Origin of the sequence: Chromobacterium haemolyticum (assembly GCF_002081825.1) — a bacterium.
Lineage (GTDB): Bacteria > Pseudomonadota > Gammaproteobacteria > Burkholderiales > Chromobacteriaceae > Chromobacterium > Chromobacterium fluminis.
The window spans coordinates 115,343-170,574 of sequence record NZ_MUKU01000002.1 but is presented as its reverse complement, the minus strand read 5'-3'; the positions used below and the strand labels follow the sequence as shown (position 1 = coordinate 170,574).

60 protein-coding genes (2 of these 60 running past the window's edge) are annotated in these 55,232 nt (G+C 64.2%); 25 read left to right on the top strand and 35 right to left on the bottom strand.

The annotated features are described in order from the left end of the window. Both B0T39_RS02050 and B0T39_RS02045 read right to left on the bottom strand, forming a co-directional pair. Positions 1–295, bottom strand: the 5' portion of a protein-coding gene (locus tag B0T39_RS02050; RefSeq protein ID WP_081544577.1) for a hypothetical protein. It extends 710 nt beyond the left edge of the window; the window shows 295 of its 1,005 coding nt (coding positions 1–295); its start codon is at positions 293–295; the stop codon falls past the left edge of the window. 54 nt (positions 296–349) lie between these two features. Further along, positions 350–760 carry a CesT family type III secretion system chaperone gene (locus tag B0T39_RS02045; protein WP_081544576.1) on the bottom strand — a complete coding sequence of 137 codons (411 nt, stop codon included), beginning with the start codon at positions 758–760 and terminating at the stop codon, positions 350–352. Between the two features lie 270 nt (positions 761–1,030). Here B0T39_RS02045 and blaCRH point away from each other — a divergent pair, with 270 nt between their 5' ends. Beyond that, positions 1,031–1,903 (top strand): CRH family carbapenem-hydrolyzing class A beta-lactamase, encoded by an 873-nt coding sequence (gene blaCRH / locus B0T39_RS02040; RefSeq protein WP_081544575.1) that lies wholly within the window; start codon positions 1,031–1,033, stop codon positions 1,901–1,903. Positions 1,904–2,078: 175 nt separating this feature from the next. On the opposite strand, the gene B0T39_RS02035 is transcribed toward blaCRH, so the two are convergent. After that, positions 2,079–2,939, bottom strand: coding sequence for a methionyl-tRNA formyltransferase (locus B0T39_RS02035; RefSeq protein ID WP_081544574.1), 861 nt, complete (start codon positions 2,937–2,939; stop codon positions 2,079–2,081). Positions 2,940–3,251: 312 nt separating this feature from the next. Between B0T39_RS02035 and B0T39_RS02030 the strand changes: the two genes are divergently transcribed. The 5 genes from B0T39_RS02030 to B0T39_RS02010 all read left to right on the top strand — a co-directional run bounded on the left by B0T39_RS02030 (position 3,252) and on the right by B0T39_RS02010 (position 6,705). Beyond that, positions 3,252–3,941 (top strand): hypothetical protein, encoded by a 690-nt coding sequence (locus B0T39_RS02030; protein ID WP_081544573.1) that lies wholly within the window; start codon positions 3,252–3,254, stop codon positions 3,939–3,941. 64 nt (positions 3,942–4,005) lie between these two features. Then, entirely contained in the window at positions 4,006–4,440 is a 435-nt protein-coding gene (locus B0T39_RS02025; RefSeq protein WP_081544572.1) for a hypothetical protein, read from the top strand. Positions 4,441–4,585: 145 nt separating this feature from the next. After that, positions 4,586–5,416 carry a diaminopimelate epimerase gene (dapF, locus tag B0T39_RS02020; protein WP_081544571.1) on the top strand — a complete coding sequence of 277 codons (831 nt, stop codon included), beginning with the start codon at positions 4,586–4,588 and terminating at the stop codon, positions 5,414–5,416. A 69-nt stretch (positions 5,417–5,485) separates the two neighbouring features. Next, positions 5,486–6,139 (top strand): DUF484 family protein, encoded by a 654-nt coding sequence (locus B0T39_RS02015; protein WP_081544570.1) that lies wholly within the window; start codon positions 5,486–5,488, stop codon positions 6,137–6,139. Beyond that, a complete protein-coding gene (locus tag B0T39_RS02010) occupies positions 6,136–6,705 on the top strand; it encodes a hypothetical protein (RefSeq protein WP_081544569.1) in 570 nt (189 codons plus the stop codon). Before B0T39_RS02015 ends, B0T39_RS02010 begins: the two co-directional genes overlap by 4 nt. A gap of 88 nt (positions 6,706–6,793) precedes the next feature. On the opposite strand, the gene B0T39_RS02005 is transcribed toward B0T39_RS02010, so the two are convergent. From B0T39_RS02005 to B0T39_RS01975, 7 genes are all read right to left on the bottom strand, one after another. Further along, positions 6,794–7,375 (bottom strand): YceI family protein, encoded by a 582-nt coding sequence (locus B0T39_RS02005; protein ID WP_254894467.1) that lies wholly within the window; start codon positions 7,373–7,375, stop codon positions 6,794–6,796. A gap of 32 nt (positions 7,376–7,407) precedes the next feature. After that, complete coding sequence (locus B0T39_RS02000) at positions 7,408–7,965, bottom strand: YceI family protein (RefSeq protein WP_081544568.1); 558 nt, start codon at positions 7,963–7,965, stop codon at positions 7,408–7,410. Continuing rightward, positions 7,962–8,525, bottom strand: a complete 564-nt coding sequence (locus B0T39_RS01995) for a cytochrome b (protein WP_081544567.1) — start codon at positions 8,523–8,525, stop codon at positions 7,962–7,964. Before B0T39_RS01995 ends, B0T39_RS02000 begins: the two co-directional genes overlap by 4 nt. A 260-nt stretch (positions 8,526–8,785) precedes the next feature. After that, positions 8,786–9,751, bottom strand: coding sequence for an ABC transporter permease (locus B0T39_RS01990; RefSeq protein WP_081544566.1), 966 nt, complete (start codon positions 9,749–9,751; stop codon positions 8,786–8,788). Continuing rightward, positions 9,751–10,857, bottom strand: a complete 1,107-nt coding sequence (locus B0T39_RS01985; RefSeq protein WP_166452941.1) for an ABC transporter permease — start codon at positions 10,855–10,857, stop codon at positions 9,751–9,753. The genes B0T39_RS01990 and B0T39_RS01985 overlap by 1 nt, the downstream gene beginning before the upstream one ends. Then, positions 10,854–12,383, bottom strand: a complete 1,530-nt coding sequence (locus tag B0T39_RS01980) for an ABC transporter ATP-binding protein (RefSeq protein ID WP_081544565.1) — start codon at positions 12,381–12,383, stop codon at positions 10,854–10,856. Before B0T39_RS01980 ends, B0T39_RS01985 begins: the two co-directional genes overlap by 4 nt. A gap of 118 nt (positions 12,384–12,501) precedes the next feature. Further along, positions 12,502–13,506, bottom strand: coding sequence for a BMP family lipoprotein (locus B0T39_RS01975; protein WP_141111039.1), 1,005 nt, complete (start codon positions 13,504–13,506; stop codon positions 12,502–12,504). Positions 13,507–13,977: 471 nt separating this feature from the next. Between B0T39_RS01975 and B0T39_RS01970 the strand changes: the two genes are divergently transcribed. From B0T39_RS01970 to B0T39_RS25530, 5 genes are all read left to right on the top strand, one after another. Continuing rightward, positions 13,978–14,745, top strand: a complete 768-nt coding sequence (locus B0T39_RS01970) for a tRNA pseudouridine(65) synthase TruC (RefSeq protein ID WP_081544564.1) — start codon at positions 13,978–13,980, stop codon at positions 14,743–14,745. Between the two features lie 21 nt (positions 14,746–14,766). Further along, positions 14,767–15,615, top strand: a complete 849-nt coding sequence (locus tag B0T39_RS01965) for a 23S rRNA (adenine(2030)-N(6))-methyltransferase RlmJ (RefSeq protein WP_081544563.1) — start codon at positions 14,767–14,769, stop codon at positions 15,613–15,615. A gap of 167 nt (positions 15,616–15,782) precedes the next feature. Beyond that, a complete protein-coding gene (locus B0T39_RS01960; RefSeq protein WP_081544562.1) occupies positions 15,783–16,337 on the top strand; it encodes a thymidine kinase in 555 nt (184 codons plus the stop codon). 136 nt (positions 16,338–16,473) lie between these two features. Then, positions 16,474–17,052, top strand: coding sequence for a LexA family protein (locus B0T39_RS01955; protein ID WP_081544561.1), 579 nt, complete (start codon positions 16,474–16,476; stop codon positions 17,050–17,052). 17 nt (positions 17,053–17,069) lie between these two features. Next, positions 17,070–17,225: a hypothetical protein gene (locus tag B0T39_RS25530; protein ID WP_166452947.1), complete on the top strand. Its 156-nt coding sequence runs from the start codon at positions 17,070–17,072 to the stop codon at positions 17,223–17,225. A gap of 76 nt (positions 17,226–17,301) precedes the next feature. On the opposite strand, the gene nagZ is transcribed toward B0T39_RS25530, so the two are convergent. The 16 genes from nagZ to rpoE form a co-directional block, all read right to left on the bottom strand. Then, positions 17,302–18,390, bottom strand: coding sequence for a beta-N-acetylhexosaminidase (gene nagZ, locus B0T39_RS01950; protein WP_217806183.1), 1,089 nt, complete (start codon positions 18,388–18,390; stop codon positions 17,302–17,304). Positions 18,391–18,405: 15 nt separating this feature from the next. Then, the gene (acpS, locus tag B0T39_RS01945; protein ID WP_081544560.1) at positions 18,406–18,795 is read right to left on the bottom strand and encodes a holo-ACP synthase; all 390 of its coding nucleotides are present in this window, start codon (positions 18,793–18,795) and stop codon (positions 18,406–18,408) included. Next, a complete protein-coding gene (locus B0T39_RS01940; RefSeq protein WP_176219460.1) occupies positions 18,792–19,355 on the bottom strand; it encodes a metal-dependent hydrolase in 564 nt (187 codons plus the stop codon). The genes acpS and B0T39_RS01940 overlap by 4 nt, the downstream gene beginning before the upstream one ends. Positions 19,356–19,360: 5 nt before the next feature. Continuing rightward, entirely contained in the window at positions 19,361–20,086 is a 726-nt protein-coding gene (gene pdxJ, locus B0T39_RS01935) for a pyridoxine 5'-phosphate synthase (RefSeq protein WP_081544559.1), read from the bottom strand. 23 nt (positions 20,087–20,109) lie between these two features. Further along, on the bottom strand, positions 20,110–20,838 hold the full coding sequence (recO, locus tag B0T39_RS01930) for a DNA repair protein RecO (RefSeq protein ID WP_217806182.1): 729 nt from the start codon (positions 20,836–20,838) through the stop codon (positions 20,110–20,112). Further along, positions 20,835–21,158 (bottom strand): antibiotic biosynthesis monooxygenase family protein, encoded by a 324-nt coding sequence (locus B0T39_RS01925; protein WP_081544557.1) that lies wholly within the window; start codon positions 21,156–21,158, stop codon positions 20,835–20,837. The genes recO and B0T39_RS01925 overlap by 4 nt, the downstream gene beginning before the upstream one ends. Positions 21,159–21,165: 7 nt before the next feature. Then, positions 21,166–22,056 (bottom strand): GTPase Era, encoded by an 891-nt coding sequence (gene era / locus B0T39_RS01920; protein WP_081544556.1) that lies wholly within the window; start codon positions 22,054–22,056, stop codon positions 21,166–21,168. Beyond that, positions 22,053–22,772: a ribonuclease III gene (gene rnc, locus B0T39_RS01915; protein ID WP_439823243.1), complete on the bottom strand. Its 720-nt coding sequence runs from the start codon at positions 22,770–22,772 to the stop codon at positions 22,053–22,055. The genes era and rnc overlap by 4 nt, the downstream gene beginning before the upstream one ends. After that, the gene (locus B0T39_RS01910; RefSeq protein ID WP_081544554.1) at positions 22,769–23,131 is read right to left on the bottom strand and encodes a DUF4845 domain-containing protein; all 363 of its coding nucleotides are present in this window, start codon (positions 23,129–23,131) and stop codon (positions 22,769–22,771) included. Before B0T39_RS01910 ends, rnc begins: the two co-directional genes overlap by 4 nt. Before the next feature lie 31 nt (positions 23,132–23,162). Then, complete coding sequence (gene lepB / locus B0T39_RS01905; RefSeq protein ID WP_081544553.1) at positions 23,163–24,131, bottom strand: signal peptidase I; 969 nt, start codon at positions 24,129–24,131, stop codon at positions 23,163–23,165. Continuing rightward, positions 24,132–25,925 carry a translation elongation factor 4 gene (lepA, locus tag B0T39_RS01900; RefSeq protein WP_081544552.1) on the bottom strand — a complete coding sequence of 598 codons (1,794 nt, stop codon included), beginning with the start codon at positions 25,923–25,925 and terminating at the stop codon, positions 24,132–24,134. Positions 25,926–26,098: 173 nt separating this feature from the next. Then, positions 26,099–26,338 (bottom strand): glutaredoxin family protein, encoded by a 240-nt coding sequence (locus tag B0T39_RS01895; RefSeq protein WP_081544551.1) that lies wholly within the window; start codon positions 26,336–26,338, stop codon positions 26,099–26,101. Beyond that, the gene (locus B0T39_RS01890) at positions 26,335–27,753 is read right to left on the bottom strand and encodes a DegQ family serine endoprotease (protein WP_081544550.1); all 1,419 of its coding nucleotides are present in this window, start codon (positions 27,751–27,753) and stop codon (positions 26,335–26,337) included. Before B0T39_RS01890 ends, B0T39_RS01895 begins: the two co-directional genes overlap by 4 nt. Before the next feature lie 235 nt (positions 27,754–27,988). Then, positions 27,989–28,948, bottom strand: coding sequence for a MucB/RseB C-terminal domain-containing protein (locus B0T39_RS01880; protein ID WP_081544548.1), 960 nt, complete (start codon positions 28,946–28,948; stop codon positions 27,989–27,991). Then, positions 28,949–29,437 carry a sigma-E factor negative regulatory protein gene (locus B0T39_RS01875; protein ID WP_081544547.1) on the bottom strand — a complete coding sequence of 163 codons (489 nt, stop codon included), beginning with the start codon at positions 29,435–29,437 and terminating at the stop codon, positions 28,949–28,951. 2 nt (positions 29,438–29,439) lie between these two features. Next, the gene (gene rpoE, locus B0T39_RS01870; RefSeq protein ID WP_081544546.1) at positions 29,440–30,039 is read right to left on the bottom strand and encodes an RNA polymerase sigma factor RpoE; all 600 of its coding nucleotides are present in this window, start codon (positions 30,037–30,039) and stop codon (positions 29,440–29,442) included. Positions 30,040–30,339: 300 nt separating this feature from the next. Here rpoE and prpB point away from each other — a divergent pair, with 300 nt between their 5' ends. The 6 genes from prpB (at position 30,340) to prpF (ending at position 36,815) form a co-directional block, all read left to right on the top strand. Continuing rightward, entirely contained in the window at positions 30,340–31,227 is an 888-nt protein-coding gene (prpB, locus tag B0T39_RS01865) for a methylisocitrate lyase (RefSeq protein ID WP_081544545.1), read from the top strand. Further along, the gene (locus B0T39_RS01860; protein WP_081544544.1) at positions 31,214–31,543 is read left to right on the top strand and encodes a cupin domain-containing protein; all 330 of its coding nucleotides are present in this window, start codon (positions 31,214–31,216) and stop codon (positions 31,541–31,543) included. The genes prpB and B0T39_RS01860 overlap by 14 nt, the downstream gene beginning before the upstream one ends. Before the next feature lie 32 nt (positions 31,544–31,575). After that, positions 31,576–32,724, top strand: coding sequence for a bifunctional 2-methylcitrate synthase/citrate synthase (gene prpC, locus B0T39_RS01855; RefSeq protein WP_081544543.1), 1,149 nt, complete (start codon positions 31,576–31,578; stop codon positions 32,722–32,724). A gap of 52 nt (positions 32,725–32,776) precedes the next feature. Then, positions 32,777–35,386, top strand: coding sequence for a Fe/S-dependent 2-methylisocitrate dehydratase AcnD (gene acnD / locus B0T39_RS01850; RefSeq protein WP_439896874.1), 2,610 nt, complete (start codon positions 32,777–32,779; stop codon positions 35,384–35,386). A 56-nt stretch (positions 35,387–35,442) separates the two neighbouring features. Continuing rightward, entirely contained in the window at positions 35,443–35,547 is a 105-nt protein-coding gene (locus B0T39_RS26445; RefSeq protein WP_081544542.1) for a DUF559 domain-containing protein, read from the top strand. Positions 35,548–35,627: 80 nt separating this feature from the next. Further along, complete coding sequence (prpF, locus tag B0T39_RS01840; protein WP_081544541.1) at positions 35,628–36,815, top strand: 2-methylaconitate cis-trans isomerase PrpF; 1,188 nt, start codon at positions 35,628–35,630, stop codon at positions 36,813–36,815. A gap of 11 nt (positions 36,816–36,826) precedes the next feature. Here prpF and B0T39_RS01835 read toward each other — a convergent pair whose 3' ends face one another. Together B0T39_RS01835 and B0T39_RS01830 are read right to left on the bottom strand one after the other, a co-directional pair. Next, a complete protein-coding gene (locus tag B0T39_RS01835) occupies positions 36,827–38,341 on the bottom strand; it encodes a class I adenylate-forming enzyme family protein (RefSeq protein ID WP_081544540.1) in 1,515 nt (504 codons plus the stop codon). A 16-nt stretch (positions 38,342–38,357) separates the two neighbouring features. Then, positions 38,358–40,004 carry an acyl-CoA dehydrogenase family protein gene (locus B0T39_RS01830; protein WP_081544539.1) on the bottom strand — a complete coding sequence of 549 codons (1,647 nt, stop codon included), beginning with the start codon at positions 40,002–40,004 and terminating at the stop codon, positions 38,358–38,360. A 57-nt stretch (positions 40,005–40,061) separates the two neighbouring features. Here B0T39_RS01830 and B0T39_RS01825 point away from each other — a divergent pair, with 57 nt between their 5' ends. Beyond that, a complete protein-coding gene (locus B0T39_RS01825) occupies positions 40,062–40,706 on the top strand; it encodes a TetR/AcrR family transcriptional regulator (RefSeq protein WP_081544538.1) in 645 nt (214 codons plus the stop codon). A gap of 82 nt (positions 40,707–40,788) precedes the next feature. Further along, on the top strand, positions 40,789–41,691 hold the full coding sequence (gene dapA / locus B0T39_RS01820; protein ID WP_081544537.1) for a 4-hydroxy-tetrahydrodipicolinate synthase: 903 nt from the start codon (positions 40,789–40,791) through the stop codon (positions 41,689–41,691). 57 nt (positions 41,692–41,748) lie between these two features. Here the strand turns inward: dapA and B0T39_RS01815 are convergent, their stop codons facing one another. Next, positions 41,749–42,249, bottom strand: a complete 501-nt coding sequence (locus B0T39_RS01815; RefSeq protein WP_019099884.1) for a YajQ family cyclic di-GMP-binding protein — start codon at positions 42,247–42,249, stop codon at positions 41,749–41,751. 55 nt (positions 42,250–42,304) lie between these two features. Continuing rightward, the gene (locus tag B0T39_RS01810) at positions 42,305–43,186 is read right to left on the bottom strand and encodes a MurR/RpiR family transcriptional regulator (RefSeq protein ID WP_176219459.1); all 882 of its coding nucleotides are present in this window, start codon (positions 43,184–43,186) and stop codon (positions 42,305–42,307) included. A 299-nt stretch (positions 43,187–43,485) separates the two neighbouring features. Between B0T39_RS01810 and B0T39_RS01805 the strand changes: the two genes are divergently transcribed. From B0T39_RS01805 to B0T39_RS01780, 6 genes are all read left to right on the top strand, one after another. After that, positions 43,486–44,856 (top strand): glutamine synthetase family protein, encoded by a 1,371-nt coding sequence (locus B0T39_RS01805; RefSeq protein ID WP_081544535.1) that lies wholly within the window; start codon positions 43,486–43,488, stop codon positions 44,854–44,856. Continuing rightward, positions 44,857–46,242, top strand: a complete 1,386-nt coding sequence (locus tag B0T39_RS01800; protein ID WP_081544534.1) for an aldehyde dehydrogenase family protein — start codon at positions 44,857–44,859, stop codon at positions 46,240–46,242. A gap of 4 nt (positions 46,243–46,246) precedes the next feature. Continuing rightward, positions 46,247–47,407: an iron-containing alcohol dehydrogenase gene (locus B0T39_RS01795; RefSeq protein ID WP_081544533.1), complete on the top strand. Its 1,161-nt coding sequence runs from the start codon at positions 46,247–46,249 to the stop codon at positions 47,405–47,407. Then, positions 47,407–48,117, top strand: coding sequence for a gamma-glutamyl-gamma-aminobutyrate hydrolase family protein (locus B0T39_RS01790; RefSeq protein ID WP_081544532.1), 711 nt, complete (start codon positions 47,407–47,409; stop codon positions 48,115–48,117). The genes B0T39_RS01795 and B0T39_RS01790 overlap by 1 nt, the downstream gene beginning before the upstream one ends. 142 nt (positions 48,118–48,259) lie before the next feature. Next, complete coding sequence (locus tag B0T39_RS01785; RefSeq protein WP_081544531.1) at positions 48,260–49,798, top strand: amino acid permease; 1,539 nt, start codon at positions 48,260–48,262, stop codon at positions 49,796–49,798. A gap of 100 nt (positions 49,799–49,898) precedes the next feature. After that, complete coding sequence (locus tag B0T39_RS01780) at positions 49,899–50,537, top strand: LysE family translocator (protein WP_081544530.1); 639 nt, start codon at positions 49,899–49,901, stop codon at positions 50,535–50,537. A 75-nt stretch (positions 50,538–50,612) separates the two neighbouring features. On the opposite strand, the gene B0T39_RS01775 is transcribed toward B0T39_RS01780, so the two are convergent. The 5 genes from B0T39_RS01775 to B0T39_RS01755 form a co-directional block, all read right to left on the bottom strand. Then, positions 50,613–50,816: a DUF2788 domain-containing protein gene (locus B0T39_RS01775; RefSeq protein WP_019099892.1), complete on the bottom strand. Its 204-nt coding sequence runs from the start codon at positions 50,814–50,816 to the stop codon at positions 50,613–50,615. A 115-nt stretch (positions 50,817–50,931) separates the two neighbouring features. Beyond that, on the bottom strand, positions 50,932–51,816 hold the full coding sequence (locus B0T39_RS01770; protein WP_081544529.1) for a DMT family transporter: 885 nt from the start codon (positions 51,814–51,816) through the stop codon (positions 50,932–50,934). A gap of 58 nt (positions 51,817–51,874) precedes the next feature. Beyond that, the gene (locus B0T39_RS01765) at positions 51,875–53,101 is read right to left on the bottom strand and encodes an argininosuccinate synthase (RefSeq protein ID WP_081544630.1); all 1,227 of its coding nucleotides are present in this window, start codon (positions 53,099–53,101) and stop codon (positions 51,875–51,877) included. Positions 53,102–53,200: 99 nt separating this feature from the next. Next, positions 53,201–54,124, bottom strand: coding sequence for an ornithine carbamoyltransferase (gene argF / locus B0T39_RS01760; protein WP_081544528.1), 924 nt, complete (start codon positions 54,122–54,124; stop codon positions 53,201–53,203). 194 nt (positions 54,125–54,318) lie between these two features. Further along, positions 54,319–55,232 carry the final stretch of an aminotransferase class I/II-fold pyridoxal phosphate-dependent enzyme gene (locus tag B0T39_RS01755; protein ID WP_081544527.1) on the bottom strand. It continues 1,045 nt past the right edge of the window, so only the last 914 of its 1,959 coding nucleotides appear in the window; its start codon lies beyond the right edge, outside the window; it ends in the stop codon at positions 54,319–54,321.

Sequence of the window (55,232 nt, the reverse complement as noted above, 5' to 3'; positions counted from 1 at the left end):
GCGGCTGGGCGCGACGGCCATTGGAGAGGGTATTCAAACTGGTGATCAGATCGACCAGGCGGAAACGGCGCGACCCCGACTCCGCCTGCTGCGGGTCCAGCTGGCGCAGAAACTCGCTGGCGCGTCGGGTCTGATCCGGATGCAGCAAATAAGAACGGCCGGTGTACAACACCAAAGTGCCGTCCTTGCGCATGCCGATGCGCGCCTTGTCGGCGTTCACATCGGCGCAGCTCTCGCGCAAAGCCTGGGCGGAGTGCAGCCCGCGCATGGGGATATGGGTGGAAATCGTGCTCATGAGTGTCCTTTTCTTAGGAATTTGCCCATCAGGGCTTATATACGGAACATGGGTTTAACAAACGACAAGTTCGTCCACCGCCGACAACAACTCTTCGGCGCAGACAATCACGGCGTCCAGGGCGGACGCCATCGACGGCAAATCGCAGCCCTGGCACGGCAAACGCAACCAGCAGCCCAACCGCTCGTCCTGATCCAGGCTGACCACCGGCTGCCAGGCTTGAATCGCCAGCTGATTGCGGCGCAAGGCCTGCGCCAACACGGCGGGACCGGGCGACGGCAAAGCGTCGCCAAGGTCCGCCTGCATGAACCAGCTATCCTGATCGAGACAGACAAAATGGAGGGAGAAGCGCTGCTCCAGCTGCAGACTGAGCACCTCCTGATCCGCGGCCAGTTCCGGCGCGTCAAAACCCAGGTGTTGCAACAGCTCCGCGACGCAGCGATGAAAAGCGATCAGGTCCGGCATGAAAATCCTACAAGCGAAATGGCGAATGCCGCTTTATACCCTGGCCCATCCGCCGCTCACTTCCAGAATTCGCCCAAACGCGCCTCCTGCGCCGATGTGAAGCGTCCGTCCTCCGAATGGCCGCGCTCCAGATTACGCCCGGCGGCGACACCCCGCCTCACCGCCGCCGGAGCAAAAAGTTACAGACGTTACAGTTTGCGCGATTTACAGCCCAAGCCTTCGCCATCAGGATAGCGCCACACTTTCCCACCAGACAGAAGGACAAAAACCATGTTCAAGCATCTGATTTTATTCGCATCGCTGGCCGCGCCGCTAACCCAGGCCGTCGCCGCCGATCCGCTCGCCGTCGCCGCCGACAAGTTGGCCAAACTGGAGCGCGACTTTGGCGGCAGCATCGGCGTCTACGCCATCGACACCGGCTCCGGCGCCACCGTGGCCAATCGTCCCAACGAACGCTTTCCCATGTGCAGCTCCTTCAAAGGCTTTCTGGCGGCGGGGGTGCTGGCGCAGAGCCAAGCAAAACCGGGCCTGCTGGACAAACGCATCCGCTACAGCAAGACGGCTCTGCCTAATTGGTCCCCGATTACGACCAAAAACCAGGCAAACGGCATGACCGTGGCCGAGCTCAGCGCCGCCACCGTGCAATACAGCGACAACGGTGCGGCCAATCTGCTGCTCAAGGAAATCAACGGTCCCGCCGCGCTGACCGCCTTCATGCGCACCATCGGCGACGCCAGCTTCCGCCTGGACCGCCTGGAACCGGAACTGAACTCCGCCGTCCCCGGCGACCCGCGCGACACCTCCACCCCCAAGGCAGTGGCGGAAAGCATGCAAAAACTGGCGCTGGGCAAGGCGCTGCCGGAACCGCAGCGCCAACAGCTGGCGGACTGGCTGAAAGGCAACACCACCGGCAACGCCAGAATCCGCGCCGCGGTGCCGGCCGGCTGGGAAGTGGGCGACAAAACAGGCACCTGCGGCGTCTACGGCACCGCCAACGACTACGCGGTGATCTGGCCGCCCAAACGCGCGCCCATCGTGCTGGCGGTCTACACCAAGCACGCCAAGAAAGAAGCCAAGCACAGCGACGAAGTGATCGCCGCCGCGGCGCGGGCGGCGTTGGAAGCGTTTAACGTGAAGAAGTAAGAGCCTGTTCACGATCTCGCGAGCAAGAGCGAGACAAGGCGAAAACAAGCGAAAAAGCGGAATGTACACGTGGTACATGAGCATTTTGAGCTGGTTTTTAACGCCGTATCGCCCCAGCGCAGCAGATCGTGAACAGGTTCTAAGACAGGAACAGACGCGGCCGAGGAGCCGCGCCTCACCCCCGCAGCCGGCCGCTAACGCCGCCGGGCGGGTTCAAACTCCATTCGCTAATCAGCACCATGCCGTCGGCGGCGGCCACCAAGAGGCTCAGCGCGTTGGACAAAATCAAGGAGCCCGGCGGGTAAGCGTGGCTCTCTCGCCAGCCTTGCGCGCGGTGCACGTGCACGGTGACGCCGTTGACCGCGACCAGGCATTCGAAGTCGCCGAAGGCGCGCACTCGGCGCATGACGTCCTCCACCGGCAGGCTGAAATCCAGCACCCGCTCTTCGTCCCGCCACAGCGGCCAATAGCTGCTGTTTTCGCCTTGCGGCTGCGCCTGTTCCCACAAGGAGGCAAAGTCGCCGGCCACCCGCCCCGCCAGCCGGTACAGCGCCAGTTGCAGTTTCGCGTCCAGCGATTCATGGGTTTCGTCCGGCCTCAGCGCGAACTGCTCCTGCGCCAGCACATCGCCGGCGTCCATTTCCCGGGTCAATTGATGACAACTGCATCCCCATTGCCGATGGCCGTCCAGAATTGCCCTCACCATCGGATAAGGCCCGCGGCCGATGGGCAACGGCGATGGATGGAAGTTGACCGCGTAATTCAGATAAGGCTCCCAGTCCGGCACCCGCCAGTTGTAGCTGGCCACCAGCAAGACTTCGCAGTCCTGCTCCGCCAGCTCCAGCAAATCGCGTTCGCGCATTCGCGACAACTGCACCGGCACGCCCAAGCGCTCCGCCGCCGCCAGCGATTCCTTGTGGTGATGCATGCGATGGTCCACCGGGGTGCAGAACAGCTTCAACGGCTGCCAGCCGGCGTGCAGGCAAACGTCCAGCACCGGCTTAAAGCGGTCGGACAAGGTAATGGCAAAACGCATGGCGGCATCCCGGCGATTCAGAGGGCTGACTTGTTTATACCAAGACCATCCACACCCAGCAGAACGCCTAATGGAAATTAACAGAATCTCGCCTGCCAGCTGGCACGCCGCTTGCATCTACCCACTGGCCAAACCCTTGTTTTGACGCAATAACAGGCTAAACCCGCCGCCTTGCGGCAATCCTGTCCGCCACAGCGGCATGGATTGCCGCCCGTGCCGGCAAACGTCGAAACCGGGGTGGCGAATGGGAGTCGAGCTGCTCCGTGAAGCTCACGACCGACACTCCACCATAGACTTAGCGGGAGATTATCCATGTCAGTCAGCAACACTAGCGGCATCGACGGCGGCAGCCATGCCTGGCAACAACGCCGGGCCGTTCACCAGCAGCGCCGTCAGGATTTCCAGACCATGATCAACGATGTGCGGCAAGGCAATCTCAGCGGCGCGCAGCAAGCGCTGTCCAGCCTGCAGCCCAACGCCGCCGCGGCCAGTGGTTCCGCCAGCACGACGGGATCAGCCAGCGCGACCGGCAGCGGCGCTCAGGACTTCGCCAGCCTGATCAACTCCATGCAGACCGATGGCAGCGTCGCCAGCAGCGGCAGCAGTTCGGCCAGCAGCGGCGCCGCCAGCGCCGGCAACGACATGACCCTGCTGTTCAACCAGATGCTGAGCCAGTTGCAGATGAGCAGCTTCGGCGGCTCCAGCGACGGCAGTACCGACGACGCGCTGAGCGCGCTGACCGGCGCATCGACAACCTCTTCGCCCAGCGCGCTGTTCAGCAATCTGGGCCAGGACCTGAGCAGCAACAACCTCAGCCAGGCTCAGCAGGATTACCAGCAACTGCAGCAGGATTTGCAAGCCAACTCGCAACAGAGCCAGCCAGCTCATCACCGTCACCATCATCATGGCGGCGGCCAGGTTCAGGCCGCGCTGAACGCCTACCAGGCCAATAGCAGCGCCGGAACTGGCGCCATCAACCCAGCCCAGACCACCACAGGCTGAGCCCGCCATCGCCCAGGCCCGGCCCGGCGCCGGGCCTGTTTCATTGACTCTTGCGCACACTGATATGAAAGTTCACTCCGTACCCTTTCAGCCTTCCATCCGCGCTCAAGCGACGACCGCGACAGAAGACGCCGCCTTCTCTCCCTCCGCAACCGCGCCGACCACTTCCGAGCCCGAGCAACAGCCGGCGCAGGCCAACCGTCCCCGCCTGGACATGGCCACGCTGGTGCGGCTGCTGCTGATGCAAATGCAGCTCAAGCTCAGCCAGCCCGGCGACGCCGCCGAAGACACGCTCAAGCTCGCCACCGGACAAGACGCGCCGGCGTCCTCGTCCGGCTCGCTGATCGACGATGTCGGCCAGACCGCCGCCGCCGATGCGCACGCCGCGGCTGTCCAGACCGGCGGCGAGGCCATGCCGCAGGCCGCCGCTGCCAGCGCGGCCCTACAGGCCTACGCCGGCTCGGGAGCCGCTCCCGGCAAGGCGCTGGCCAGCGCCTGAGCGCGCGCCTGTACCTCTATCTACGCCACTGTGCTAACCTGCCTTATTGGCGGCGGAGCCCCGTCCGCGCTTCGGCGCGCACAACTCCCCGCCCGACCGCCGGCCCGGCAACGGGCCGATTGTTCACGCAGAATCTGGCGCGCCAATGAAATTGCACTTCACCAAAATGCACGGCCTCGGCAACGACTTCATGGTTGTCGACGGCGTGAGTCAAACCATCCCCTTGAACGCGGAGCGCATCCGTCAGTTGGGCGATCGCCACTTCGGCATCGGCTTCGATCAGTTGTTGCTGGTGGAACCCCCACACTCTCCGGACAACGATTTTCGCTACCGCATCTTCAATAATGACGGCGGCGAGGTGGAACAATGCGGCAACGGCGCGCGCTGCTTCGCCAAATTCGTATCCGACCGCGGCCTGACCGCCAAATCGCGAATCCAGGTGGAAACCGCCAAGGGCGTGATCGCGCCGGAATACCTGGGAGACGGACAAGCGCGGGTGGACATGGGCCGGCCGCGATTCGCTCCGGACGAGATTCCGTTCCAGGCCGAACGCGAGGCGGTGTGCCACGATTTGCAAGTCGAGGATGCGACCTTGTCGGTCAGCGTGGTGTCGATGGGGAACCCCCACGCGGTGCAAGTAGTCGCAGATGTAGCCTTGGCTCCCGTGACGCGCGTCGGCGCGGCCATCGAAAACCATCCCCGCTTTCCGGAACGGGTCAACGCCGGCTTCATGCAGGTGGTGGCGCGCAATGAAATCCGCCTGCGCGTGTTCGAGCGCGGCGCCGGCGAAACGCTGGCCTGCGGCACCGGCGCCTGCGCGGCGGTGGTGGCAGGAATCCGCCGCGGCCTGCTGGACCGGCGCGTGCGGGTGCACACCCGCGGCGGCGAGCTGACGGTGGAATGGCCGGCCGACGATGCCGCGGTGACCATGACCGGCCCCGCCGTCACCGTGTTTCAGGGCGAAATCGAGATTTAACGGCCCGCCGTCGGCTCAGAGCGGCAGCGGGCGCGCAACAACAACACAGCCGTAAGGGGGTTATGAATTATGCAGACAGATGATGTGCTGGCGTTTTTGGACCAACACCCGGACTTTCTCGCCCATCACGCCGAAAGGCTCGGCCTGAAGCCGGGCGGCGCGCCGCAGGACCGCGTAGTGGTCTCGCTGGCGGAACGCCAAATGCTGGACCTGAAGGACCGCAACCGCCAGCTGGAGTCCCGCTTGCAGCAATTGATCCGCCACAGCGAGGCCAACGACCGCATCATCGCCAGCGCTCATCAACTGGGGCTGACGCTGCAGGCCTGCCTGAGTCTGCAAGACATGCTGAGCGCGCTGCCCGCCTGCTTCGCCGAGCATTTCAAGCTGAAACGCATGGCCTTGCGGCTGTGGCACCCGGCGGCGGAATCCGCCGGCCCGGCCTACGACGCCCGCAGCGAGGTGGCCGCGCTGGCGCGAAATCTGTCCGCGCCCTATTGCGGCCCCTACGTCAACGACGACGTGCTGGCCTGGTTCCCCGCCGCGCCGGTGCTGCAGTCCTTCGCCCAACTGGCGCTGCGCGACGGCAAGGGCCAGGCCTTCGGCCTGCTGGCTCTGGCGTCGGACGATCCGCAACGCTTCACCTTCGACATGCACACCCACTACCTGGCCCAGATAGGCGAGCAAGTGTCCGCCGCGCTGATTCGCGTGCTGGAGGCTCAATGACGGCGACGCCCACTGGTTGGTTCCTGCTCGTTCTGGTCGCGCTGTTCTACCTGCACATTCTGTGGCGCTTGATCGCCAGCCGCGACGGCATCGCCCAGCTATGCTTCGCGGCGTCCTTCTTCATCCTGGCGCTGATCTTCCGCGCGGACCCCTTCCTCACCGCGCTGTCGCCGGTGCTGCTGCCCTTCTGTTACGCCTACGCCTGGCTGGGCATCGCCGCCGTGCTGTGGTCCGCCAGCAGCTTGCGGGTCAGCCGGCTTGGCCTGGCCTTCCCCGAACGCCAGCCGCAGCTGGCGGCGCTGATGGCCAGCCAGCTCAGCCTGCATCTGGGCATCGTCGCTTTTTCACGCTTGCTGGACTGGCGGCCGCTGCTGTCCTACCTGATGGCTCCGCCGCTGATCATGGTCGTCAGCTACGCCTGTTACCGCGCGCTCTTGTACGTGATGCGCCGTCAGCCGGAAGCGCGTCTGCCCTGGACGGTGTTCGGCGGCATGACCGTGATCAGCCCCCTGCTGGTAATGTGGCTGTCCGACTGGCTGGCCCCCATCGTGCTAAGCCTGACCTGAACGGCTTCGCCGGCATGAAAAAACCCGAGTCCTCCGACTCGGATTTTTTTAACGCCGGACAAGGGCTCCGGCGCTTTATCGAATCCGCTTACTTCTTGCCGGCTTCGATGGTGATGCTCAACTGCAGGTCGTCGCCCACCGCCGGCGCGTAAGCGCCCACGCCGAACTCGCTGCGCTTGATAGTGGCGGTGGCGTCCGCGCCGCACCACGGCTTCTTGGCCATCGGGTGGGAATCCACGCACTTGAAGTTGGTCACGGTCAGCGTCACCGGCTTGGTCACGCCGTGCAGGCTCAGTTGGCCGTCCACTGCCGCCAGCTTGTCGCCGTTGAAGGTGAACTTGTCGGATTTGAACGTGATGGTCGGATACTTTTCAACATCCAGGAAATCCGGGCTGGCGATGTGCTTGTCGCGCGCCGCCCAGCCGCTGTCCTGGCTGGCGGTCTTGATCACGATGTCCACCGAGCCGGTTTTCTTGGCTTGATCCAGTACCACGCTGCCCTTGGTGTCGTTGAAGCGGCCGCTCAGCGTAGAGAAGCCCAGGTGGCTCAACGAGTAGCCGGCATGGGTGTGCGAGCTGTCCACTTCGTAAGTGACCGGGGCGGCTTGCGCGCTGCCCAGCACACCCAGCGTCATCACGGCGGCAAACAGAGTCTTCATTTTGGTCGTCACGTCGGTTTTCTCCAGGGTAAAGAAAGGCAAGATCACTTGCCGGTCAGAACGAATTTGTATTTGACGGTCACCAGATCGGCGATCGCCTCGGTGTCGTCCCAAGCGCCGTCGCCCACCTTGAACTGCAGACGCTTCAGCGGGAAGCTGCCCTGCAGCGTGGTCTCATTCCCCGCGCTGGCGGCGGTGAAGGTGGACACCACCTCGCGGCTAACGCCCTTCAGGCTCAAGGTGCCGCGGGTTTCGAACTTGCCGCCGCCCAAGGCCTTTACCGATTTGGCGGTGAAAGTCGCTTTGGGCAGGCTGGCGATATTGAAGAAAGACGCGCCGCGCACCGTGGTGTTGCCGTCGGCGCTGCCCACGTCCACGCTGCCCAGGTCCACGGTGAACACCGCCTTGGTGGCCTCCGGCTTGGCCGCGTCGAAGCTGACGTTGGCGGCGAAGCTCTTGAAGCGGCCCTCGGTCGGCACGTTCATTTGCTTGAAGGTAAAGCCCAGCGTGCTCTTGGCCGCGTTCAGCGTTTGCGCGGCCTGGGCCGGCGCCACGGCCAGCGCCACGGCGGCGCTCAGGACGAGAGAAGTCAGAAATTTCATGCTTGAGGATCTCCTTTGCGACAGGACGGCAGCATCCGCGCCAGCGTGGCGTCGCGATCGATAAAGTGATGTTTCAAGGCCGCCAGCGCATGCAGACCGACGATGGCGACTATGGCGTACGCCATCAGCGCGTGGCTCCAGCCCAACACATGGCCCAACGCCTCGTTCTTTTCCACCAGGTCCGGCAGTTGCACCAGGTTGAACCACACCACCGGGTAGCCTTTGGCGGAGCTCATCAGCCAGCCCACCAGCGGCATCGCCAGCATTAAGGCGTACAACAGCAGGTGAATCAGGTTGGCGGCTTTAAGCTGCCAGGCCGGCTGACCCGGCAAAGGCGTCGGCGCGCCGCGGCGCGCGCGCCAGATCAGGCGCAGCACGGCCAGCGCCAGCACGCTGATGCCCACCCATTTGTGCCAGGCGATCAAAGAGGCTTTCAGTTTGAAGCTGGCCGGCGATGTGATCTGCATGCTGTTGAAGTACCAGCCCATGATCAGGGCGGCAATGATCAACAGCGCAATCAGCCAGTGCAAAGCAATCTGTGTTGGACTGTAGCGTTGCATCGAGTTCCTTATTACAAATGAGCGGCAAATTAAAACCTGTCATGCCAGTTAATCATAAAAGCGCGCCCATTGCCGTCATAGCGAAATTATTAGCGCAAAAGATTCAAATTTTCTGAACAACTACCAGGCAATACAATAGCAATTGAGATTGGGAATCACTATGAATAACAAACGACGGCAAGATTCCCGTATGCGATATAAAACAAAAAACCGCCAGGGGCAAAGCCCGCTGGCGGTTTCTAACCTGTCTCAAAAGCCGGTTAACGGCTCTTGACGAAAGGTATGCCTATCGCCTTGGGCGCCACCGCGCGGCCAACGAAGCCCGCCAGCAGCAATACGGTCAGCACGTAGGGGATGATCGCGATGGCCTGCGACGGGATCTGGCCAATGCCCGGCAACGCCACGCCTTCCAGGCGGATCTGGATGGCGTCGGCAAAGGCGAACACCAAGCAGCCCAGCACCGCCGGCAGCGGTTTCCACTTGCCGAAGATTAGCGCGGCCAGCGCCAGGAAGCCCTTGCCCGCGGTCATTTCCTTGATGAAGCTGCCGGTCTGGTACACGGACAGATAGGTGCCGGCGATGCCGCACAGCACGCCGCCCCAGAACAAGGCGGTGTAGCGCACCTTGGCCACGGAAATGCCGGCGGTGTCCGCCGCGTGCGGGTTCTCCCCCACCGCGCGCAGACGCAGGCCAAAGCGGCTCTTGTACAGCACCCAGGTCACCAGCGGCACAATCAGGAACAAGGTCAGATACACCAGAATGCTGTGGCCGGACAGCAGCTTGCTGTACAGCTGACCCAGCAGCGGCACGTCGCGCAGCTCATTCGCGAACGGCAGCGCAATCTCGTGGAAACGCCCCTCGTCCGGCAGTTGCGGGGTGTTGCCGCCCTGCTGAAACCAGGCCAGGCCCAACACCGGGGTGATGCCGGAAGCGACGGTATTGAGCGCCATGCCGGAAATCAGCTGGTTGCCGTTATACGTGACCGACACAAAAGCGTGGATCATCGCCATCGCCACCGAGGCGGCGATGCCGCAGGCCATGCCTATCCACGGGCTCTGGGTGGCGAAGGCCGCCGCGGCGGCGGCGAAAGCCGCCACCAGCATCTTGCCTTCCAGGCTGATGTCCACCACGCCGGAGCGCTCGGAGAACATGCCGGCCATCGCGGCCAGGATCAGCGGCGTGGCCACGCGCAGCGTGGAATCGAGCAGACTGAAGAAGATTTCCATTATTTGTCGTCCTTGCGCTTGAACAGGCCGGCGATGAACGGCTCGAACAGGTTTTCCAGCGCGCCGCAGAACAGGATGATCAGGCCCTGAATGAAGATGATCATCTCGCGGGTGATCATTGGCTTCTCGAAGGACAGATCGGAACCGCCCTGGGTCAGCGCGCCGAACAGCAACGCGGACAGGATGATGCCCACCGGGTGGTTGCGGCCCATCAGCGCCACGGCGATGCCGACGAAGCCGACGCCGTTGGTGAACATCACGTTCATGCGGTGGGCGGAGCCCATCAGCTCATTGACCGCGGCCAGGCCGGACAGCGCGCCGGACACGCACATGGCGACGATGATGACGCGGCTGACGCTCATGCCCGCATAGCGGGCGGCCGGTTCGCTGGTGCCCACGGTGCGCAGCTCGAAGCCCCAACGGCTATGCCACACCACCAGATAGAACAGCGCAGCGGCCAGCAAGGCCATCACAAAAGTCAGGTTCAGCGGCGAGGTGGGAATCTCCACGCCAAAGCGCGCCGCCATTTCATGAATGGCGGGAATCCAGGCCGCCTGGCCGAATTCGCGCGTGGTCGGGTTCTGCGAGCCGGCTTCGATCAGGTGATGGCTGATCAGGTACAACATCAAGGAGTAAGCGATGAAGTTGAACATGATGGTGGTCACCACGATGTGGCTGCCCCGCTTGGCCTGCAGCCAGCCCGGCACGAAAGCCCAGGCCGCGCCGAAGCCCATCGCCGCCAGGATGGCCAGCGGCACCAGCACCGCCGGCGGCAGGCTGTGGTCGAAGCCCAGCACCACCAGGGTCACGCCCAGGCCGGCCAGATAGGTCTGCCCTTCTCCGCCGATATTGAACAGGCCGGCGTGGAAGGCGGTGGCCACCGCCAGGCCGGTGAAGATGAAGCCGGTGGTGTAGAACAGGGTGTAGCCTATGCCCTCGCCGTAGCCGAAGGCGCCGTTGATCAGCAGCTTCAGGCATTCCCAAGGGTCTTCGCCTATCAGCCAGGTGACCAGGCCGGTCACCAGCAAGGCAGCCAGTAGATTAAGCGCTGGCAGCACCGTCAGCTGCGCCCAGCGCGGCAAGGTGGAAGCTTGTCCGAATTTCAATGTTTGTGCCCCCCCATCAGCAGGCCCAGCGAAATGGTGTCGGCGTCCTTGGCCGCCACTTCGCCGGTGATCTGTCCGCCGGCCATGACCAGGATGCGGTCGGCCAGCGCCAGGATTTCTTCTAGTTCAACCGAGACCAGCAAAATGGCCTTGCCCTCGTCGCGCAGTTCCACCAGCCGCTTGTGAATGAATTCAATCGCGCCGATGTCCACGCCGCGCGTCGGCTGGCCGATCAGCAGCAGATCCGGGTTGGCGTGGATTTCCCGCGCCAACACCACTTTCTGCTGGTTGCCGCCGGATAGCAGGCCCACGCGCAGCAGCGGGTTGCCCGGACGGATGTCGAATTGCTGGATGAAGTCGCGAGTGCGCGCCAACAGCCGCTTGCGCGAATACCACGGGCCGCGGCCCAGGCCGGGTTCGCCGTGATAGCCGAGAATGGCGTTTTCATAGCTGGAGAAAGCCTTGACCAGGCCTTCGCGCGAGCGGTCTTCCGGCACGTGGGCGATGCCCAGCTTGCGGTAGAGCGCAGCGCGCGGCTGGGCGCCGCAACGGCGGCGCAGCAGGTCTTCGCCCTTGTAGACCATCTCGCCGGCGCTAGGCTCCAGCATGCCGGCCAGCACTTCCAACAGTTCGGACTGGCCGTTGCCGGACACGCCGGCGATGCCGACGATCTCGCCGGCGCGCACTTCGAAATTCAGCTGGTCCAGCAGCTTGACCGCGCGCGCGTCGGTCAGACACAGATTCTTGACGCTGAGCACCGCCGCGCCCGGCTCGCGCTCGGCCTTGTCCACTTTCAGGCTAACCTTGCGGCCCACCATCAGGTCCGCCAGCTTTTCCTTGTCCACGTCGCAGGTGGCGACATTGGCCACCACGGTGCCGGCGCGCATCACGCTGACGCCGTCGGTGATGTCCATCACCTCGCGCAGTTTGTGGGTGATCAGGATCACGGTCTTGCCCTGCGCCTTCAGCGAACGCAGGATGTGAAACAGATGGTCCGCTTCCTGCGGCGTCAGCACCGCGGTGGGCTCGTCCAGGATCAACACGTCGGCACCGCGGTACAGCGCCTTGAGGATTTCCACCCTTTGCTGCAGGCCCACGCCCAGATCGCCCACCAGCGCGTCCGGATCCACCTCCAGCGAGTAATTGCGGTTGAGCTCTTTCAGATGCTCGCGGGCCTCGTCCAGCCCCTTTTTCAGCACCAGGCCACCTTCGGCGCCCAGTACGATGTTCTCCAGCACGGTAAAGGTGTCCACCAGCATGAAATGCTGATGCACCATGCCGATTCCCAGCTCAATGGCTTCCTGGCTGTTGCGGATCGGCGCTTCCTTGCCGTTCACCCGGATGGCGCCGCTGTCGGCCTGGTAATAGCCGTACAGAATGCTCATCAACGTGGATTTACCGGCCCCGTTTTCGCCGATGACGCCATGGACAGTGCCCTTGGCGATTTTCATCGAGACGTCGCGGTTGGCTTTGACGGCACCAAAACTCTTGTTGATGCCCGCCAGCTCAATGGCAAACTCGGTCATGCTTATTCATATTCCCTGGTTAGGGTCAACCTGATTCCGCTCCGGCATGAACAAACAGGCACGATGGAATGCATCGTGCCTGCGTCCCCGAAACGGATCAGGGAAAACTCAGCTCAGCTTATTGCATCGGGCAACTGTTGTTGGCGCGGTAATCCACCACCTTGATCTTGCCGCCGATGATGTCCGCCTTGGCCGCGTTGATCTTCTTCTCCATCGCCGGCGTGATCACTTTGCGGTTGTTGGCGTCCAGCGCCCAATCCACCCCGGCTTCCTTCAGGCCCAGAATCTTGACTTCCGGCTTCCAGGAACCGTTCTTGGCGTCCTTGAAGGTGTTGAACACCGCCACGTCCACGCGCTTGACCATGGAGGTCAGCACCGAACCCGGGTACAGATGGTTCTGGTTGCTGTCCACGCCGATGGAGTACTTGCCGGCGGCCTTGGCGGCTTGCAGCACGCCCAGGCCGGTGCCGCCGGCGGCGGCGAACACCACGTCCACGCCGCGGTCGAACTGGCTCTTGGCCAGCTCAGTGCCGCGCGCCGGGTCGTTGAAGGCCTGCGGAGTGGTGCCGGTCATGTTCTGGATCACGCTGGCGTTCTTGTTGGTGAACTTGACGCCCTGCACATAGCCACAGCCGAAGGCGCGGATCAGCGGCACGTCCATGCCGCCTACAAAGCCCACCTTGCCGCTCTTGGAGGCCATCGCCGCGGCCACGCCAGTCAGGAAGGCGCCTTCTTGTTCCTTGAACACGATGCTCTGAACGTTGGAACCTTTTGCCACGGCGTCGATCAGAGTGAACTTGACCTTGGGGAACTCCTTGGCCACGGTTTCCACCGCCTGGGTGAAGGAGAAGCCGATGGCCACCACGATGTCGGCGTCGCGACGCGCCATATTGCGCAGCAGCTGCTCTTTCTGGGCTTCGGACGCGATCTGACCGTCGCGGTAGTTGATCTTGAATTCCTTCTTGAAACGCTCGGCGCCGTTGTACGCGGATTCGTTGAAGCTCTTGTCAAACTTGCCTGCCATGTCGTAAACCACGGCGGGCGAGAACTCTTTGGCGAAGGCGGAGGTGGACAGCACCGCTGCCGCTACGGCAAAGCTCATTCGTTTCAGCTGGATTTTCATCTCTATGACTCTATGGAGTTTGTTGGTCAACCCGCACGTCGATCACCCCCTGTGGTTCCCGTGCCGTGCAGCGAAGCAAAGCGCCCGCCAACCCCTTGTCATGTAGCGTCGCAACTACACACCAGGTTGCGCGGATGCGGTCCTGCCGCCATCCCGTGGCAAACGGGATCGCAATCGGCACAGACGCCGCCCTGTCATTCTTGTTTGAGCGCGGCGAATTGTAATGACGCGCTCATGGCCTGTAAACAACTTCCTCTCTACTTTGAAATATCATGTCGCAACGAAAACCGGCAAAGCCCGAGCCAGCGCACAAAAACGCCAATAGCATGCCAAAACCTTGTTGTTTTCGCGTAATCGAAGCGTAAGACATAAAACTACAGCACAGCGGCATCACCCACCGCGCGCGCGCCTTCCAAAGCCGGCCGCCAGCGCCTACAATGCCGGCCTTCCCCACCCGTTTCCACCCGCTCCATGCTGCCCATTCTCTACCGCGACGACCGGCTGATCGCCATTCACAAGCCCTCCGGCCTGCTGGTGCACCGCACCGCGCTGGACCGCAACGAAACCCGCTTCGCCGTGCAGTTGCTGCGCGACCAGATCGGCCAGCGCGTCTACCCGGTGCATAGGCTGGACAAGGGCACCTCCGGCGTGCTGCTGTTCGCGCTGGACAAGGATATGTGCCGCGAGATGAGCTGGCAATTCGAACGCCAGCAGGTGGACAAGCGCTATATCGCCGTGGTCCGCGGCCACACCGACGACGCCGGCCATATCGACTACCCGCTAAGCCGCCGCCCGGACGACCTGGAATGGATAGGCGAAACCGTGGACACCGCGCCTCAGGCCACCGTCACCGACTACCGCACGCTGGCGCGCATCGAACTGCCGATAGAGGTAGAACGCTACCCCAGTAGCCGTTACAGCTTGCTGGAACTGACGCCGCACACCGGCCGCCGCCACCAGCTGCGCCGCCACCTCAAGCACATCGCCCACCCCATCATCGGCGACGCCACCCACGGCAAGGGCCGCCACAATCGCATGTTCGCCGAGCATTTCGGCAGCCGGCGCCTGCTGCTGGCCTGCGTCGCCATGCGGCTGAGCCTGCCGGACAGCGGCCAGCCGCTCTTGCTGCAAGCGCCGCCAGCCGACGATTTCATGCAGCTTGCGGAACAACTGGGCTGGCGCGCCGCGCTGGAGGACGCGCTGCGCGGCCACTCCGAATCCGGTACAATCCGAAGCTGATAAACGCCATACCCCGCAGCCATGCTCAGTTACCGCCACGCCTTCCACGCCGGCAATCACGCCGACGTGCTCAAGCATCTGATCCAGATCGAACTCCTGAATTACCTGGGACAGAAAGCCAAGCCCTATTGGTATATCGACACCCATGCCGGCGCCGGCGCTTACTCGCTGGTGGAAGGCTACGCCACCAAAAACGCCGAATTCGAATCCGGCATCGCCCGACTGTGGCGTCGCGACGATCTGCCGGAAGCCGTCGCCAACTACGTCGAGGTGGTACGCAGCCTGAACGCCGACGGCGAACTCAAGCTCTACCCCGGTTCGCCCTGGTGCGCGGCGGAGGTAATGCCGGCCAGCGACAAGCTGCGCCTGTTCGAGCTCCACCCCACCGATCACCAGTTGCTGGCCAACACCTTCGCCGACGCCGGCCGTCGCGTGCAAATCCAGCAGGCCAACGGCTTCGAGGCGATCAAGGCGATTCTGCCGCCACCGCCGCGCCGCGCGCTGGTCCTGATCGATCCGCCCTATGAAGACAAGCGCGATTACCAGCACGTGATCACCGCGCTGAAGGAAAGCCTGAAGCGCTTCGCCACCGGCGTCTACGCGGTCTGGTATCCCTGCCTGCAGCGCGCCGAGATGAAGGAACTGCCCAAGGACCTGAAGAAGCTGGGCGCCAAGAACTGGCTGCGCGCCGAACTGCATGTGCAAAAGCCGTCCAGCGACGGCTTCGGCATGCACGGCAGCGGCATGTTCATCCTCAACGCGCCGTGGACGCTGCCGCAGACGCTGCGCGAAGTGCTGCCCTACCTCGCCCAGCATCTGGCGCAAGACGCCGGCGCCAGCTATGTGCTGGAAACCGGCGGTGACCTTTAAAGAACCTATTTACGATCTACTGCACGTCGTGGAGCGTGACACGGTGAGTACGGCTTCAGAATGCTCATGTACCTCTTGTACACTCCGCTTCTTCAACCATTTTCGCCTTGTCTCACCTTAGCTCGCGAGATCGTAAACAGGCTCCAAGCCCCACCGAGACCCCATCGATGGCAAAACTCTTTTTCCGCTACGCCGCGATGAACAGCGGCAAGAGCACCCAGTTGCTGCAAATCGCCAACAACTACGAATCCATGGGCAAGACCGTGGCGCTGTTCACCAGCGCGATGGACAACCGCTACGGCTTCGGCAAAATCACCTCGCGCCTCAATCTGCAACGCGACGCCCGCACCTTCTCGCCGGAACTGAACTTTCTGGCCGAGGACTTCGGCCAGACCGCCTGCATCTTGATAGACGAAGCCCAGTTCATCACCCCGGAGCAGGTGCACCAGCTGCATGAGCTGGCTCACACCCGCAATATTCCGGTGATCTGCTTTGGCCTGCGCACCGACTTCCGCGGCGAACCCTTCGTCGGTTCCGGCATGCTGCTGGCCCTGGCCGACGAAATCGAAGAGATCAAGACCATTTGCGAATGTGGCAAAAAAGCCACCATGCACATCCGCATCGACGCCGACGGCCACCGCGTCAAGGAAGGCCCCCAGGTGGAAATCGGCGGCAACGCCCGCTACCGCGCGGTTTGCGCCCGTTGCTTCTACCAGCGCTGAAGCCGCCACCCTCCCGCCGAAACCAGCCCGCTCCAGCGGGCTTTTTTGCGCCCGCCGCCGCCGCACACAAAAAAAACTTGCCCTGCAGTTTGATAATGTACACAATCAAATCTGCTTGCATTACAGAGGATTAGCCATGAGCCACGGAGGCAAACGCAGCGGCGCCGGCCGCAAGTCCAGCTACGGCGGCGACAAGACCGTCGCCCTCCGCGTACCGGAACCGTTGAAACCAGTACTGGAAGACTGGCTGCACGATTACCGCAGCTGGCGCACCGCCAACAGCGCCCAGGCCGACGACGTGCGCACGCTGGCGCGCCAGCTCAGCGAACTGTCGCTGCCGCTGTTCGCCAACAGCGTGCCGGCCGGCTCGCCGGTGGCGGCGGACGACCTCAAGGAAGACGACGTGGACCTCAACGCCCGCCTGGCGCCGCGTCCGGGCAGCACCTTCCTCGTCACGGTCAAGGGCGAATCCATGCTGGGCGCCGGCATTCACGACGGCGACCTGCTGGTGGTGGACCGCGCGGCGGAAGCGCGCAACGGCAAAGTCGTCGTGGCGGCGCTCAACGGCGAACTCACGGTGAAGCGGCTGGAAAAAACCGCCAAGGGCATCCGCCTGCTGCCGGAAAACCCGGAATTTCAGCCGATTCCGGTGCCGGAAGACGCCGCCTTCCATATCTGGGGCGTCGTCACCAACGTCATCCACAAAGTGGACTGAACCTTCGGGAGAACACCATGGAACACAGTCAAGCGCAGTACGACAGCATCAAGATGAAGTTCATGGACTGGCGCCGGCTGCCGCGCGCCTTCCGCGCGGTGATTCAGGGCCAGCCGCAAGTGCTGGTCAGCCGCCCGGGGCGCGACTTCTACGTGCCAGTGCAGTTTGTTTAAGCGCCCCTTTCCAAACGACAACGGCCCGGGCGTCCATACGCCCAGGCCGTCTTTCCTCCGATAATTGTCGGCGGCTCTAATTCGCCTCGCCCACATCCGGCCCTCGCATCGTGTCCGCCGGCATGTTCAAACGTTCCACTTGGGCGCGCGCCGCGGCGAAAGCCGGGCCGGCCAGTTCCGCCGCCCAATCCGCCGCCTTGCCGGCCATGCGCTCCAGCCTCCGCGCCAAGTCCGGCTGCGCCGGCGGCCGCAGATGGGCCAGGATCAGATCGGTCTGCCCGGGATCATTGCAAACCAGCACCATATCGCAACCGGCGGCCAAGGCCGCGTCGGCGCGCTGCACGAAGCTGCCGGCGCCCGCCGCGCCCTCCATGTCCAAGGCGTCGGAGAAGATCACGCCGTCAAAACCCAGCCGGCCGCGCAGCACATCCTGCAGCCAGACCCGCGAGAAGCCGGCCGGCTGCGCGTCCACCGCCGGGTACAACACATGGGCGGGCATCACCGAGCCCATGCCCGCCGCCGCCAGACGGCCGAAAGGGATCAAATCGTCCGCCTCCAGCTCGGCCACGCTGCGACCGTCTTCCGGCATCAGATGATGACTGTCGCCCTCGACGAAGCCATGGCCGGGGAAGTGCTTGCCGCAAGTGGACATGCCGCCGCGCGCCAGGCCGCGCTGCAAAGCCTCGGCCAGTTCCGCCACAATGGCCGGGTCGCGGTGTAAGCTGCGGTTGCCTATCACCGCGCAGCGCCCCCAATCCAGGTCCAGCACCGGGGTGAAGGACAGATCGATGCCGCAGGCGGACAATTCGGCGGCCAGCACATAGCCGACGTTCTCCGCCTGCACCAAGGCCGCCGCGCGATTCTGCTCCCACATCCGGCCCAGCACCTGCATCGGCGGCAGGCGGGTGAAGCCGTCGAGGAAGCGCTGCACCCGGCCGCCCTCGTGATCCACCGCGATCAGCAGATGCGGGCTGCGCAGCGCGCGAATTTCCGCGGTCAGCGCCTTCAGTTGTTCGATGTCCTGGAAATTGCGGCGGAACAAAATCACCCCGCCCACCAGCGGATGCGCCAAGCGCCGCTTCTCTTCATCCGTCAGCCGCAGGCCGGCCACGCCCGCCATCACCGGCCCGCGCGGCAAAGCCGCGCTCTGTTGAGTCTGCTGCATCGGTTTGCTTTCTCTCTAGCCGGGCGCGGAGCGCTCCAGCACTACAAAAGCCAGCGCGTAAGCGCGCTCGTCGCTGATGGACAGATGACGCGCGCCCACGCCGCGCTGGCTTAAAAATTCGTCCAATTCCGGGCTTAGCGCCAATAGCGGCTTGCCCCATTCATCATGCTCGACCCAGATCGCGGTCAGCAACACCGGCGCGCGCACACCAGTGCCCAGCGCCTTGGCTAGGGCTTCCTTGACCGCGAAGCGCTTGGCCAGGAAACGCGCCGGATCAGCGCTGGCGGCAAACGCCTGCCGCTCGGCCGGGGCCAGCATGCGCCGCCCCAGCTTGAAGCCCCAGCGCTGGAACATCACCCGCATGCGTTCGATTTCCACCAGATCAGTGCCTATGCCGTAAATCATCGTCCGCCCTCCCCGCTCCTGCGCAGCCACGCCGCGCGCACCAGCCACAGCAGCAGACAGGGCAGCCAGACGTACAGCAGCTCCGAGCTCAGCACCCGCAGACCCTTGGCGCCCAGCCAGCGATGCAGCCTCAGCGGCGAGCCCTCGATCGGCCGCCAGTCGAACAAGAAGCGGCCCTCGTACCAAGGCATCGCCAGCGCCGGCCCATGGGTGGCGTCGGTCCACATATCCAGCAGCGCATGGGAAGCCACCACCAGGCTCAGCACGACAAAGGCGCGCAGCGGCCCCAGGCCCAGCCGCTCCCACCAACGCCGCCCGAAGGCGGCAAGCAGGCCGCCAGCAATCAAGGCCAGCGTCAACGAATGGGAAATGCCGCGATGCCCCCAGGGGCTGGCATAGGGAATGCCCAGCTTGAAGGTGATCACGTCCAGATCCGGCAGCATCGCCGCCGCGCCGCACAGCAGCAGCCAGCCGGCCATGCCGGGCGCGCGCAGCGGACGCGGCGCGCACAGGCCGGCCAGCGTCGCGCCGGCCAGGGCATGGGTGATGACGGTGGGCACAGCGCTCAGCCGCGCGCGGCCACCATCAGCGCCTTCATCTCCTTCACCGCCGCGGCGAAGCCGACGAACAGCGCCTGGGCGACGATGGCGTGACCGATATTCAGTTCCGCGATCTGCGGAATCGCGGCGATCGGCTGCACATTGTGGTAGTTGAGGCCGTGACCGGCGTTGACCACCATGCCCAGCTCGGCGGCGAAGGCTGCGGCGTCGCGGATGCGCGCCAACTCGGCGTCGCGCGCCGCGGCGTCATGGGCGTCGGCATAAGCGCCGGTGTGCAGTTCCACCACGCGCGCGCCGGCGCCCATGGCGCGCTGGATTTGCGCGCGCTCGGGGTCGATGAAGATGGACACGCGGATGCCGGCGTCCAGCAGGCTGCGGGTGTAGCAGCGGACATCATCGAAATGGCCGATGGCGTCCAGGCCGCCCTCGGTGGTGACTTCCTCGCGCTTTTCCGGCACCAGGCACACGTCTTCCGGCTTCACCGCCAGCGCATAGGCCAGCATCTCCTCGGTCATCGCCATTTCCAGGTTGACCCGGGTCTTGACCACCTGGCGCATCGCCACCACGTCGGCGTCCTGGATGTGACGGCGATCCTCGCGCAGATGCAGGGTGATCAGGTCGGCGCCGGCGGTTTCCGCCACCAACGCGGCCTCCACCGGGCTGGGATAACGAGTGCCGCGCGCCTGGCGCAAGGTGGCGACGTGATCGATGTTTACGCCCAACAGAATCATATTCACTCCCGATTAGGTTCGCCTCAATCCGACAAGGAATTGACGGCTTGCAATAGCTCGCGCGAAGCCAGCGGCTCCTCGCCCAATAAAGCGGTCAACCATACGCGCATCAGTCCCCGCGCTTCAAGCCGGGTGGCCGCCTCCGCGTAGTCGTCGGCCTCTATCGCCAACAGGCTGGCGCCGCTGAGCCGCAGCCCGCGCTCCAGGCTCTGGCCGGCGTCCCGCTCCGGCGCGGCGTTGCCCTGACACCAGTAGCTGGCGCCCGCGTCCACCTCCGCGCCGTCGCCGTCGCGCAGCAGGCTGGGCGCGTAGCCCAACACCTGGGTCAGCCTCAGCTCATAGCGGCGCAACACCGCCGCCAGGCCGCTTTGACGCGCCAAGCCGCGCACCGCGGCGTCGTAGACGGCGAAGGCGCGCGGTTCGGGATCGTCGCGCGCGGTCAGCTTCATCATCAGTTCGTTCAGGTAAAAACCGCAGATCAGCGGCAGGCCGGACAGCTGCGGCACGCCGCCGTCCCAGTCCGCGCTGTGCAAGGTGCGCAACTCGCCCTTGCCGAACCAAGACAGGGTCAGCGGCTGGAAGGGAAGCAGCAGCCCGCGCAGATCGGCCCGCGGCCGCCGCGCGCCGCGCGCCACCACCGAGAAACGGCCATGGTCGCGGCTGAGAACTTCCACCAGCAAGCTGGTTTCCCGGTAGGGCTGCGCATGCAGCACATAGGCCGGCTGACGGTCTACCCTGCCCGGCTGGCTCATCCGGTGCCCCCGGCCGACGGCCGCGGACATACCCCGGCCGCGCTCACGTTGAAGGCGAACACCCGATACCAGGCTTCCGGCCCGTAACGTTGGGAGATCAGGCGCTCTGCGCACTGGCGCCAGGCAGCGATGGCCTCGACGCTGTCCCAGTAGGACACGGTGTCCCGCCCCGGCTCGCCGCGCTCCAAGCCGAGAAAACCGGCCTGGCAAGCCGCCAGTCGGGCGATGCGCTCCAGCAGCTCGCGGCTGCCCGGCATCTCCTGGCCTTGCTGCAGAGAAAAAATCACCGTCCAACAGGACGGCGCCAAATGATAGTGCATGAGGGCTTCAGTCCAGGCCGAATTCCCGCAGGAAGCGAACGTCGTCGGCCCAGCCTGACTTGACCTTGACCCAGACTTGCAGGAAAACCTTGCCGTCGAACAGCTTTTCCATATCTATCCGCGCTTCGGTGGAGATCTTCTTCAGTTTCTCTCCGCCGCGGCCGATAACGATGGGCTTCTGGTTTTCCTTGTCCACCAGCACGCCGATATGGATGCGGCGCAATTCGCCGTCCATCTCGAACATCTCCACTTCCACGTTCATTTCATAGGGTAGTTCTTCACCCAGATAGCGGAACAGCTTCTCGCGCACGACCTCGGCAGCCAAGAAGCGTTCGCTCTTGTCGGTAACCATGTCCTCCGGATACAGCGGCATCGATTCCGGCAGATGCGGACGCACCTGCTCCAGCAGCTCGCTCAAACGCTGACCGTGTTTGGCGCTGACCACTTCAACGCCGGCGAAGGCGAATTCCGCCTGCACCTCGGCGATGAAAGCCTGCAACGCGTCTCGGTCCTTGGCCTTGTCCAACTTGTTCACCACCAGGATCACCGGTTTGCGCTTGGGCAGCAAAGCCATCACTTCACGGTCGGCGCCGGTGAAGCGCATCGCCTCCAGCACGAACAGCACGCAATCGACGTTGCCCAGCGAATCCTTGACGCTCTTGTTCAAGGTCTCGTTGAGCGCGCCTTTGTGAAAGGTCTGGAAGCCCGGGGTGTCTACGAAGATGAACTGGGCGTTGTTCTCGGTGTGGATGCCGGTGACGCGGTGGCGCGTGGTTTGCGCCTTTTTCGAGGTGATGCTGACCTTCTGACCAATCAGATGGTTCATCAGCGTGGATTTGCCGACGTTGGGACGGCCGACGATGGCGACAAAGCCGCAGTGGTATTGGATGTCAGTCATATACGTTTCTTACTCGCAGCGAGTTTTTGTTCCAGCAGGATCAGCGCCGCTTCGGCGGCCTGCTGTTCGGCGGCGCGGCGGCTGCCGCCTTCGCCGGTGGAGCCTATCGCCAGCTCGCCCAGGTCGCACTCGACACGGAACCACTGTTCATGAGCTTCGCCGCTTTGCAACAGTATCCGGTATTTGGGCAGGGCCAGCTTGCGCGCCTGCAGCGCTTCCTGCAAGCGGGTCTTGGCGTCCTTGGCCTGGAGGGAGGTGTCGATGGACGACACCCGTTGATCATAGAGCCGGCGCACCACCTGCTCCGCGCGCAGGAAATCGGAATCGAAGCTGACCGCGGCGAAGGTGGCTTCCAGAGCGTCGGCGAGAATGGACGGCCGGTTGAAACCACCGCTCTTCAGCTCGCCCTCGCCCAGGTAAAGGTAATCGCCCAACTTAAGCTCGTGGGCGATCTCGGCCAGGGTGTTCTGGTTGACCAGATTGGCGCGCAGCCGCGACAGCTCGCCCTCGGTCAGCTTGGGAAATTGATCGAACAGCATGCGGGCGACCGTGTAGTTGAGGATGCTGTCGCCCACGAATTCAAAACGCTCGTTGTTGCCGGCGCCGTAGCTGCGGTGCGTCAAGGCTTGACGCAACAACTCCGGCTTCTGAAATGCGTAATCCAGCGCCTGACACAGGCGCCGGAATCTATTGTCGGTTGGTATCACTTGGCTTATTGCGGGGGCTTGCCCGCTTGGGTATCGAATTTGAACAGCAGACTGATATTGGAGAATAAAGGCACTTCGCGCTGATAAGCGGCGCGGATGTACACGAAATTACCGCCGGCCACCACCATCAGGTTTTCACCCTTGATCGAGGCGATGCCGGCCACGCCGGCCCGCTGGTTGAAATCCCGGCGAATCGACGCCTCGCCGACATTGCTCTGGGCGGACAAGGCGGTGATCGCCTGGCGCACCTCGGCGTACTCCGAGTACACCGGCATCACCTTCATGCCCAGCACGAGGATCGCGCCCAGCACGATCATCACCAGCAACACGGAAAACAGCGACAGGCCCTTCTGACGGCTGAAATGCATAATGCGCTCCGAGCTTGCGATCTTGCGTTTATCAGTGAATGGTTTTGCCAATGCGCGACAGATCGCCAAAGTTCATCCAGATCATGAAGGCTTTGCCCACCATCAGCTTGTCATCGACGAAGCCCCAGTAGCGGCCGTCCAGGCTGTTGTCGCGGTTGTCGCCCAGCATGAAGTAATGGCCGGCCGGCACCTTGCAGACAAAACCATTGTCATCATAGCGGCAGTTGTCGCGGAACGGGAAGTCCTGCACTTGGCTCAAGGCTACGGTAGGCGAACCTTCGTTGTTCAGCACGGAGTAAGTGCGCTGGCCCATGGTTTCCTTGTAACGCTTGGCGTTGACCATCATCAGGCCCTGCTCCAAATACTCGTAGTTGCCGTCGTCGGCGTCCGGCAGCGGCTTGCCGTTGACGGTCAGACGCTTGTCGCGATACTCGACCACGTCGCCCGGCAGACCGATGGCGCGCTTGATGTAGTTGACCTTGGGGTTGGGCGGGAAATTGAACACCACCACGTCGCCGCGCTCCACTTTGTCCACCGATGCGAACACCGTGTTCAACACCGGCACGCGCAGACCGTAGGTGAATTTGTTCACCAGGATGAAATCGCCGACCACCAGGCCCGGACGCATCGAACTGCTGGGGATCTGGAACGGCTCGGCAATGAAAGAGCGCAGCAGGAACACCACCAGGATCACCGGAAAGAAGCCGCGCGAATAATCAACGAAATGGCCGGCCGGGGTCTCGGCGGCGCGGCGCTTGGCCAACACCAGCTTGTCCGCCAACCATACCGCGCCGGTGATCAACACGAAGACCAGCATCACCGCGGTGAAACTCATGTAGTTGGACAGCAGGCCAAAGCCGCCAATCAGCACCGCCAGGTAGCCCCACTGCACCGCCTGCGGCCAATCCTTGGCGCCCTCTTGCTTCTTGCCGCCAAAAGCGATCAGCATGCCGCCGATCGCCACCGCCACGACAAACACCCAGAACAGATTTCCGCCCACTTATTTGTCCCCTACTTGAAGAATTGCCAGGAATGCTTCCTGCGGAATTTCCACGTTGCCCACCTGCTTCATGCGCTTCTTGCCCGCTTTCTGCTTCTCCAGCAGCTTTTTCTTGCGGGTGATGTCGCCGCCGTAGCACTTGGCCAACACGTTCTTGCGCAAAGCCTTGACCGTCTCGCGGGCGATGATGTGGCCGCCGATGGCCGCCTGCACCGCGATGTCGAACATCTGGCGCGGAATCAGTTCGCGCATCTTGGACACCAGTTCGCGGCCGCGGTAGACGCTGGAGGCGCGGTGCACGATCAGCGACAACGCGTCCACCTTCTCGCCATTGACCAACACATCCAGCTTGACCAGATCGGCGCTCTGGAATTCCTTGAACTCGTAATCCAGCGAGGCGTAGCCGCGGCTGGTGGACTTCAGCTTGTCGAAGAAGTCCATCACCACTTCGTTCATTGGCAGATCATAGGTCAGCATCACTTGGCGGCCCATGTACTGCATATTGCGCTGCACGCCGCGCTTCTGGTTGCACAGCGTCATCACCGCGCCGACATAGTCTTGAGGCACGAGAATGGTGGAGGTGATGATGGGTTCGCGCAACTCCTCGTACTTGCCGGCGTCCGGCATCCGCGACGGGTTGGACACCACTTCCATCGTGCCATCCTTCATCACCACTTCGTAGTTCACCGTCGGCGCGGTGGTGATCAGGTCCATGTCGAACTCGCGCTCCAGGCGCTCCTGCACAATCTCCAAGTGCAGGAGGCCGAGGAAGCCGCAGCGGAAACCGAAGCCCAGCGCCTGAGACACTTCCGGCTCGTACTTCAGCGAAGCGTCGTTCAGCTGCAGTTTTTCCAGCGCGTCTCGCAGCGCTTCGTAATCGTGGCTTTCCACTGGATACAGACCGGCGAACACTTGGGACTGCACTTCCTTGAAGCCCGGCAGCGCCTCGGTGGCTGGCTTGGACACCAGGGTGATGGTGTCGCCGACCTTGGCCGATTTCAACTCCTTGATGCCGGCGATGACGAAGCCCACCTCGCCCGCGTTCAGACTCTGACGCTGGACGGATTTAGGCGTGAACACGCCCACCTGCTCGCACAGATGCTCGGCGCCAGTGGCCATGAACTTGATCTTGTCCTTGGGCTTCAGCGAACCGTCGATCACGCGCACCAGCATCACCACGCCGACGTAGTTGTCGAACCAGGAGTCGACGATCAAAGCCTTCAGAGGACCGCCCGCATCGCCCTTTGGCGGCGGAACCTTGCTGACCACTTCTTCCAGGATGTCCTCGATGCCGATGCCGGACTTGGCCGAGGCGCGCACCGCATCCGCAGCCTCGATGCCGATAATGTCTTCGATTTCCTGGCTGACCCGCTCCGGTTCGGCGGCCGGAAGGTCGATCTTGTTCAGCACCGGCACCACTTCCACGCCCAGATCAATGGCGGTATAGCAGTTGGCCACGGTCTGCGCTTCCACGCCTTGCGAGGCGTCCACCACCAGCAGCGCGCCTTCGCAAGCGGACAGCGAGCGCGACACTTCGTAGGAAAAGTCCACGTGTCCCGGGGTGTCGATCAGGTTCAGGTTGTAGACCTGGCCGTCGCGAGCTTTATAGCTCAAGGCCGCGGTCTGCGCCTTGATGGTGATGCCGCGCTCTTTCTCGATGTCCATCGAGTCCAGCACCTGGGCGCTCATTTCGCGCATTTCCAGGCCGCCACAGAATTGAATGAAGCGGTCGGCCAGGGTCGATTTGCCATGGTCGATATGGGCAATGATCGAGAAATTTCGAATGTTTTTCATGATATCCAGCAAAAGATAAGGGCACGCTAGCGTGCCCGGAACTGCCGATGGAAGCCGCGGGCCTGATGAAAGCGGCCCATCATCAGGATTGCGACCTCTAAAGCCGTTAACAGCCCATCCAGCAAGCGGGGGCACCCCAGTGCCCCCGACATAAACTCACACTGGCGCGGATTTTAGCCGATTTCGCCCAAATGTGCAGCCAATGCGGCTTGATCCAGACGCCAATGGCAGATTTCGGTCTCATCCTCCATCAGAACCGGCACCAGCTCGTTGAATCGCCGCTCCAGCTCCGGGTCGGCGTCGACGTCGACGACGTCCAGCTCAAAGCCATAGCGTTCGCGCCAAGGCTGCAGCTCGGCCAACATCTGATGGCACAAGCTGCAGTACTCGCGAAAATACAGCGTCAGCCTCACTTGCCGTCGCCCACCGGCAACGGGATGAACTGGGTAATCCCCTGGCGCAGCACTTGCAGCGCGATCGACGAGCCCTTCTTGGCCGCGGACAAGGCGGACTTCAGTTGCTCGACATTGGCCAGCGGCTCGCTGCCGATGCCCACGATCACGTCGCCCGGCTGAATGCCGGCACGCATCGCCACATTATTGGCGCCGCGCACCAGCAGGCCGTACTTGATGCCGGCGCGCTGCAGCTGAGCCGGATTCAGCACCTGCAGCCGCAGGCCGATTTGGGAGAAGCTCTGCTCGGCCGGCCGCTCCTGCTGCGCGCCGCGGTATTCGCGCTGGGCCAGCCTCGGGTCCTGATCCTGCTGCTCCACCGGCACCACCTTGACGGAGATGGCCGCGCGGGTGCGCCACAGACCCAAGATCACCGGCTTGCCGGGGGGAATGCTGCCGATCAGCCGCTGCAGATCAGAACCGGATTCCACCGGCTTGCCATCCACCTGCTGGATGATGTCGCCTGGCTTGACGCCGGCCTTGGCCGCCGGACCGTTCGGCTCCACCGCATTGATCAAGGCGCCGGCCGGCTTGGCCAAGCCAAAGGAGGCGGCCAGATCCTGGCTCAACTCCTGAATCACCACGCCGATCTTGCCGCGGCTGACATGGCCCTTGGCCTTCAGCTGAGCCACCACATCCATCGCCACGTCAATGGGGATGGCGAAGGAAATACCCATGAAACCGCCGGAACGGCTGAAGATCTGGGAGTTGACGCCCACCACTTCGCCCCTGGCGTTGAACAGCGGGCCGCCGGAGTTGCCGGGATTAATCGCGGCGTCGGTCTGAATAAAGGGCACGAAGGTTTCATCCGGCAGCATGCGGTTCTTGCCGGAAACGATGCCGGAAGTGGCGGTGTTCTCAAAGCCGAACGGCGAGCCGATGGCCAACACCCCTTCACCCACTTTCAAGGCATTGGCGTCGCCGCGGCGCACCACCGGCAGCTTGTCCGCTTCAATTTTCAACAACGCCACGTCGGTGCGGGCGTCGGAGCCTATCACCTTGGCCTTGTACTCTCGTTTGTCCGTCAGCTTGACGGTAATTTCATCGGCGCGGGCCACCACATGGGCGTTGGTCAACACATAGCCGTCGGCGGAAATGATAAAGCCGGAACCCAGTGACGACTCCTGCCGCTCCTGGGCGCGCGGCGGCGCGAAACGACGGAAGAATTCAAAGAACGGGTCGCCGCTCATGCCCTCTGGCAAATCGTTGCTGACCTCGCGCACCGTGGACTTGGTGCTGATATTGACCACCGCCTTGCCCTCGTTAGAGACGATCTGGCTGAAGTCCGGCAGTTCCGCGGCCATTGCAGCGGGCGCAGAGCCCGCCATAATAGAGGCCGCCAGCATGGCGGAAACAATCAGTTTTTTAACCGACATGAGCGCTCCATCTTGATATGTTGTGGTTAAGACGTGCCGGCGAAAACCGGCTGACGGATTTCGGCGTCGAATCGGTCGCGCGCCAGGCGCCCAGCCGTAAGGTTCGCCGCCAAGAAAAACAGGCGAGCCGGCGACAAAGCGCCGGCTCGAGCCCTATCCGACCCGCTCCGCGCAAGCGCACCGCCGGAGACCAGGCCTCCGGACGGGCTCGCGGAAACGTCGGCGGGCTTGGCCATCATGGCTTAAGGCTGACTTTCAACCCTTTCAACAGCCCCATCATCGCCGGCTCGGGCATGTCGCCCACCGCGGTCAACTGGTAGCTGCCCTGCGGGCCGGTAGCCATATTGATGGCGCCGTGCAGGTTGCTGCTGCGCTCCAGGCGTGCGCCTTCCGGCTGCGTCTCGACAAACAACGACAGCATCACCAGGCCATCGGAATACACCATGTGGCGCACCGACTTGCCCGCCTGGCCCGGCAAGCTGCGCTGTACCGAACGCAGCAAATGGAAGCCGTTGGGCAGCCCGGACACATCGTTGTCCACCTGCGCGCCGGCCTGCGGCATGGAGGCGGCGCCCGAACGCAACAAGAACTTCTGCGCGAACTTGGGCCGATAGGCGCGCTTGTCTTTGGGGCCGGTCAGGTCGATGTCGGTGAAAGTAAACTGTTCCACCGCTTCGCCCTTGGGCGACAAGGTCACCATTTTCAAAGGCAGGGAGGTCAGCGGCTCCACGCACATGCGCAGGCTGTAACGCTGCCTGTCCTTGGGCCGCAGTTCCAGCAGATTGCAATCGCGCTGCGCCACCCTGTCGCTGCCGACGTGCTTGAGCGAATACGACTGATTGATCTCGCTCATGTCTTCCGGCAACAAGGCAGGAAACAAGCGCATCGCGCTGATCTTGGCCGCGTTCAAGGCTTTCTTGTCCGGCGCGAAACAGGCCAACTCATTGCCTTTGCGGACAATTTCGCGAGAAGGCCCGTCCAAGGACGTCCGCTTCTCCCGCATGGCGTCGCCTTGGCCTTCCCTAACGATGTGGAAGGTTTCCAGCGTGCCGTTCATCTGGTGCAGATAGGTGCCGTTCAGCGCCTGCTGGCGTCCGGCAGCCGCCACATTGCGCAGCAGCTGCCAGTCATCCTCTGCATGGGCGGCAGGCGCCGCCGCCACAACCATCAAGCTGATCAGAGGAATTACACGCATTTAACGGCGAGCTCCGTTTCCGTAGGATACTTTCATATTGCCTTGTTCGGAGGTCACTTCCTGATGAGCCAGCAGATAGGGGTCGTCGCGCTCGGGTTGGCTGGCTTGCGCCGGCTGGGCCACTTGCACCGGAACGCCCTTGTCCGCCACCAACGAAGCCGGCTCGCCGCGATGCGTCAGCTGCTGCCAGCCCACCACGGCGGCGAAGCTGACGCTGGCGGCCAGCGCCACCGCGCCGGCGGTGCGGGCGCGAGCCGGACGCAACCAGCGCCGCGGCGCAAGCACCGTGGGCTCGTCCGCCAGCCGGCTGGCGACCTGCTCTCGCACGTTGAGCGCAACCATGCGGTTGGCGCGCATCGCGTCGCCAATCAAGTGATACTCGCCCCAGGCGGCATCCAGTTGCTTGTCAGATGAAATAGAAGCGATGGCTCTGGCTATGTCCGTGTCGTCCAGTTCGCCATCCATCATCGCGGATATCGTTTCTTTCATACCTACCACCTTCTGTTCTTGGCCGTATCCAGCAAAGGCCTGAGCTCGGCAGCAATCGCCTCGCGCGCCCGGAAAATCCGCGAGCGCACGGTGCCTATCGGGCAATCCATCACCTTGGCGATTTCATCGTAGGATAGACCGTCCATTTCCCTGAGCGAAATTGCGGTTCTTAATTCCTCCGGCAAAGCCTCCACGGCGGCATTGACCGTTGCCAGAATCTCCTTGTTCATCAGCTCGGTTTCGGGCGTATTCAGGTCAGGCAGCTGCGACGTCATGTCGAAGCTTTCACCGTCCTCGTCCTCTATCTCGCTGTTGACCACCGGACGACGTCCGGAGGCGCTAAGGAAATTCTTGGCAGTATTGATGCCGATTCTGTACAGCCATGTGTAAAACGCGCTCTCGCCACGAAACGACGGCAAGGCACGATACGCTTTGATAAACGCTTCTTGCGTCACATCCTCGATGTCAGCGCCGTCGCGGATAAACCGCGACAACAACCTGGCGAGACGTCGCTGATACTTGGCAACAAGCAGATCGAAAGCTCTTTTTTCACCTCGCTGGGCACGCTCCACCAACTGTTGATCGAGATCCCGATCACTCATGTCGTTGTTATGCTCCCTGATTTGCCCACTGTCGTGTTTGTGGTCGTTTATGTGGACTGTGACTAGACCACCGCGCTTGCGATGAGTTCCCCCACGCGATTCAGCTGCGAAACATAACAGACCTCGGACAAAACTTGAACATTTGTTTTAACCGTATTGCCAGCGCGCAAACCAGCCCTTACACTCCTACCAAGCACTTGCTTGAATGACATAGAGATAACAATCAAAGCCAATAGTTCCTTGAACCGCCTTCGCGCTTCCGGGCCATGGCTTTGTCTTGCAATAAAGGAATCCAACGCGATGAGCACTCCCGGCCAACGCTTCCGTCAGGCGGTAGCACAAGAACAGCCCTTGCAGGTGGTGGGCGCGGTCAACGCCTACGCCGCCCGATTGGCCGAACACTCCGGCTTCAAAGCCCTGTATCTGTCCGGTGGTGGCGTAGCCGCCTGCTCCTGCGGCATTCCGGACCTGGGCATCACCACGCTGGAAGACGTGCTGATCGACGTGCGCCGCATCACCGACGTGACCGAGCTGCCTCTTCTGGTGGACATCGACACCGGATGGGGAGGCGCCTTCAATATTGCCCGCGCGGTCCGCAGCCTGGAGAAAGCCGGCGCCGCCGCGGTGCACATCGAGGACCAGGTACAGCAGAAGCGTTGTGGCCACCGCCCCAACAAGGCCATCGTCAGCCAGGACGAAATGGTGGATCGCGTCAAGGCGGCAGTGGATGCGCGTCGCGACGACGGCTTCGTGATCATGGCGCGCACCGACGCGCTGGCGGTCGAAGGGCTTGACGCCGCCATCGAGCGCGCCGTCGCCTGCGTCGAGGCCGGCGCAGACATGATTTTTCCGGAGGCGATGACCGAGCTGGCGATGTACCGCCGCTTCGCCGAAGCGGTGAAAGTGCCGGTGCTGGCCAATATCACCGAGTTCGGCGCCACCCCGCTGTTCAACACTCGCGAGCTGGGCGAACACGGCGTCGGCCTGGTGCTCTATCCCTTGTCCGCTTTCCGCGCGATGAGCCAGGCCGCGCTCGGCGTCTACGGCGCGATCCGCCGCGACGGCGGTCAGCAAGCGGTGCTGGGCACGATGCAAACGCGCGCAGAACTTTATAGCCATCTGGACTACCACGCCTACGAACAAAAACTGGACGCGCTGTTCCGCCAGGAAGGTCATGGTGCCGAATAATCTGCTTGCAGACATCCCGGGCGAGCTGCCGGAAGAGTTGCTGCAGACTTTATTCAGCGGCGCGAAAGGATTCCGCGTCGAACGCATCGTCTCGCGCGGCCATGCTTCGCCGGACGGATTCTGGTATGAGCAGGACGAAGAAGAATGGGTGCTGTTGCTGTCCGGCGCGGCGGAGCTGGAATACCAGGACCCGCCGCGGCGCCTCAGATTGGAGCCCGGCGATTGCATGGCCATAGCGCCGCGCCAACGCCACCGCGTGGCCTGGAGCGCGCCTGGGCAGGACAGCGTCTGGCTGGCCGTTTTCTACGAAAAATAATCATTCCGCAGGTCTGCGATCAGGAGAAAAGCATGAGCGAAACCGTTGTTGGCATCAAACCCAAAAAATCCGTAGCCCTGTCCGGCGTCGCCGCCGGCAACACCGCGCTGTGCACCGTGGGCCGCAGCGGCAATGATCTGCACTACCGCGGCTACGACATCCTCGACCTCGCCGGACGCTGCGAGTTCGAAGAAGTGGCCTACCTGCTGGTGCACGGCAAGCTGCCGAACAAGGCCGAGCTGGTCGGCTATAAGAAAAAGCTGAAGTCGCTGCGCGGCCTGCCGGCTGCGGTGAAGGCGGTGCTGGAGGCGCTTCCGGCTAGCGCCCACCCGATGGACGTGATGCGCAGCGGCGTGTCCGCGCTGGGTTGCGCGCTGCCGGAGAAGGACGATCACAACCAGGCCGGCGCGCGCGATATCGCCGACCGGCTGATGGCCAGCCTGGGCTCCATGCTGTTGTACTGGCACCACTTCAGCCACAACGGCAAGCGCATCGAGGTGGAAACCGACGACGACAGCATAGGCGGTCACTTCCTGCACCTGCTGCACGGCGAAAAACCGTCGCAGGAATGGGTACGCGCAATGCATACCTCGCTCAATCTATACGCCGAGCATGAATTCAACGCCTCCACCTTCGCCGCCCGCGTCATCGCCGGCACCGGCTCAGATCTGTACAGCGCCGTCACCGGCGCCATTGGCGCGCTGCGCGGCCCCAAACACGGCGGCGCCAATGAAGTGGCCTTCGACATCCAGCAGCGCTACGAAACCCCGGCCGAGGCCGAGGCGGACATTCGCGAACGCGTGGAACGCAAAGAAGTGGTCATCGGCTTCGGCCACCCGGTCTACACCATTTCCGATCCGCGCAACAAGGTGATCAAGGAGGTGGCGCGCGAACTGTCCAAGTCCGCCGGCAACAGCAAGATGTTCGACATCGCCGAACGCCTGGAAACCGTGATGTGGGACATCAAGAAGATGTTCCCCAATCTGGACTGGTTTTCCGCGGTCAGTTACCACATGATGGGCGTGCCCACCGCCATGTTTACTCCCTTGTTCGTGATCGCCCGCACCAGCGGCTGGAGCGCGCACGTGATCGAGCAACGTCAGGACGGCAAGATCATCCGCCCCAGCGCCAATTACATCGGCCCGGAAGACCAGGTCTTCGTACCGCTGGAACAGCGCTGACCGGACCGGGAGCCCCCGCGCTCCCACCCCTGATTTTCAAATTGGCCAAGACATGATGAATTCCGCTTACCGCATTCCCCTGCCCGGCACCGGGCTCGACTACTTCGACGCCCGCGCCGCCGTTAACGCCATCCGCCCCGGCGCCTGGGAGCAACTGCCCTATACCGGCCGCGTGCATGCCGAAAACCTGGTGCGCCGTTGCGATCCTGCGCTGCTGGGCGAATGCCTGGAGCAGATCGCCCATCGCAAGCGCGAGCGCGACTTCCCCTGGTTCCCGGCGCGCGTGGTCTGTCACGACATCCTGGGCCAGACCGCGCTGGTCGACCTGGCCGGCCTGCGCGACGCCATCGCCGACCAGGGCGGCGACCCGGCCCAGGTCAACCCGGTGGTGCCGGTGCAATTGATCGTCGATCACTCGCTGGCGGTGGAATGCGGCGGCTTCGACCCGCAAGCTTTCGAGAAGAACCGCGCGATCGAAGACCGGCGCAACGAAGACCGCTTTCATTTCATCGAGTGGACCAAGAGCGCCTTCGACAATGTCGACGTGATCCCCGCCGGCAACGGCATCATGCACCAGATCAATCTGGAGAAGATGTCGCCGGTGATCCACGCCGACCACGGCGTGGCCTACCCGGACACCTGCGTCGGCACCGACAGCCACACCCCGCACGTGGACGCGCTGGGCGTGATCGCCGTCGGCGTCGGCGGCCTGGAAGCGGAAAACGTGATGCTGGGCCGCGCCTCCTGGATGCGGCTGCCTGACATCGTCGGCGTGGAGCTGTCCGGCAAGCCCGGTCCCGGCATCACCGCCACCGACGTGGTGCTGGCACTGACCGAATTTCTGCGCCAGCAGAAAGTGGTTGGCGCTTATCTGGAATTCTACGGCGCGGGCGCGGCGGCGCTGACCTTGGGCGACCGCGCCACCATCTCCAATATGGCGCCGGAGTACGGCGCCACCGCGGCGCTGTTCTTCATCGACGAACAAACCATCTCCTACCTGAAGCTGACTGGCCGCAGCGACGAGCAAGTCCAGTTGGTGGAAAGCTACGCCAAGACCGCCGGCCTGTGGGCCGATACGCTGCGAAACGTCGTGTACGAGCGAGTGCTGCGCTTCGACCTGTCCAGCGTGAGCCGCAACCTGGCCGGCCCGTCCAATCCGCACAAGCGGCTGCCGGTGTCGGCGCTGGCCGAACGCGGCATCGCCGTCAATCTGGCGCAGGCCCGCGCGCAGGAGGCCCAGGGCCTGATGCCGGACGGCGCGGTAATCATCGCCGCCATCACCAGCTGCACCAATACCTCCAACCCGCGCAATGTGATCGCCGCCGGCCTGCTGGCGCGCAACGCCAACCGGCTGGGCCTCGCCCGCAAGCCGTGGGTGAAGTCCTCGCTGGCGCCGGGCTCCAAGGCGGTTGAGCTCTATTTGAAGGAAGCCGGCCTGCTGTCCGAGCTGGAGCAATTGGGCTTCGGCATCGTCGCCTTCGCCTGCACCACATGCAACGGCATGTCCGGCGCGCTGGAACCCAAAATCCAGCAGGAAATCGTGGAGCGCGACCTGTACACGACGGCGGTGCTGTCCGGCAACCGCAACTTCGACGGCCGCATCCACCCCTACGCCAAGCAAGCCTTCCTGGCTTCGCCGTCGCTGGTCATTGCCTACGCCATTGCCGGCACCATGCGCTTCGACATCGAAAAAGACGTGCTCGGCGTCGCCGACGGCAAGGAGATCCGGCTCAAGGACATCTGGCCGGACGACGCGGAGATAGACGCGGTGCTGCGCCAGGCGGTCAAGCCCGAGCATTTCCGTCAGGTGTACGAACCGATGTTCGCCATTCGCCGCGACACCACCGCCAAGGCCAGCCCGCTGTACGCCTGGCGGCCGCAGTCCACCTATATCCGTCGCCCGCCGTACTGGGAGGGCGCACTGGCCGGCGAGCGCACGCTGCGCGGCATGCGCCCTCTGGCCCTGCTGCCGGACAACATCACCACCGACCACTTGTCGCCTTCCAACGCCATCCTGCTGGACTCGGCCGCCGGCGAATATCTGGCGAAGATGGGCCTGCCGGAGGAAGACTTCAATTCCTACGCCACCCACCGCGGCGACCACCTGACCGCGCAGCGCGCCACCTTCGCCAACCCCAAGCTGTTCAATGAAATGGTGTTGAACGAGGACGGCTCGGTACGCCAGGGCTCGCTGGCGCGCGTGGAACCAGAAGGCAAGACGATGCGGATGTGGGAGGCGATCGAAACCTATATGCGGCGCAAGCAGCCGCTGATCATCGTCGCCGGCGCCGACTACGGCCAGGGTAGCTCGCGCGATTGGGCGGCCAAGGGCGTGCGCCTGGCCGGCGTCGAGGCCATCGTCGCCGAAGGCTTCGAACGCATCCACCGCACCAATCTGATCGGCATGGGCGTGCTGCCGCTGGAGTTCAAGCCCGGCGTCAATCGCAAGACGCTGGCGCTGGACGGCAGCGAGACCTACGACGTGATCGGCCGTCGCCAGCCGCGCGCTGAGCTGACGCTGCTGGTCCGCCGCCGGAACGGCGACACTGCGCAAGTACCGGTGACCTGTAGGCTGGACACCGCGGAAGAAGTGTCGATCTACGAGGCTGGCGGCGTGTTGCAGCGTTTCGCTCAGGACTTTTTGGAGGGGGCGAAAGGCTAATCTCCTCTCCTCCGGCCCCTCTCCCGCAATGAGAGAGGGGCGATACCGCAAGATTTATGACGCCGCGCGACGCTTGGCTGCAGACGCAAGGCTTCCGAATCACGCGCTTCGGGAACAACGATATTCTGCACAATCGGGATGCCGCTCTTGAAGTAATATGACAAAGAACTTAGTGTCAGGGCACAATAAACACGACGGCGTCCCGGCAACGGAACCACCGCAATCACAGGAAAAACAGCATATGACTCCAGCAGCCCAGATCCGCATCCCCGCCACCTATATGCGCGGCGGCACCAGCAAGGGCGTGTTCTTCCGGTTGCAAGACCTGCCGGAGGCCGCGCGCCAGCCGGGCGCGGCGCGCGACGCGCTGCTGCTGCGCGTGATCGGCAGCCCGGACCCTTACGGTAAACAGATAGACGGCATGGGTGGGGCCAGCTCCAGCACCAGCAAGACCGTGATCGTATCCCCCTCCTCTCGCCCGGGTCACGATGTCGACTACCTGTTTGGCCAAGTCGGCATAGACAAAGCCTTCGTCGACTGGAGCGGCAACTGCGGCAATCTGTCCGCCGCGGTCGGCCCCTTCGCCATAGCCGGCGGTCTGATCGACCCGGCGCGCATTCCCGTCGACGGCTTCTGCACGGTGCGCATCTGGCAGGCCAATATCGGCAAGACCATCATCGCCCACGTGCCCATCAGCGCAGGCCAGGTACAGGAGACCGGCGATTTCGAGCTGGACGGCGTCACCTTCCCCGCCGCCGAAGTGGCGCTGGAATTCCTGGATCCGGCCGATGAAGGCGACGGCGACGGCGGCGCGATGTTCCCCACAGGTCGGTTGGTAGACACGCTGGAAGTGCCTGGCGTCGGCGCCTTCCCTGCCACGCTGATCAATGCCGGCATTCCCACCATCTTCGTCAACGCCGCCGACATCGGCTACAGCGGCGCCGAACTGCAGGACGCGATCAACGCCGATCCGGCGGCGCTGGCGCGCTTCGAAACCATACGCGCCCACGGCGCGCTGAAGATGGGCCTGATCAAGACGCTGGACGACATCGCCAACCGCCAGCACACGCCCAAAATCGCCTTCGTCGCACCGCCGGCCGACTACCTTTCCTCCAGCGGCAAGCCGGTGCGCGCCTCCGACATCGACCTCTTGGCGCGGGCGATGTCCATGGGCAAGCTGCACCACGCGATGATGGGCACCGCCGCGGTGGCCATCGGCACCGCGGCGGTGATTCCAGGCACCCTGGTCAATCTGGCTGCCGGCGGCGGCAAGCGCCGGATGGTGCGCTTCGGCCACCCTTCCGGCACTTTGCGCGTCGGCGCCGAAGCGCGTCAGGAAAACGGTGTCTGGGCCGTGAGCAAGGCGGTCATGAGCCGCAGCGCGCGGGTGCTGATGGAAGGCTGGGTGCGTGTGCCTGGCGATCTCTGAAGCGCCGACACTCAAGCGCCTTTCCCGCCTGGCGCCTCGCGCCGCAGCAGATACTTCTGCAGCTTGCCGGTGGGCGTGCGCGGCAGCCGCTCCACAAAATGGAAGCGGCGCGGAATCTTGTAACGCGCCAGGCGGCTGGCCAGGTAATCGGCCAGCGCCTCGCCACTGGGCGGTTCGCCCGGCTGCGCCACTACATAGGCGACGACGGTTTCGCCCCAGTCCGGATGCGGCTCGCCGATGACCGCCGCGTCCGCCACCGCCGGGTGGCCTAGCAAGACGTCCTCCACCTCTTTGGAATAAACATTCTCGCCGCCGCTGACGATCATGTCCTTGATCCGGTCGACAATGAAGCAATAGCCGTCGGCGTCCCGCCGCGCCAGGTCGCCGCTGCGATACCAGCCGTCGCCGGCCAAGGCTTGCCGCGTGGCGGCCTCGTCGTTCAGATAGCCTTGCATCAGGCTGTCGGCGCGCAGCCAGATTTCGCCCACCTCGCCGGCGCGGCAGTCACGACCAGCGCGCACCAGCCGCAGCTCCACCCCAGGCAACCCGCACCGGCCTATCGACCCGGCCTTGGCCAATTGCTCGTCCGGCCGCAGCACGCTGCCCGCCGGCCCGGTTTCGGTCATGCCGTAGACTTGATAGAAATTGTTGGAGCGATAGGCCGTCATCAGCCGCCGCGCGGTGTCCGCGCCTATCGGCCCGCCGCCGTAAATCCAGGCCCGCACGCTGGATAGATCGAAGCGTTCGAAATCCGGCACCGTCTGCAAGGGCAGCAGATAGGACACCGGCGCGCCGAAGTAAGCCGTGACGCGCTCACGCGCCACCGTTTCGAGGAAATCCAGCGGCCGGTATTCGCGCAGCAAAGCGACCGTGCCGCCGGCCAACAGGGTGCCGGCAAGCCAGTTGTTCAGCGGCGACGCGTGCCAGATCGGCATCGCCAGCAAAAAGACCTCGTCGCCGTCCAGGCTCAGCCCGGCGCGGGCGGCTTCCGCCGCGCGGCGCACACCGCGGTGGCTGAGCATGCAGCCCTTGGGGCGGCCGGTGGTGCCGGAGGTGTACAACACTTCCGCCAGGCCCTCCGGCGCCGGCGTCTCGCCCTCAAAGCCGTCCGCGGCCGCCGCTTCCGCGTCGAAATCCGGCCAGCCGGCCAAGGCCAGGCCGGTGCTCAAGGCCGGCGCCCGATGACGCACGCGTCGCCACACCGGCGCGAGCTCGCCGTCGAACACGCTCAGCGCCGCGTCGCAATGCGCCAGAATGTAATCCACCTCCTCCGCCTGCAGTTTGTGGTTCACCGGCACCACGGCGGCGCCCAGCCGCCAGGCGCCGAGCAACATCTCAACGAAGGCCGGAGTGTTGAAACACATCAAAGCCACCCGGTCGCCTCGCGCCACGCCGTGCGCACGCAATACCGCGGCGGTGCGGCGGCTGGCCGCGCTCACCGCGCCGTAGCTGAAGGCGCAGCCCTGGTAACGCAACAAGGTCCGCTGCGGCCGCGCCGCGGCCAGTTCGTCGAAATGGGTCAACATATCCGCGCCGCCTGTCTCAATCGGGCAAGGCGCGCTGCAGGATCGCTTCGATCTGCAAGCGATTAGCATCCAGCGCGCCGGCCACCCGCCCCCACTGCCCATCGCTCAAACGGCTGGCGATGAACCCCTGGCTCAGCGCCGCTGGCGCATGGCATGTCAACAGGCAGGCCTGCGCGGTCAGCGCCAGCAATTGGGCGAAGCGCCGTCCCAGGGGCTCCAGCTCGGCCGGCCTGGCAGCCAGCTCGCGCAATTGCACCAGCGCCGCGGCCAGCGCCGGCTCGCCGCCGGACAAGGCGGCCAAATCCTCCAACAGCGCCTGCCAGGCTTCAGGCTCGCGTTGCAAGGCGCGGATCACATCCAGGCACATCACATTGCCGGAGCCCTCCCAAATCGAATTCAGCGGTGCTTCGCGATACAGACGCGCCATCGGTCCATCAACGTAGCCGTTGCCGCCAAACACCTCCATCGCCTCTCCGCTAAGCTCCACCGCTCGCTTGCACACCCAAAACTTGGCCGCCGGCGTGACGATGCGTTTCCAGCCCCGCTGCGCCGGCGCGTCATCGCGCTCGAAGGCTTCGGACAGGCGCGCCGCCAACTGCAGCGCCGCCTCGCTCTCCAAGGCCAAGTCCGCCAGCACCGCGCGCATCAGCGGCTGCTCGGCCAAGCGCTTGCCGAAGGCCATGCGCCGCCGTGCGTAGGCCAAAGCTTGCACCGTGCCCTGGCGCAGCAGCGCGGCGCTGCCGATCACGCAGTTGAGCCGAGTGTAGCCGGCCATTTCGATGATGGTGGGAATGCCGCGCCCCTCCTCGCCGATCAACACGCCCCAGGCATCTTGAAACTCTACCTCGCAGCCGGCGTTGCTGCGGTTGCCCACCTTGTCCTTCAGACGCTGGATCCGCACCGCGTTGCGCTCGCCGTCCGGCCGCCAGCGCGGCAGGTAGAAGCAGCATGGCGCGCCATCGGCGGTTTTGGCTACCACCAGGTGAGCATCGCACATCGGCGCGGACCAGAACCATTTGTGGCCGCGCAACCGATATTCTCCGCCGCGGCCGCCGGCGCCCAGCGGCGTCGCCTGCGTGGTGTTGGCGCGCACGTCGGAGCCGCCCTGCTTCTCGGTCATACCCATGCCTATCCAGGCCGACGCTTTGCGCTCCAGCGGCAAATCGCGGCTGTCGTGAACGCGGCTGAACAGTTTGTCGCCCAGTTGCGCCCACAGCGCCGGCTCGCGTCGCAACAAGGGAATGGCGGCCTGGGTCATTGTCGCCGGACACAAACTGCCGCCCTCCACCTGACCGTGCAGATAGAGGCCGGCCATCGTCGCGGTCCAGCGGCCAGGCCGTTGGCTGTCGAAAGGCAGGCTCACCAGGCCCTGCTCTCGGTACAAGGCCAATAACTGGTGCCAGGCGGGATGGTAGTCCACCTGGTCTAGGCGGCGGCCGCGGCGGTCGAAGGCGCGCAACTCCGGCGCATGGCGGTTGGCTTGCTCGGCCAATTCGAAGCTGTCCGCCATCCCCATACGCTCGCCGTAAGCGCGCAGCCCGGCCTCGGCCCAGCCCGCGTCGGCGCGCAGCAGCGCCTCGCGCAAGGCCGGGTCGCTGTCGTACAGCGAGTAGTCCGCCAGTTCTTCGTACTGGTTGCTCACTTCATGGGTTTGCCAGATCATGGTTCCGTCTCCCTCGCGCCGCGCAGCGGCCATGACGAAAGTATAAGGAAAGCGGCGATGCGACATGTTCGGGTTTCCCCCACCGCGGCGCAGCAAGCCGAGCAGGCCGCGCCGGCCACGCGCCGGCGGCCACGCCAATCGCGCTCGCGCGCCAGCCTTATTGCGCTGCAACAGGCCTTTGTTCAGGTTTTGCTGGAACGCGGCTACGCCAAGACCACAGTGCGCGAAGTGGCCGCCGTCGCCGGCGTGGCGGTCGGCACCTTCTACCTTTACGTGCGCAATATGGACGGCCTGGCCGCGCTGAGCATTCACCAGCATGTGCATGCCCTGGCCGACGCTTTGCGTCGTAAAGCCGCCGCCTGCCGCGGCGCGGACCGCCGCGAGATCGCCACCGCGCTGCTAGCCTTGCAACTGGATACAGTGCAGCGCCAAGCCGCGGCCTGGAGCGCTTTGTTCCAGTTGGAGCGGAAAGTGTCCCCGCTGGAGGCCTACCGCCGCCATTACCAGCAATACGTGGACATCTGGCGCGCCGCGCTGGCCGGCGCCGTCGAGCCGCCGCCGCGGCTGGAGGCCGCCGCGCGCATGGCTCACTGCCTCTGTTACGGCGCAATCTCCCAAGCCTTGCTGAGCCAGGGCTCCGCCGCCGATCTGCCCGCGCTGCGCCCGGAGCTGGAGGCGGCGCTCAGCGCCTGCCTGGGCTGAAACCAAGGGAAAGGCTGTGCGATAAGGAGTAGAATCAGCCTCAGCCGCCGTCAAGGCGGCCAAGAAGAACAAAGGAAGCAAAATGACAGAACATTGGGGCAAGGTGCTGACCGCCATGGTCACGCCCTTCGACGAGGCCGGCCGGTTGAACCTGGACGCGGCGCGGCAACTGGCCAAACACCTGGCAGCCAACGGCAGCGACGGCCTGGTGGTGGCGGCCACTACCGGCGAAGCGCCGACGCTGAGCGACGAGGAACGGCGCGATCTGGTACGCGCGGTCAGGGAAGCCGTGACCATCCCGGTGCTGGCCGGCACCGGCAGCAGCCATACCGAACACGCGATCGCGCTGACGCGCGAAGCCTCCGACCTGGGCGCCGCCGGCGTTTTCGTGGTCGGTCCCTATTACAACCGCCCGCCACAAGCCGGCATCGAGGCTCATTTCCGCGCAGTGGCCGCAGCCACCCGGCTGCCGCTGATGGTGTACGACGTGCCGGGCCGCACCGGCCGCCGCATCGCCGCCAACGTGCTGCTGCGGCTGTTCCGCGAAGTGGACAATATCGTCGCCTTCAAGGACGCCACCGGCGACCCGGCCGCGGCCGCCGCGCTGGTAGCCGCCGCCGGCGAGCATTTCGCGCTCTATTCCGGCGACGACGCGCTGACCCTGCCCTTGCTGGCGGTGGGCGCGGTGGGCGTGGTCGGCACCTCCACCCACTGGACCGGTCCGGAATTCGCCCGCATGATCGCCGCCTTCGAACAGGGCGACACGGCGCAGGCGCGGCGCGTCAACGCCGGCTTGCAGGAATCCTTCGCCTTCTCCAACACCGACGCTTCGGTGTTTTCGATGTCGGTGAAAGCCATGCTGCGGGTGCAGGGTCTGCCGGTGGGCCAATGCCGGCTGCCGCTGCCGCCCACCGGCGCCGCCGAGGAGGAACAGGCGCGGCTGGTATGGGAGCGGTTGCAGTTGCGTCGCGCCGCGGCCTATTAAACGCTAGCCATGAAAAAAGGAGCCGGCCGGCTCCTTTTTCTCGTCGAAGAACGGCGTTCAGTCGCGGAAGTTGTTGAACTGCAGCGGGAAGCCGTTTTCCTTGTCGTCAGCGATTTCCTTGCGCATCAGCGCAATGCATTCCTGCAGCACGTCGCGCTTGGCGCCGGACACGCGCACCGCTTCGCCCTGAATGCTGGCCTGCACCTTGAGCTTGGCGTCCTTGATCAGTTTGACGATTTTCTTGGCCAGGTCGGACTCCAGCCCTTCTTTCACCGTCAGCACTTTCTTCACCTTGTTGCCGCTGACTTTTTCCAGCTTGCCGTACTCCATGCAGCGCACGTCCACGCCGCGCTTGGACAGCTTGTTCACCAAAATGTCGTTGACCTGGTCCAGTTGAAACTCGGCGTCGGCGTACAAGGTCAGTTCCTTGTCTCCGGTTTCGATGCGGGCGTCGCTGCCCTTGAAGTCGTAACGGGTGGACACCTCTTTATTGGCTTGCTCCACGGCGTTGCGCACTTCCACCTTGTTCACTTCGGACACGATATCGAAAGACGGCATGAAATATTCCTAATAATGCTTGATGCCGACATTTTAGAGGCTGGCTCCGCCCTTGTCACTCGGCCGCCCGTTCGTTGCCCTCGCCGCCTTCGCCCAAACGCGCCCGCATCGCTTCCACCTCCTTGAGCCGGCCGCTGATGCGGTCCCAATGCCGCGCGTTCAAGGCGGCGATCACCGCGTCCACCAGCATCATCAGCGGCGTGTTGCTGTCCCAGCCGGCCGGTCCGGCGGTGTGCGCCGCCAGGGTGTAGCGCGCCACCCGCGCCACCGGCGACAGCCATTGGTCGGTGAACAGCAGCACGCTGGTCTTGCGCTGCGCCGCCATTTCCGCGATGCGCAGCGCGTCGTCCCAGTAACGGCGGATGTCGAAGATCACCAGTACGTCGTGCCGTCCCATATCCACCAGCGAATCCGCCCAACTCGCCGGCACGCCGCGCAAATGCACCACGTCCGGCCGCACCACTTTCAGATGATGGCAAAGATAAGCCGCCAGCGGATCGGTCAGCCGCCCGCCCAGCAGCCAGATCCGGTGCTTGCGCTCGCCCAGTAGGTCCACCGCCCCGTCGAACTCCGCGCGCGGCACCTGAGCCGCAGTCTGCCGCATCAAATCGACGATGCGCTCGGCGTGGCTGGCCAGAAAATCGTGATCGCCCTGCAGTTGCCCCGGATCGTGGCGCATTAACGGCGACTGCAGCCGCAATTCCAGTTCGTCGCGCAAGGCGCCCTGAAACGCGGCGTAACTGTCGAAGCCCAACTTGCCAATCAGACGCAATACGGTCGGGCCGCTGACGTCGGCGCGCTGCGCCCATTGCGCGATGGTTTCCAAGCCAGCCACCGGATAGTTGGCCAGCAGCGCCCGTCCCACCTTGCGTTCGGTGGGGGTCAGCGCTTCGAACAGCGCGCGGACTTGCTCCGCGATCGAGCGGCTTTGACTCATTCTGTTGCCCCTTTGGCGATGCACGACTGCCGTCGTGCCGCGCAGCATAACAGCGCCGGCGTAAAAACGGCATTGTGTCATTGCGCCCACACTGCCGGCCCGATTCTAATATTTATTACAAATTTGGCTTGATTCATTTTTTTTTAACGAATAATACTATCCAAACAACATGCAGGCGACAAGGAAGCGGCCCAAAAGGCAGCGAAAAACCGCTATCAAAACAGATAGTTGCAAGCCAGACGATGAACGCTCGGCCGGTATCGGGGAAGTTAGACCGCGGCAATCAGGGAGAGACAGCGATGGAAGCACGCGACGTAAAGACAATCGCGGATTTGAAGGTTTTGATCGAAGAACGCCGCCTGAACCAGATCAAGGTGGGCCTGGTGGACATGGACGGGGTGATGTGCGGCAAATACATGTCGCGCGACAAATTCCTGTGCGCGCTGGAAGGAGGCTTCGGTTTCTGCGACGTGGTGTTCGGCTGGGACGTGGGTGACAAGCTGTACGACAACACCCTGCTCACCGGCTGGGGCCGCGGCTACGGCGACGCCGAGGTGCGGCTGATTCCCGAATCCTGCCGCGACCTGCCGCTGGAAGGCGATATGATCTTCGTCCAGGGCGAGGTGGTGGGCCGGCTGGAGAGCCTCTGTCCGCGCGGCCTGCTGCGCCGGGTGCTGGAGCGCGCGCGCGACATGGGCTTTGACGTGCTGGCTGGCTTCGAATACGAATTTCTGGCGGTGGACGAAGACAACGACGCGCTGCAACAGCGTCTCTACCAGCACCCCAAGCCGCTGGGCAGCGGCGCCTTCGGCTACTCCATCCTACGCAGCTCGGTGAACACCGACTTCTACCGCGCGCTGCTGGACCTGTGCGAGCGGATGCAAATGCCTATCGAGGGCCTGCACGAGGAAACCGGACCCGGCGCGCTAGAAGCCGCGCTGTGCGTGGACAACGCCCTGCGCGCCGCCGACAACGCCGTCTGTTTCAAAACCTTCTCCAAGGTGCTGGCGGAGAAACAGGGGCGCATGCTCTGCTATATGGCCAAGTGGCACCAGGAGCAATCCGGCCAGGGCGGCCACATCCACATCTCGCTGCGCCGCCGCGACGGCGGCGACAGCGCCTTCCACCAGCCGGGCCGCGAACACGCGATCAGCGACGCCATGCGCCACTTCATCGGCGGCATCCAGCGACTGATGCCGGAATTCATGAGCCTGGCCGCACCCACGGTCAATAGTTTCCGCCGGCTGGTGCCCGGTTACTGGGCACCCACCAGCTCGCTGTGGGGCGTGGACAACCGCACCGTGGCCATCCGCGCGATTCCCGGCAGCGCCAAATCGCAACGCGTCGAATACCGCCTGCCCGGCGCCGACAGCAACCCCTATCTGGCGCTGGCCAGCGGCCTGGCCGCCGGCCTCTACGGCATCGAACACCGCATCGAGCCGGAAGAACCGGTCAGCGCCAACGGCTATCTGCTGGACGCGCCGCCCCATCTGAAACTGCACCGCACCTTGTGGGAGGCCGCTCAAGCGCTGCGCGGCTCCGCCGCCGCCCGCGACTGGTTCGGCGACGACTTCGTCGATCACTTCGCCGCCACCCGCGAATGGGAGGAGCGCGAGTTCCAGCGCCATGTCACCGACTGGGAATTGAAACGCTACTTCGAGATCATCTAAATGAGCGAAAACTACTCCGTCATCACCCCGCTGGACGGTTCCGCGCTGCTGCAGCGCAGCTATACCAGCCCGGTCCAGACCCAGGCCGCGCTGGACGCCGCCCGCGCCGCCCAAGCCGGCTGGCGCGCCACCCCGCTGGCCGAACGCAAGGCCTTGATCGGCCGGGCGGTGGACTGGCTGATCGCCCACAAGGGCGACTGCGCCGACGCCGTCACTCGCCAGATTGGCCGGCCCATCCGCCAGTCCCCCGGCGAAATCGGCGGCCTGGCCGAGCGCGCCCGCCATATGCTGGACATCGCCGAGGAAGCGCTGGCCGACCTACACCCCGCGCCCAAGCCCGGCTTCGAACGCTGGCTGCGCCGCGAACCGCTGGGCACGGTGCTGGTGCTGGCGCCGTGGAACTACCCCTTCCTCACCGCCATCAATACCATCGCGCCGGCGCTGGCCGCCGGCAACTGCGTGCTGCTCAAGCATTCCTCGCAAACCCCGCTGATCGCCGACCTGTTCCGCCAGGCCTGCGCCGCCGCCGGCCTGCCCATCGGCGTGTTCCAAACCCTGGAGCTGGATCATGCCGCCACCTTGAAACTGACGGCGGCGCCCGAGATCGACTTCGTCGCCTTCACGGGCTCGGTGAGCGGCGGCCGCGCGGTGCAAAGGGCGGCCGCCGAGCGCTTCATCGGCGTCGGCCTGGAACTGGGCGGCAAGGACCCAGCCTATGTGCGCGCCGACGCCGACCTGCCGGCGGCGATAGAAAACCTGGTGGACGGCGCCTTTTTCAACTCCGGCCAGTCCTGCTGCGGCATCGAGCGCATCTATGTGCAGCGCGGGCGTTACCGCGACTTCGTAGACGGCTTCGTCGAACTGACCCGGACCTATCGCTTCGGCCATCCGCTGGACCCGGACACCAATCTGGGACCGATGGTGCGCGCCGGCGCCGCCGACTTCGTCCGCGGCCAGATCCAGGCGGCGCTGGCCGCCGGCGCGCGCGCGTTGATTCCGGCCGGCCATTTCGCCGCCGACGCGCCCGGCAGCGCCTATCTGGCCCCGCAGGTGCTGGTGGACGTGAACCACGCCATGAGCGTGATGCGCGAGGAAAGCTTCGGCCCGGTCATCGGCATCATGGCGGTGGACTCCGACGAGGAGGCGCTGCGCTTGATGAACGACAGCGCCTACGGCCTGACCGCCTCGATCTGGACCGCGGACCGCGACGCCGCCGTCCATCTCGGTCAACAACTGGAAACCGGCACCGTGTTCATGAACCGCTGCGACTACCTGGACCCGGCGCTGGCCTGGACCGGGGTCAAAGACACCGGCCGCGGCATTTCCCTGTCCACGCTGGGCTACCAGCAACTGACCCGGGTCAAATCCTTCCATCTCAAGGGGTAAGGCGATGCAACTGCAAGGCAACTGGAATTATCCGACCAGCATCCGCTTCGGCGCCGGCCGCGCCACCGAACTGCCAGCGCTGTGCCGCGAATTGGGCATGCGCCGCCCGCTGCTGGTCACCGACCCCGGCCTGGCCAGGCTGCCGATGCTGGCCCGGCTGCAGAGCTTGCTGAGCGACGCCGGTCTGGAGACCGCCTTGTTCAGCGATATGCGCCCCAATCCGGTGGGCCGCGACGTCGACGCCGGGGTCGCCGCCTTCCGCGACGGCCGCCATGACGGGGTGGTCGCCGTCGGCGGCGGCAGCGCGCTGGACGTGGGCAAGGCCATCGCGTTGATGTCCGGACAAAAACGCCCGCTGTGGGACTTCGAGGACGTGGGCGACAACTGGCTGCGCGTCGATCCCGCCGGCGTCGCGCCCACGCTGGCGGTGCCCACCACCGCCGGCACCGGCTCCGAGGTGGGCCGTGCGTCCCTGATCATCGACGAGACCGCGCACCGCAAGGTCATCATCTTCCATCCGGCCATGCTGCCCAAGCTGGTGCTGGCGGACCCGGAACTGACCGTCGGCCTGCCGCCGGCGCTGACCGCCGCCACCGGCGTCGACGCGCTGGTGCACAATCTGGAAGCCTTCTGCTCGCCGTTCTACCACCCCATCGCCCAAGGGGTGGCGCTCGAAGGCATGCGGCTGGCGCACGACTGGCTGCCGGCGGCCCACGCCGACGGCGGCAATCTGGAAGCCCGCGCCCAGATGTTGTCCTGTTCCATCATGGGCGCTACGGCTTTCCAGAAAGGCCTGGGCGGCGTGCATGCGCTGGCGCATCCCATCGGCGCGGTGTTCGATACCCATCACGGCCTGGCCAACGCCGTGCTGCTGCCCTATGTGCTGGTGCGCAACCGGCCTGCGATAGCCGAACGACTGACCGCCGCCGCCCGCTACCTGGGCCTGGCCGACGCCGGCTTCGACGGTTTCCTCGCCTGGGTGCTGCAATTGCGCGCCGGCCTGGGCATTCCGCACACGCTGGCGGAGATCGGCATCGGCGCGGACGCCGCCGCCGACATCGGCCGCATGGCCAAGGCCGACCCTAGCGACGGCGGCAACCCGCTTCCGCTATCCGCCAACGACTATCGCGCGATTTTCCTCGCCGCGCAGCAAGGCAGGCTGTGATGAGGCGCCCGCTGATCGGCCTGACCACCTACCCGGCAGCACCCGAGCACGGCTACCACACGCCGCTGGAATACGTGGCGGCGGTGGCGCGCGCCGGCGGCGCGCCGGTGCAATTGCCGGCGCTGGGCCCGGAAATGGTGGACGGCTGGCTGGACAAGCTGGACGGCGTGGTGCTGATAGGCGGCGGCGACATCGACCCTGCCCGCTTCGACGCCGGCGGCCACCCAACCATCTACAACCTCAGCCCGGAGCGCGACGCCACCGAAATCGCGCTGGCGCGCGCTCTGCTGCAACGCAAGCTGCCGACGCTGGCAATCTGCCGCGGCCTACAAATCCTCAACACCGTGCTGGGCGGCAGCCTGCACCTGCACCTGCCTGACGTGGTGGGCGAAGCCGTGCCCCATCGCGCGCCGCCGCGCGCGCCCACGCCGCACCCGGTGCGCATCGCCGCTAGCTCTTGCCTGGCGGGTCTGATAGGCACCGAAGTCCTCACCCAATCCTGGCATCACCAGGCGATAGACCGCCCCGGCCTAGGGGTGGTGCCGGTGGCCTGGGCGCCTGACGGCGTGATCGAGGCGATAGAAATCGCCGGTTTTCCCCAGTTGATCGCGGTGCAATGGCACCCCGAACTCTCCGCCGAGCGCGACGACGGCCAGCAAAGACTGTTCGACGCGCTGGTCACCATGAGCGGCAGCCCGCCGCCCGGCTGAGCGTAGCCGCACCTCGCCCCAGACATAGCACGAAGCCCGGATCACCGGGCCAGGATCCGGCCGGCCTCCGCCGCCGTTCGGGCGTCGGCGCGTACGCGCCTAGGCGGAAAACAACAGACATACACAATGAGAGAGGAACATCATGGAACCAGTTCGGCATGAGTCCGCGCCCGTCGGCGAGGACGAGAAACTGTTGCACAGCATGGGTTACGCTCAGGAGTTGTCCCGGCGCATGAGCGGCTTTTCCAACTTCGCCATCTCCTTTTCCATCATCTGCGTGCTGGCGGGCGGCATCACCGCCTTCCCGGCCGGACTCAGCGCCGGCGGCGGCGCGGCCATCGGCATAGGCTGGCCGCTGGGCACCTTGTTCGCCGCCATCGTCGCCGCGGCAATGGCCCAGATCGCCTCCGCCTACCCCACCGCCGGCGGGCTCTACCACTGGGCATCCATTCTGGGCGGCAAGGGCCTGGGCTGGACCACCGCCTGGATCAATCTGCTGGGGCTGATCTTCGTCACCGCCGCGGTCAACTTCGGCGTTTACGATCCCTTCTTCAAAACCCTGGTCGCGCCGCTGCTGGGCCTCAACCCGGAACAGCTGGGCTGGGGCCATCAGACCGTATTCCTCGCCGTGGTGGCGCTGAGCCAGGCCTGGCTCAATCACTTGGGCATCAAGCTCACCACCAAGCTGACCGATCTGTCCGGCTATCTGATCTTCATCGTCACCCTGGCGCTGGTAGTCTCGCTGCTGATCTACGCGCCCGGACCGCTGGATTTCTCCCGCTTGTGGACCTTCCACAATTACAGCGGCGCCGATGGCGGCGCCTGGCCGCGGATGGACAACACCGTGATGGTGTTCCTGGCCGGCTTGTTGCTCACCGTCTATACCCTGACCGGCTACGACGCCTCCGCCCATACCTCGGAGGAAACCCGCGAGGCGGCGCGCAACGTGCCCAAGGGCATTTTGCGCTCGGTGCTGTGGTCCGGCGTATTCGGCTATCTGATGATCTGCGCCTTCGTGCTGGTGCTGCCGGACTTGGGCGCCGGGGTCAAAGCCGGAATGGGCTTTTTCGACCTGCTGCTGAACGCGCTGCCGCCGGCCTTGAAAGCGGCGCTGGGCATAGGCATCTTCCTGGTCAACTATCTATGCGGCCTGGCTTGCCTGACATCCACCTCGCGCATGATGTACGCCTTCGCCCGCGACGGTGGTCTGCCGGCCTCGCGCTGGCTACGCCAGGTGCACCCACAGCACCGCACTCCGGGCCCGGCGATCTGGGTCAGCGCCGTGTTCGCCATCGCCGTCACCCTGTACGGCGACGCCTTCCTGGTGTTGTCCACCGGCGCCGCGGTGTTCCTGTACATCTCCTACATCCTGCCTTCCGCCGCCGGCCTGTTCGCCGAAGGCCACAGCTGGACTCATAAAGGGCCGTTCGATCTGGGCCGGGCGTCCAAACCCATTGCCGCGCTGGCCACGCTGGGCGGCGCGGTGCTGGTCTTCGTCGGCATGCAGCCTCCCAACGAGAAAGTGCTCTACCTGACCATCGCGCTGCTGCTGATGCTGGCGCTATTCTGGTTCGCGCTGGGCGTACGCAAGCAATTCAAGGGACCGCCCACTGGCCAGCGCATCCAAGGCCATCAGGCGCATATCCGCGAAATCGAAAGCGCGCTGGACGAAGCAGGCTGAACGCGCAGTCCAAAGGGAGACCAGCGCAGCCGGACAAAGCGCTTGTCTCCCGGCGGCAAATGCGGAATCATCCGGACACGAACCATCGCCAGAGAAGCCCATGCTCGTCACCCCGGAACAATTGCTCGCCTTCACCGCCGCCGCCATGCTGATCACGCTGTCGCCCGGCCCGGACAATCTGATGGTGCTGAGCCAGGGCATCGCCCGCGGCCGCCGCCAGGGCGTGGCTTTCGGCCTGGGTTGCGCGCTGGGCTGCCTGAACCACACGGCGCTGGCCGCGCTCGGCGTCAGCGCGCTGATCGCCGCCTCCCCGCTGGCCTTCAGCCTGCTGAAGTTCGCCGGCGGCGGCTATCTGATCTATCTGGGCTGGCAGGCGCTGCGCAGCCCCGGCGCCAGCTTCCAGGCCGGCGCCGCCGGGCGGGACGCCGCGCCCTTGGCCGCCACCTTCCGCAAAGGCCTGATCGCCAATGCGATCAACCCCAAGGTGGTTCTGTTCTTCCTCGCCTTCCTGCCGCAATTCGTCAATCCGGCTCAAGGCCCTGCCGGGCTGCAGATCGCCGTGCTCGGCTTGATCTTCACGCTGCAAGGCGCGCTGATTTTTGGCTGCCTCGGCTATTTCTCCGGCGCCATCGGCCAATGGCTGGCCAAGAGCCGCCGCGCCGGCCAGTGGCTGGACCGCGCCGCCGGCTGTGTGTTCATTTTGCTGGGCTTGAAGCTGATACTGGACCGCGGTCACTAGCGGCTAGCGCGTTTTCCAGGGGCCATAAAAAAGCCGGCAAGCAAGCTTGCCGGCCGTTCGCGGTATCGCGGGTCTTCACTTCTGGATCAGGAACTCCACCAGCACATTCTTGAACAGGAAGCCGGATACGCCAAAGCCCAGCACCAGGAACAGGATGAACATGCCCATCTTGCCGGCCTGCGCCTTCTTGCCCAGGTCCCAGATGATGAAGCCCATGAAAATGATCAGGCCGCCCAAGCACACGATCATGGAAATATTGGTGAATTGTTCTTCCGACACTTGTTGTCCTTTGCGTCCACAGCCGATAACGAGCCGGCGGGGGCTTTGAATCTCAGCTCCGCCTCAGCGTAGTAAGATACTCGCCATCGCCCTCCGGCTCAATGCCCGCGCGCGGCTATCGGCGCCAGCGCAGCCGCTGCAACACCAGGGCGACGCCCAGCGCGGCCAACAACATTCCGCCCACCGCCAGCAGGCTTAGCTGTTCATCAAACAGCCACCATGCCTGCACGGCAGCCAGGCCCGGCGTCAGATAGAAGTAGCTGGCCACCTTGCTGACCTCGCCATCCTTCAGCATACGCATCAGCAGCAGGATGGCCAGCACCGACAACGCCAACACGCTCCAGCCCAAGGCCAGCGCTAGCTGCGCGTTCCAATGGATGGCCTCGCCGCGCTCCAAGCTCAGGGCCAACGCGCCGGTGATCAGGAAGGCCGCCAAGTATTGATGAAAAGCGCCGGTCAACGGGTTCACGCCCTGGCCGAAACGCTTCTGGTACAGGGTGCCGGCGGTGATGGCACACAAGGCCAAGGCGGTCAGCCACAGGCCGGGATTGGCGCCTAGCTGCAAGCCTTTGCCCCCCAACACCACCAGCAGCGCGCCGCCAAAGCCTATCGCCAGGCCCAGCCACTGCATCCGGCTCAGCCGCTGCTCACCCATCAGCCAGCTCAACACCGCGGTCAGTATCGGTTGCAGGCCGACGATCAACGCGGTGATGCCGGCCGGCACCGCCAGCTTGATGCCGGCGAAGCTGGCGCCCAGATACAGACCGTGCAGCATGGCGCCGCAAGCCCATTGGTGCTTGGCCGCAGCCAGACCGGGCCAGGCGGGCCGGAAGCAGGCGATCAGCGCGCCGAAGCACAACAGGGTCAGCCCCATCCGTATCGCCAAAAAGGTGAACGGGCCGATGAAAGGCAGGCCCAGCTTGGCGCCGATGAAACCGGTGCTCCACAGCAGCACAAAGGCCCAGGGAATCCAGGCGTTGGATCGATGATTAGTTTCCATATCGAGTTTTCATTAAAAAAAGCCCCCAGCGGGGGCTCTTCAGGCCAAGCGCGGGGCTTTAGCCGCGTTTCAGTTTGGCGTTGCCGGCAATCCGCATCCGCAATGCGTTCAGGCGAATGAAGCCTGCCGCGTCGGCGTGGTTGTAGGCGCCGCCGTCTTCGTCGAAGGTGGCGATGGTGGGGTCGAACAAGGAATCGGTCTTGGATTCGCGGCCCACCACGATCACATTGCCCTTGTACAGTTTCAGCCGCACCCAGCCGTTGACCGTGGCCTGGGAGGCATCGATCATGCCTTGCAGCATCAGACGCTCCGGGCTCCACCAGTAGCCGGTGTAGACCAGCTGGGCGTATTTGGGCATCAGTTCGTCCTTCAGATGCGCCACTTCGCGGTCCAGAGTAATGGATTCGATCGCGCGGTGCGCCTTGAGCATGATGCTGCCGCCCGGGGTTTCGTAGCAGCCGCGGGACTTCATGCCCACGTAACGATTTTCCACGATGTCGAGCCGACCGATGCCGTGCTTGCCGCCCAGACGGTTCAGCTCGGTCAGCACCTGGGCCGGGCTCATCGCCACCCCGTTAATGGCGGTGATGTCGCCCTTCTCATAGCTAAGCTCGATGTATTCGGCCTGATCCGGCGCGTTCTCCGGACTCGCCGTCCACAGCCACATATCTTCTTCCGGCTCCGCCGCCGGGTCTTCCAGCACCGTGCCTTCGTAAGAGATGTGCAGCAGGTTGGCGTCCATCGAGTACGGGCTGCCGCCGCCCTTCTTCTTGCTGATGTCGATGCCGTGGGTTTCGGCGTAAGTCAGCAGCTTCTCCCGCGACAGCAAGTCCCATTCGCGCCACGGCGCGATCACTTTGACGTCCGGCTTCAGCGCGTAATAACCCAGCTCGAAACGCACTTGGTCGTTGCCCTTGCCGGTGGCGCCGTGCGACACCGCGTCGGCGCCCACCTGATTGGCGATCTCGATCTGGCGCTTGGCGATCAACGGCCGCGCAATCGAGGTGCCCAGCAGGTATTCGCCTTCGTAGATGGCGTTGGCGCGGAACATCGGGAACACGAAGTCGCGGACGAACTCCTCGCGCAGGTCGTCGATGAAGATGTTTTCCGGCTTGATGCCCAGCGACACCGCCTTCTTGCGCGCCGGCTCCACCTCTTCGCCCTGACCGATGTCGGCGGTGAAAGTCACCACCTCGCACTGATAGGTGTCCTGCAGCCACTTGAGAATCACCGAAGTATCCAGACCGCCGGAGTACGCCAATACCACTTTCTTGATGTCAGACATTTTGTATTCTTTCAAATCCATTGATTGCCCGATTCGGCCCGCGCCGCGCGCAGTCTCGCCGAATCGCTCTAACGGCGGGCGCTCGCCCGCATCGTGAGTTCAGTCGTAACGCTGGCCCAGCAGCAGGAACTCGATCAGCGCCTTCTGCACGTGCATGCGGTTTTCCGCCTCGTCCCAGACCACGCTCTGCGGCCCGTCTATCACCGCGGCGGCCACTTCCTCGCCGCGATGCGCCGGCAAACAGTGCATGAACAGGGCGTCCGGCTTGGCCAGCTTCATCAGCTCCGGCGTCACCTGATATTCGCGGAAGGCCTCCAAGCGCGCCTCTTTCTCCGCCTCGAAACCCATGCTGGTGAACACATCGGTGGTCACCAGGTCCGCGCCGGACGCCGCGTGGCTGGCGCTGTGGCTGGGTTCGAAATGCTCGGAACCGTAGTGCTGACCATCCAAAGCCTTCAGCTCGAAACCCACAGGCGTCGCCACCTTGAGCTTGAAGCCCAGAATTTTGGCCGCCTGCAACCAGGTGCGGCAGACATTGTTGCCGTCGCCTATCCAGGCCACGGTTTTGCCCTTTATCGAACCGCGCTGCTCAATGAAGGTAAAGATGTCAGCCAGAATTTGGCACGGGTGGTACTCGTTGGTCAGGCCGTTGATCACCGGCACCTTGGAGTGCGCGGCCAGCCGCTGCACCAGCGCCTGCTCGTAGGTGCGGATCATGATGATGTCGCTCATCCGGGACAGCACGCGGGCGGTGTCCTCGATGGGCTCGCCGCGGCCCATCTGCGAGCTTTGCGAATCCAGGAACATCGCGTGGCCGCCCAGTTGCGCCATGCCCGCCTCGAAAGACACGCGGGTGCGGGTGGAATTCTTCTCGAACACCATGGACATCACCTTGCCGACGAGCGGCTGATACAGCTGGCCGTCGCTACGTCGTCGCTTCAGGACCTTGCTGCGCTCAAAGAGGTGGCGATATTCCTCGTGGGTCAGGTCGCTGAATTGCAGGTAATGCCTAGGGGACGTCATGGTGCTCCATTTCAAAAAAAAAAAGCCACCGCGCGTTCGACACCGTTTCAGTGTCCTTCATGCGCGATGGCACATTACTACACGCTGGTCTCAAGTCATTCACAGGCGTCGCAAGCATGCCTACGCAGAGCGCATGATTTACATAATTGCGACAAGAGTTATATTTATCGGAAATCAGCCTGTCTGACAAGCATTCATTTGAACAAGGCGCGTCCCGGCAGTTGCGCCAGCTCCCCTTCTTTGAGCACCCGCAGCAAAAACTCCCCGCCGTCCTCGGCCAAACCGTGCATTTCTATGGATTTCTGGGTTTTTTGCAGTCGCGCCAAATAGGCGAGGATGGTGTCGTCTATCACCTGACCGGGCACCAACACCGGAATGCCGGGAGGATACGGCACGATTTGGTCGCAGCAGACGCGCCCGACCAGCGCCGCGTTGGGACGGCCGTCGTCGTCCAGCAGAGGCAAGCGCTCGCCGGCTTCGTAGAAAGCGTCGCGCGGCAAGCTGGCCAGACTGGAGAAACGCGGAATCTCCGGCATCCGTCCCAGCGGCCGCGGCGGGCGTTTCTCCTTGGCCAGACGCAGCATCGCGTCATACAGCCGCGACACCTTGCTGCGGGTGGTGCCCAGGGTCAGCAGCAGAGTGATGGTGCTGAACGTGGATTTCTCCACCTGGATGTTGTAACGCTCGAACAGCGCCTGCTGCAATTCGTCCGCGGTGAAACCGGACTGCGTGATGTCCACGGTCAGCTTGGTGGGGTCCAGTAGGATGCCGTCCTCGCGCACCTCCTCCGGCAGCAAATCCGACAGCTCCAGCACCCGGAAGGCGCCGGTGGAGTTGATCTTGTCGCGCAGTTCCTGCGCCAGCTTCAGCGTGCGATCCAGCAGCCGATAGCCCTCCATCACCGCCTGCTTGCGCGCCACGTCCAGGCTGGCGATCAGGTTGTACTGGGGGCTGGTCGACGCATGCATATTGAAGTTCTCCCGGAACAGGTGGGCGTCGAAGCCGGGATCGTTGACGTGAATCATGCTGGCCTGGGAGAACGCGGACAGCACCTTGTGCGTGCTCTGGGTCACGTAGTCGGATCCGGACTCCAGGGCCGTAGGCCGAA

Bases quoted from the DNA above. Each gene is read 5' to 3' on its own strand.
- B0T39_RS02045 (WP_081544576.1), bottom strand. From the start codon at position 760: ATGCCGGACCTGATCGCTTTTCATCGCTGCGTCGCGGAGCTGTTGCAA.
- blaCRH (WP_081544575.1), top strand. From the start codon at position 1,031: ATGTTCAAGCATCTGATTTTATTCGCATCGCTGGCCGCGCCGCTAACC.
- B0T39_RS02035 (WP_081544574.1), bottom strand. From the start codon at position 2,939: ATGCGTTTTGCCATTACCTTGTCCGACCGCTTTAAGCCGGTGCTGGAC.
- B0T39_RS02030 (WP_081544573.1), top strand. From the start codon at position 3,252: ATGTCAGTCAGCAACACTAGCGGCATCGACGGCGGCAGCCATGCCTGG.
- B0T39_RS02025 (WP_081544572.1), top strand. From the start codon at position 4,006: ATGAAAGTTCACTCCGTACCCTTTCAGCCTTCCATCCGCGCTCAAGCG.
- dapF (WP_081544571.1), top strand. From the start codon at position 4,586: ATGAAATTGCACTTCACCAAAATGCACGGCCTCGGCAACGACTTCATG.
- B0T39_RS02015 (WP_081544570.1), top strand. From the start codon at position 5,486: ATGCAGACAGATGATGTGCTGGCGTTTTTGGACCAACACCCGGACTTT.
- B0T39_RS02010 (WP_081544569.1), top strand. From the start codon at position 6,136: ATGACGGCGACGCCCACTGGTTGGTTCCTGCTCGTTCTGGTCGCGCTG.
- B0T39_RS02000 (WP_081544568.1), bottom strand. From the start codon at position 7,965: ATGAAATTTCTGACTTCTCTCGTCCTGAGCGCCGCCGTGGCGCTGGCC.
- B0T39_RS01995 (WP_081544567.1), bottom strand. From the start codon at position 8,525: ATGCAACGCTACAGTCCAACACAGATTGCTTTGCACTGGCTGATTGCG.
- B0T39_RS01990 (WP_081544566.1), bottom strand. From the start codon at position 9,751: ATGGAAATCTTCTTCAGTCTGCTCGATTCCACGCTGCGCGTGGCCACG.
- B0T39_RS01980 (WP_081544565.1), bottom strand. From the start codon at position 12,383: ATGACCGAGTTTGCCATTGAGCTGGCGGGCATCAACAAGAGTTTTGGT.
- B0T39_RS01975 (WP_141111039.1), bottom strand. From the start codon at position 13,506: ATGAAAATCCAGCTGAAACGAATGAGCTTTGCCGTAGCGGCAGCGGTG.
- B0T39_RS01970 (WP_081544564.1), top strand. From the start codon at position 13,978: ATGCTGCCCATTCTCTACCGCGACGACCGGCTGATCGCCATTCACAAG.
- B0T39_RS01965 (WP_081544563.1), top strand. From the start codon at position 14,767: ATGCTCAGTTACCGCCACGCCTTCCACGCCGGCAATCACGCCGACGTG.
- B0T39_RS01960 (WP_081544562.1), top strand. From the start codon at position 15,783: ATGGCAAAACTCTTTTTCCGCTACGCCGCGATGAACAGCGGCAAGAGC.
- B0T39_RS01955 (WP_081544561.1), top strand. From the start codon at position 16,474: ATGAGCCACGGAGGCAAACGCAGCGGCGCCGGCCGCAAGTCCAGCTAC.
- B0T39_RS25530 (WP_166452947.1), top strand. From the start codon at position 17,070: ATGGAACACAGTCAAGCGCAGTACGACAGCATCAAGATGAAGTTCATG.
- nagZ (WP_217806183.1), bottom strand. From the start codon at position 18,390: ATGCAGCAGACTCAACAGAGCGCGGCTTTGCCGCGCGGGCCGGTGATG.
- acpS (WP_081544560.1), bottom strand. From the start codon at position 18,795: ATGATTTACGGCATAGGCACTGATCTGGTGGAAATCGAACGCATGCGG.
- pdxJ (WP_081544559.1), bottom strand. From the start codon at position 20,086: ATGATTCTGTTGGGCGTAAACATCGATCACGTCGCCACCTTGCGCCAG.
- recO (WP_217806182.1), bottom strand. From the start codon at position 20,838: ATGAGCCAGCCGGGCAGGGTAGACCGTCAGCCGGCCTATGTGCTGCAT.
- B0T39_RS01925 (WP_081544557.1), bottom strand. From the start codon at position 21,158: ATGCACTATCATTTGGCGCCGTCCTGTTGGACGGTGATTTTTTCTCTG.
- era (WP_081544556.1), bottom strand. From the start codon at position 22,056: ATGACTGACATCCAATACCACTGCGGCTTTGTCGCCATCGTCGGCCGT.
- B0T39_RS01910 (WP_081544554.1), bottom strand. From the start codon at position 23,131: ATGCATTTCAGCCGTCAGAAGGGCCTGTCGCTGTTTTCCGTGTTGCTG.
- lepA (WP_081544552.1), bottom strand. From the start codon at position 25,925: ATGAAAAACATTCGAAATTTCTCGATCATTGCCCATATCGACCATGGC.
- B0T39_RS01890 (WP_081544550.1), bottom strand. From the start codon at position 27,753: ATGTCGGTTAAAAAACTGATTGTTTCCGCCATGCTGGCGGCCTCTATT.
- B0T39_RS01880 (WP_081544548.1), bottom strand. From the start codon at position 28,948: ATGCGTGTAATTCCTCTGATCAGCTTGATGGTTGTGGCGGCGGCGCCT.
- B0T39_RS01875 (WP_081544547.1), bottom strand. From the start codon at position 29,437: ATGAAAGAAACGATATCCGCGATGATGGATGGCGAACTGGACGACACG.
- rpoE (WP_081544546.1), bottom strand. From the start codon at position 30,039: ATGAGTGATCGGGATCTCGATCAACAGTTGGTGGAGCGTGCCCAGCGA.
- prpB (WP_081544545.1), top strand. From the start codon at position 30,340: ATGAGCACTCCCGGCCAACGCTTCCGTCAGGCGGTAGCACAAGAACAG.
- B0T39_RS01860 (WP_081544544.1), top strand. From the start codon at position 31,214: ATGGTGCCGAATAATCTGCTTGCAGACATCCCGGGCGAGCTGCCGGAA.
- prpC (WP_081544543.1), top strand. From the start codon at position 31,576: ATGAGCGAAACCGTTGTTGGCATCAAACCCAAAAAATCCGTAGCCCTG.
- acnD (WP_439896874.1), top strand. From the start codon at position 32,777: ATGATGAATTCCGCTTACCGCATTCCCCTGCCCGGCACCGGGCTCGAC.
- B0T39_RS26445 (WP_081544542.1), top strand. From the start codon at position 35,443: ATGACGCCGCGCGACGCTTGGCTGCAGACGCAAGGCTTCCGAATCACG.
- prpF (WP_081544541.1), top strand. From the start codon at position 35,628: ATGACTCCAGCAGCCCAGATCCGCATCCCCGCCACCTATATGCGCGGC.
- B0T39_RS01835 (WP_081544540.1), bottom strand. From the start codon at position 38,341: ATGTTGACCCATTTCGACGAACTGGCCGCGGCGCGGCCGCAGCGGACC.
- B0T39_RS01830 (WP_081544539.1), bottom strand. From the start codon at position 40,004: ATGATCTGGCAAACCCATGAAGTGAGCAACCAGTACGAAGAACTGGCG.
- B0T39_RS01825 (WP_081544538.1), top strand. From the start codon at position 40,062: ATGCGACATGTTCGGGTTTCCCCCACCGCGGCGCAGCAAGCCGAGCAG.
- dapA (WP_081544537.1), top strand. From the start codon at position 40,789: ATGACAGAACATTGGGGCAAGGTGCTGACCGCCATGGTCACGCCCTTC.
- B0T39_RS01815 (WP_019099884.1), bottom strand. From the start codon at position 42,249: ATGCCGTCTTTCGATATCGTGTCCGAAGTGAACAAGGTGGAAGTGCGC.
- B0T39_RS01810 (WP_176219459.1), bottom strand. From the start codon at position 43,186: ATGAGTCAAAGCCGCTCGATCGCGGAGCAAGTCCGCGCGCTGTTCGAA.
- B0T39_RS01805 (WP_081544535.1), top strand. From the start codon at position 43,486: ATGGAAGCACGCGACGTAAAGACAATCGCGGATTTGAAGGTTTTGATC.
- B0T39_RS01800 (WP_081544534.1), top strand. From the start codon at position 44,857: ATGAGCGAAAACTACTCCGTCATCACCCCGCTGGACGGTTCCGCGCTG.
- B0T39_RS01795 (WP_081544533.1), top strand. From the start codon at position 46,247: ATGCAACTGCAAGGCAACTGGAATTATCCGACCAGCATCCGCTTCGGC.
- B0T39_RS01790 (WP_081544532.1), top strand. From the start codon at position 47,407: ATGAGGCGCCCGCTGATCGGCCTGACCACCTACCCGGCAGCACCCGAG.
- B0T39_RS01785 (WP_081544531.1), top strand. From the start codon at position 48,260: ATGGAACCAGTTCGGCATGAGTCCGCGCCCGTCGGCGAGGACGAGAAA.
- B0T39_RS01780 (WP_081544530.1), top strand. From the start codon at position 49,899: ATGCTCGTCACCCCGGAACAATTGCTCGCCTTCACCGCCGCCGCCATG.
- B0T39_RS01770 (WP_081544529.1), bottom strand. From the start codon at position 51,816: ATGGAAACTAATCATCGATCCAACGCCTGGATTCCCTGGGCCTTTGTG.
- B0T39_RS01765 (WP_081544630.1), bottom strand. From the start codon at position 53,101: ATGTCTGACATCAAGAAAGTGGTATTGGCGTACTCCGGCGGTCTGGAT.
- argF (WP_081544528.1), bottom strand. From the start codon at position 54,124: ATGACGTCCCCTAGGCATTACCTGCAATTCAGCGACCTGACCCACGAG.